The 57,671-nt window shown below is 66.7% G+C and carries 46 protein-coding genes (2 of these 46 cut by a window edge); 20 read left to right on the top strand and 26 right to left on the bottom strand.

All coding sequences use genetic code 11. The features are described 5' to 3' along the window. The 4 genes from dnaE to phbB all read left to right on the top strand — a co-directional run. Positions 1–102, top strand: the 3' end of a protein-coding gene (gene dnaE, locus QYL93_RS22145) for a DNA polymerase III subunit alpha (protein ID WP_305745682.1). It extends 3,450 nt beyond the left edge of the window; the window shows 102 of its 3,552 coding nt (coding positions 3,451–3,552); its start codon lies beyond the left edge, outside the window; its stop codon occupies positions 100–102. Between the two features lie 231 nt (positions 103–333). Beyond that, positions 334–702 carry an ATP-dependent Clp protease adapter ClpS gene (clpS, locus tag QYL93_RS22140; protein WP_035203675.1) on the top strand — a complete coding sequence of 123 codons (369 nt, stop codon included), beginning with the start codon at positions 334–336 and terminating at the stop codon, positions 700–702. Between the two features lie 57 nt (positions 703–759). After that, on the top strand, positions 760–3,108 hold the full coding sequence (gene clpA / locus QYL93_RS22135; protein ID WP_057267389.1) for an ATP-dependent Clp protease ATP-binding subunit ClpA: 2,349 nt from the start codon (positions 760–762) through the stop codon (positions 3,106–3,108). Between the two features lie 347 nt (positions 3,109–3,455). Further along, on the top strand, positions 3,456–4,193 hold the full coding sequence (phbB, locus tag QYL93_RS22130) for an acetoacetyl-CoA reductase (protein WP_057204326.1): 738 nt from the start codon (positions 3,456–3,458) through the stop codon (positions 4,191–4,193). A gap of 183 nt (positions 4,194–4,376) precedes the next feature. Here phbB and QYL93_RS22125 read toward each other — a convergent pair whose 3' ends face one another. From QYL93_RS22125 to dapC, 12 genes are all read right to left on the bottom strand, one after another. Then, positions 4,377–5,531, bottom strand: a complete 1,155-nt coding sequence (locus tag QYL93_RS22125; RefSeq protein ID WP_305745681.1) for an ABC transporter substrate-binding protein — start codon at positions 5,529–5,531, stop codon at positions 4,377–4,379. Positions 5,532–5,763: 232 nt separating this feature from the next. Next, positions 5,764–6,414 carry a DUF4124 domain-containing protein gene (locus tag QYL93_RS22120; RefSeq protein ID WP_305745680.1) on the bottom strand — a complete coding sequence of 217 codons (651 nt, stop codon included), beginning with the start codon at positions 6,412–6,414 and terminating at the stop codon, positions 5,764–5,766. A gap of 741 nt (positions 6,415–7,155) precedes the next feature. Beyond that, entirely contained in the window at positions 7,156–9,207 is a 2,052-nt protein-coding gene (locus QYL93_RS22115) for an ABC-F family ATP-binding cassette domain-containing protein (RefSeq protein WP_305745679.1), read from the bottom strand. 194 nt (positions 9,208–9,401) lie between these two features. After that, positions 9,402–11,969 (bottom strand): hypothetical protein, encoded by a 2,568-nt coding sequence (locus tag QYL93_RS22110; protein WP_305745678.1) that lies wholly within the window; start codon positions 11,967–11,969, stop codon positions 9,402–9,404. Further along, entirely contained in the window at positions 11,966–12,313 is a 348-nt protein-coding gene (locus tag QYL93_RS22105) for a hypothetical protein (RefSeq protein ID WP_057204336.1), read from the bottom strand. The genes QYL93_RS22110 and QYL93_RS22105 overlap by 4 nt, the downstream gene beginning before the upstream one ends. Positions 12,314–12,359: 46 nt before the next feature. Further along, positions 12,360–13,814 carry a DUF2142 domain-containing protein gene (locus QYL93_RS22100; RefSeq protein WP_305745677.1) on the bottom strand — a complete coding sequence of 485 codons (1,455 nt, stop codon included), beginning with the start codon at positions 13,812–13,814 and terminating at the stop codon, positions 12,360–12,362. A 3-nt stretch (positions 13,815–13,817) separates the two neighbouring features. Then, entirely contained in the window at positions 13,818–14,861 is a 1,044-nt protein-coding gene (locus tag QYL93_RS22095) for a glycosyltransferase family 2 protein (RefSeq protein ID WP_305745676.1), read from the bottom strand. Further along, positions 14,858–15,760: a 50S ribosomal protein L3 N(5)-glutamine methyltransferase gene (gene prmB / locus QYL93_RS22090; protein ID WP_305745675.1), complete on the bottom strand. Its 903-nt coding sequence runs from the start codon at positions 15,758–15,760 to the stop codon at positions 14,858–14,860. Before prmB ends, QYL93_RS22095 begins: the two co-directional genes overlap by 4 nt. After that, entirely contained in the window at positions 15,757–16,938 is a 1,182-nt protein-coding gene (dapE, locus tag QYL93_RS22085; RefSeq protein WP_305745674.1) for a succinyl-diaminopimelate desuccinylase, read from the bottom strand. Before dapE ends, prmB begins: the two co-directional genes overlap by 4 nt. Before the next feature lie 57 nt (positions 16,939–16,995). Further along, on the bottom strand, positions 16,996–18,159 hold the full coding sequence (locus tag QYL93_RS22080) for a PilT/PilU family type 4a pilus ATPase (RefSeq protein ID WP_305745673.1): 1,164 nt from the start codon (positions 18,157–18,159) through the stop codon (positions 16,996–16,998). Positions 18,160–18,233: 74 nt separating this feature from the next. Then, entirely contained in the window at positions 18,234–19,067 is an 834-nt protein-coding gene (gene dapD / locus QYL93_RS22075; protein WP_305745672.1) for a 2,3,4,5-tetrahydropyridine-2,6-dicarboxylate N-succinyltransferase, read from the bottom strand. A gap of 4 nt (positions 19,068–19,071) precedes the next feature. Further along, positions 19,072–20,277 carry a succinyldiaminopimelate transaminase gene (gene dapC / locus QYL93_RS22070; protein ID WP_305745671.1) on the bottom strand — a complete coding sequence of 402 codons (1,206 nt, stop codon included), beginning with the start codon at positions 20,275–20,277 and terminating at the stop codon, positions 19,072–19,074. Positions 20,278–20,427: 150 nt separating this feature from the next. Between dapC and QYL93_RS22065 the strand changes: the two genes are divergently transcribed. After that, on the top strand, positions 20,428–21,915 hold the full coding sequence (locus QYL93_RS22065; RefSeq protein ID WP_305745670.1) for a methyl-accepting chemotaxis protein: 1,488 nt from the start codon (positions 20,428–20,430) through the stop codon (positions 21,913–21,915). Between the two features lie 25 nt (positions 21,916–21,940). On the opposite strand, the gene QYL93_RS22060 is transcribed toward QYL93_RS22065, so the two are convergent. From QYL93_RS22060 to QYL93_RS22050, 3 genes are all read right to left on the bottom strand, one after another. Beyond that, positions 21,941–22,654, bottom strand: a complete 714-nt coding sequence (locus QYL93_RS22060) for an RnfABCDGE type electron transport complex subunit B (RefSeq protein ID WP_305745669.1) — start codon at positions 22,652–22,654, stop codon at positions 21,941–21,943. Next, the gene (locus tag QYL93_RS22055; protein ID WP_305745668.1) at positions 22,651–24,255 is read right to left on the bottom strand and encodes a polyhydroxyalkanoate depolymerase; all 1,605 of its coding nucleotides are present in this window, start codon (positions 24,253–24,255) and stop codon (positions 22,651–22,653) included. Before QYL93_RS22055 ends, QYL93_RS22060 begins: the two co-directional genes overlap by 4 nt. 220 nt (positions 24,256–24,475) lie before the next feature. Then, positions 24,476–25,540, bottom strand: coding sequence for a GTP pyrophosphokinase family protein (locus tag QYL93_RS22050; RefSeq protein WP_305745667.1), 1,065 nt, complete (start codon positions 25,538–25,540; stop codon positions 24,476–24,478). Between the two features lie 242 nt (positions 25,541–25,782). On the opposite strand from QYL93_RS22050, the gene QYL93_RS22045 reads away from it, so the two are divergent. Further along, complete coding sequence (locus tag QYL93_RS22045) at positions 25,783–28,581, top strand: EAL domain-containing protein (protein WP_305745666.1); 2,799 nt, start codon at positions 25,783–25,785, stop codon at positions 28,579–28,581. A gap of 32 nt (positions 28,582–28,613) precedes the next feature. Here QYL93_RS22045 and dusA read toward each other — a convergent pair whose 3' ends face one another. Beyond that, the gene (dusA, locus tag QYL93_RS22040; RefSeq protein ID WP_305745665.1) at positions 28,614–29,639 is read right to left on the bottom strand and encodes a tRNA dihydrouridine(20/20a) synthase DusA; all 1,026 of its coding nucleotides are present in this window, start codon (positions 29,637–29,639) and stop codon (positions 28,614–28,616) included. 242 nt (positions 29,640–29,881) lie between these two features. Here dusA and QYL93_RS22035 point away from each other — a divergent pair, with 242 nt between their 5' ends. Further along, complete coding sequence (locus QYL93_RS22035) at positions 29,882–31,063, top strand: HD-GYP domain-containing protein (protein ID WP_305745664.1); 1,182 nt, start codon at positions 29,882–29,884, stop codon at positions 31,061–31,063. Between the two features lie 16 nt (positions 31,064–31,079). On the opposite strand, the gene QYL93_RS22030 is transcribed toward QYL93_RS22035, so the two are convergent. Next, complete coding sequence (locus QYL93_RS22030) at positions 31,080–31,757, bottom strand: hypothetical protein (protein ID WP_305745663.1); 678 nt, start codon at positions 31,755–31,757, stop codon at positions 31,080–31,082. 46 nt (positions 31,758–31,803) lie between these two features. Then, entirely contained in the window at positions 31,804–33,657 is a 1,854-nt protein-coding gene (locus tag QYL93_RS22025; RefSeq protein ID WP_305745662.1) for a long-chain fatty acid--CoA ligase, read from the bottom strand. 212 nt (positions 33,658–33,869) lie between these two features. On the opposite strand from QYL93_RS22025, the gene QYL93_RS22020 reads away from it, so the two are divergent. After that, positions 33,870–35,033, top strand: coding sequence for a diguanylate cyclase (locus QYL93_RS22020; protein WP_305745661.1), 1,164 nt, complete (start codon positions 33,870–33,872; stop codon positions 35,031–35,033). A 25-nt stretch (positions 35,034–35,058) separates the two neighbouring features. Here QYL93_RS22020 and QYL93_RS22015 read toward each other — a convergent pair whose 3' ends face one another. Then, positions 35,059–35,694, bottom strand: a complete 636-nt coding sequence (locus tag QYL93_RS22015) for a GntR family transcriptional regulator (protein ID WP_305745660.1) — start codon at positions 35,692–35,694, stop codon at positions 35,059–35,061. 118 nt (positions 35,695–35,812) lie between these two features. On the opposite strand from QYL93_RS22015, the gene scpA reads away from it, so the two are divergent. From scpA to bioB, 10 genes are all read left to right on the top strand, one after another. After that, positions 35,813–37,984: a methylmalonyl-CoA mutase gene (gene scpA, locus QYL93_RS22010; RefSeq protein ID WP_305745659.1), complete on the top strand. Its 2,172-nt coding sequence runs from the start codon at positions 35,813–35,815 to the stop codon at positions 37,982–37,984. Positions 37,985–38,021: 37 nt separating this feature from the next. Next, positions 38,022–38,486, top strand: a complete 465-nt coding sequence (locus tag QYL93_RS22005) for a GNAT family N-acetyltransferase (RefSeq protein ID WP_305745658.1) — start codon at positions 38,022–38,024, stop codon at positions 38,484–38,486. Beyond that, on the top strand, positions 38,483–39,529 hold the full coding sequence (gene meaB, locus QYL93_RS22000) for a methylmalonyl Co-A mutase-associated GTPase MeaB (RefSeq protein WP_305745657.1): 1,047 nt from the start codon (positions 38,483–38,485) through the stop codon (positions 39,527–39,529). The genes QYL93_RS22005 and meaB overlap by 4 nt, the downstream gene beginning before the upstream one ends. A gap of 36 nt (positions 39,530–39,565) precedes the next feature. After that, positions 39,566–41,098 (top strand): acyl-CoA carboxylase subunit beta, encoded by a 1,533-nt coding sequence (locus tag QYL93_RS21995; protein WP_305745656.1) that lies wholly within the window; start codon positions 39,566–39,568, stop codon positions 41,096–41,098. 53 nt (positions 41,099–41,151) lie between these two features. Continuing rightward, on the top strand, positions 41,152–43,200 hold the full coding sequence (locus QYL93_RS21990) for an acetyl/propionyl/methylcrotonyl-CoA carboxylase subunit alpha (RefSeq protein WP_305745655.1): 2,049 nt from the start codon (positions 41,152–41,154) through the stop codon (positions 43,198–43,200). A gap of 25 nt (positions 43,201–43,225) precedes the next feature. Next, positions 43,226–44,053 carry a YdcF family protein gene (locus QYL93_RS21985; RefSeq protein WP_305745654.1) on the top strand — a complete coding sequence of 276 codons (828 nt, stop codon included), beginning with the start codon at positions 43,226–43,228 and terminating at the stop codon, positions 44,051–44,053. A 30-nt stretch (positions 44,054–44,083) separates the two neighbouring features. Next, entirely contained in the window at positions 44,084–44,557 is a 474-nt protein-coding gene (locus QYL93_RS21980) for a VOC family protein (RefSeq protein WP_305745653.1), read from the top strand. Positions 44,558–44,571: 14 nt separating this feature from the next. After that, entirely contained in the window at positions 44,572–44,928 is a 357-nt protein-coding gene (locus QYL93_RS21975; RefSeq protein WP_305745652.1) for a hypothetical protein, read from the top strand. A 94-nt stretch (positions 44,929–45,022) separates the two neighbouring features. Continuing rightward, positions 45,023–45,412, top strand: coding sequence for a phosphopantetheine adenylyltransferase (locus QYL93_RS21970; protein ID WP_305745651.1), 390 nt, complete (start codon positions 45,023–45,025; stop codon positions 45,410–45,412). 331 nt (positions 45,413–45,743) lie between these two features. Then, positions 45,744–46,769 carry a biotin synthase BioB gene (bioB, locus tag QYL93_RS21965; RefSeq protein WP_305745650.1) on the top strand — a complete coding sequence of 342 codons (1,026 nt, stop codon included), beginning with the start codon at positions 45,744–45,746 and terminating at the stop codon, positions 46,767–46,769. Positions 46,770–46,779: 10 nt separating this feature from the next. Here bioB and QYL93_RS21960 read toward each other — a convergent pair whose 3' ends face one another. The 7 genes from QYL93_RS21960 to QYL93_RS21930 all read right to left on the bottom strand — a co-directional run bounded on the left by QYL93_RS21960 (position 46,780) and on the right by QYL93_RS21930 (position 55,628). Beyond that, complete coding sequence (locus QYL93_RS21960; RefSeq protein WP_305745649.1) at positions 46,780–47,712, bottom strand: response regulator; 933 nt, start codon at positions 47,710–47,712, stop codon at positions 46,780–46,782. Between the two features lie 3 nt (positions 47,713–47,715). Then, positions 47,716–48,903 carry a two-component system response regulator gene (locus QYL93_RS21955; RefSeq protein WP_305745648.1) on the bottom strand — a complete coding sequence of 396 codons (1,188 nt, stop codon included), beginning with the start codon at positions 48,901–48,903 and terminating at the stop codon, positions 47,716–47,718. After that, positions 48,900–51,926, bottom strand: coding sequence for a response regulator (locus QYL93_RS21950; RefSeq protein ID WP_305745647.1), 3,027 nt, complete (start codon positions 51,924–51,926; stop codon positions 48,900–48,902). Before QYL93_RS21950 ends, QYL93_RS21955 begins: the two co-directional genes overlap by 4 nt. Positions 51,927–51,939: 13 nt before the next feature. After that, positions 51,940–52,470: a molybdopterin-dependent oxidoreductase gene (locus QYL93_RS21945; protein ID WP_305745646.1), complete on the bottom strand. Its 531-nt coding sequence runs from the start codon at positions 52,468–52,470 to the stop codon at positions 51,940–51,942. A 198-nt stretch (positions 52,471–52,668) separates the two neighbouring features. After that, positions 52,669–53,871, bottom strand: coding sequence for a CaiB/BaiF CoA-transferase family protein (locus QYL93_RS21940; RefSeq protein WP_305745645.1), 1,203 nt, complete (start codon positions 53,869–53,871; stop codon positions 52,669–52,671). Further along, positions 53,864–54,802, bottom strand: a complete 939-nt coding sequence (locus tag QYL93_RS21935) for a hydroxymethylglutaryl-CoA lyase (RefSeq protein WP_305745644.1) — start codon at positions 54,800–54,802, stop codon at positions 53,864–53,866. The genes QYL93_RS21940 and QYL93_RS21935 overlap by 8 nt, the downstream gene beginning before the upstream one ends. Before the next feature lie 160 nt (positions 54,803–54,962). Further along, complete coding sequence (locus QYL93_RS21930) at positions 54,963–55,628, bottom strand: TetR/AcrR family transcriptional regulator (protein ID WP_305745643.1); 666 nt, start codon at positions 55,626–55,628, stop codon at positions 54,963–54,965. Positions 55,629–55,822: 194 nt separating this feature from the next. Here QYL93_RS21930 and QYL93_RS21925 point away from each other — a divergent pair, with 194 nt between their 5' ends. Both QYL93_RS21925 and QYL93_RS21920 read left to right on the top strand, forming a co-directional pair. Further along, positions 55,823–56,629, top strand: coding sequence for an SDR family NAD(P)-dependent oxidoreductase (locus QYL93_RS21925; protein WP_305745642.1), 807 nt, complete (start codon positions 55,823–55,825; stop codon positions 56,627–56,629). Between the two features lie 23 nt (positions 56,630–56,652). Then, positions 56,653–57,671 carry the 5' portion of a DUF5938 domain-containing protein gene (locus tag QYL93_RS21920; RefSeq protein ID WP_305745641.1) on the top strand. 118 nt of this gene lie beyond the right edge of the window, so the window shows 1,019 of its 1,137 coding nt (coding positions 1–1,019); it begins with the start codon at positions 56,653–56,655; the stop codon falls past the right edge of the window.

Below are 57,671 nucleotides of genomic sequence, written 5' to 3'. Positions count from 1 at the left end.
GTCCAGCTCTCCGAAAGCAGCCGCTTTTACCCCAGCGATGCCGCACTGGCCGCCTGGAGCGCCCAGGTGGGCGCCGGGTCTGCCACGGTGGTCTACGAGTGATCGTGCAGCAAAGGGCAAAGGAATGCGCGAGGAAACAACATCCGACCGGTGCCTGGCAGGGCAGGCACCGCTGCCTTTTTCACGCCACACCCTGTGGACCTGCAGGGCATTTGGCAGGGGTGGAGGCAGGGGCGGATAGGGCCTGGCAAGAATATTGCTGAGGCCAGCCTTGAAAAAAAACGGATGAACATCAGATTTCTCTTGCGGCAGCGGTACGCGCGGGTCGCTAGAATGAAATTCATGGCAACAAAACCACCTTCTCCCAAAGCCGCGCCGCCTGTCACCAGGCCTGCGCGGGATGACGGCGGTTCGGTCGTGCTGGAAAGACGCACGCAAAAGACCCAGCCCCCCCAGATGTACCAGGTGGTCATGCTCAATGACGACTACACGCCCATGGAGTTCGTCATCGTGGTGCTGCAGGAGTTTTTCAGCAAGGACCGGGAGCAGGCAACCCAGATCATGCTCAAGATCCACCTTGACGGCAAAGGCGTGTGCGGCGTGTATTCACGCGACGTGGCCGCCACCAAGGTCGAGCAGGTGCTGGATGCGGCCCTCAAAGCGGGGCACCCGCTGCAATGTGTCAGTGAACCTGTTGAATAACAGGTTTTTCATCCCGATCTACAGTAATCTCTTCCACGCAAGCACAAAGGAGTTCACATGATTGCCCAAGAACTGGAAGTCAGCTTGCACATGGCCTTTGTTGAGGCCCGCCAGCAGCGCCACGAGTTCATCACCGTGGAGCATCTGCTGCTGGCACTGCTCGATAACCCCAGCGCAGCGGAAGTGCTGCGCGCCTGTTCGGCCAACATCGATGACCTGCGGTCGTCGCTGTCGAACTTCATCAAGGACAACACGCCGCAGGTGGCAGGCACCGACGAGGTGGACACGCAGCCCACGCTGGGTTTCCAGCGGGTGATCCAGCGCGCCATCATGCACGTGCAGTCCACCGGCAACGGCAAGAAGGAAGTCACGGGTGCCAACGTGCTCGTGGCCATCTTCGGCGAGAAGGACTCGCACGCCGTGTACTACCTGCACCAGCAGGGCGTGACGCGCCTGGACGTGGTCAACTTCATTGCCCACGGCATCAAGAAGGGCGAGCCGCCGGAACCCGCCAAGGCCGAGAACCAGGCCGAGGGCGAAGAGGGCGCTGCCGCCGAGCGCAACGAGAAGGCCTCGCCGCTGGAGCAGTTCACGCAGAACCTGAACCAGGCCGCCAAGGAAGGCAAGATCGATCCGCTGATCGGGCGCCACTACGAGGTGGAACGCACCATCCAGATCCTGTGCCGCCGCCGCAAGAACAACCCGCTGCTGGTGGGTGAAGCCGGCGTGGGCAAGACCGCGATCGCCGAGGGCCTGGCCTGGCGCATCACGCAGAACGACGTGCCCGAGATCCTGGCCGAGGCCGTGGTCTACTCGCTCGACATGGGCGCGCTGCTGGCGGGCACCAAGTACCGCGGTGACTTCGAGCAGCGCCTGAAGGGCGTGCTCAAGTCGCTCAAGGACAAGCCCAACGCCATTTTGTTCATCGACGAGATCCACACCCTGATCGGTGCGGGCGCAGCCTCGGGTGGCACGCTCGATGCATCCAATCTGCTCAAGCCGGCGCTCTCCAGCGGCCAGCTCAAGTGCATCGGCGCGACCACCTTCACGGAGTACCGCGGCATCTTCGAAAAGGACGCTGCGCTGTCGCGCCGCTTCCAGAAGGTGGACGTGGTCGAGCCCACGGTGCAGGAAACCATCGACATCTTGAAGGGCCTGAAGTCGCGCTTCGAGGAGCACCACAGCGTGAAATACGCTGCGGCCGCCCTGCAGGCTGCGGCGGAACTGAGCGCCAAGTACATCAATGACCGCCATCTGCCCGACAAGGCGATCGACGTCATCGACGAAGCCGGTGCTGCCCAGCGCATCATGGTGCCGAGCAAGCGCAAGAAGACCATCGGCAAGGCCGAGATCGAAGAGATCGTGGCCAAGATCGCCCGCATTCCGCCGGCCAACGTCTCCAACGACGACCGCGGCAAACTGCAGACCCTGGAGCGCGACTTGAAGAGCGTGGTGTTCGGCCAGGACAAGGCCCTGGAAGTGCTCGCCAGCGCAGTGAAGATGGCGCGCTCGGGCCTGGGCAAGGGCGACAAGCCGATCGGCTCGTTCCTGTTCAGCGGCCCCACGGGCGTGGGCAAGACCGAGGCCGCCAAGCAGCTGGCCTACATCATGGGCATCGAGCTCCTGCGCTTCGACATGTCGGAGTACATGGAACGCCATGCCGTGAGCCGCCTGATCGGTGCGCCTCCGGGCTATGTCGGGTTCGACCAGGGTGGCCTCTTGACCGAAGCCATCACCAAGAAGCCGCATTCGGTGCTGCTGCTCGACGAAATCGAGAAGGCGCATCCGGACATCTTCAACGTGCTGCTGCAGGTGATGGACCATGGCACGCTGACGGACAACAACGGCCGCAAGGCCGACTTCCGCAACGTCCTGATCATCATGACGACGAACGCCGGCGCCGAGACCATGAACAAGGCGACCATCGGCTTCACCAACCCGCGCCAGGCGGGCGACGAGATGGGCGACATCAAGCGCCTGTTCACGCCCGAGTTCCGCAACCGGCTGGATGCCATCGTCAACTTCAAGGCGCTGGACGAGCAGATCATCCTGCGCGTGGTGGACAAGTTCCTGCTGCAGCTCGAAACCCAGCTGGCCGAGAAGAAGGTGGAAGTCACCTTCACCGACACGCTGCGCAAGCACCTGGCCAAGAAGGGCTTCGATCCGCTGATGGGCGCCCGTCCGATGCAGCGCCTGATCCAGGACACCATCCGCCGTGCGCTGGCCGACGAGTTGCTGTTCGGACGCCTGACCGAGGGTGGCCGCCTGACGGTGGACATCGAGATGAAGACCGACGACAAGGGCGTGGAAACACCCGAAGTGCTGCTCGACATCCAGCCCCTTCCCAAGAAGGAGCGCTCGGCCAAGTCGGAGCCTGCAGAGCCGGAGGAAGCCACGGCCGATTGAGTCCTGGCACCCGTGCATCGACAAAGCCCGCAGCACCCGCTGCGGGCTTTTTTCATGGTGCGTTGGTGTGATCGCCTGGCCTTGGCAGCCGCGCGCTCCTGCGCATGCAATGACTGCATGCCCTGTGCGTGGCATGCGCATGGCGCTGGCATGCCCCATTGCAGTGCAAGGTCGCGCACAGCAAGGCCCCGCCTGGCTTGCGCGGCATCGCCGGGCCCGCAACCCTGCAGGCTATCACACGCTTTGTTGCATGAAAAAGAAAGGCCGCTCAGTGTTTTCCTTCAGGGAAGGGCCGTATTTCTTGGGTAGAGTGGCGTGGAGCGCATCACTAAACAAGGAGTAATTACATGAGCCAGAAAGTCGCGTACGTCACCGGCGGCATGGGAGGCATCGGAACGGCTATCTGCCAGCGCCTGCACAAGGAAAACTTCAAGGTCATTGCGGGCTGCGGCCCGACCCGCGACCATGCCAAGTGGCTGGCAGAGCAAAAGGCGCTCGGCTATACGTTCTACGCATCGGTGGGCAATGTGGGCGACTGGGATTCCACCGTGGAAGCCTTCACCAAGACCAAGACCGAACACGGCAGCATCGACGTGCTGGTGAACAACGCGGGCATCACGCGCGACCGCATGTTCCTCAAGATGTCCCGCGAGGACTGGGACGCCGTCATCGAAACCAACCTCAACAGCATGTTCAACGTCACCAAGCAAGTGGTGGCCGACATGGTGGAAAAGGGCTGGGGCCGCATCGTCAACATCAGCAGCGTGAACGGTGAAAAGGGCCAGGCCGGCCAGACGAACTACTCGGCCGCGAAGGCCGGCATGCATGGCTTCTCGATGGCCCTGGCGCAGGAGCTGGCCACCAAGGGCGTGACGGTGAACACCGTGAGCCCGGGCTACATCGGCACCGACATGGTCAAGGCCATCCGCCCCGACGTGCTGGAAAAGATCGTCGCCACCGTGCCCGTCAAGCGCCTGGGCGAACCCAGCGAGATCGCCTCGATCATCGCCTGGCTGGCCTCGGAAGAGGGCGGCTACGCCACCGGCGCCGACTTCTCGGTCAATGGCGGCCTGCACATGGGCTGATCCATCCGCAAGCGGCCCCTGCCGCCCGGAATGCAAAAAACCCGCTTAGGCGGGTTTTTTGCATTCATTGCGCAAGCAAGGCCGGAGGTCTGAAGAAGGCCCAGCGGAGCGGTTCTGGCTAGGCGCTGCGCCGCAGAGTACGGCAGGCTCAGCAACAACGCCAGAAGAGTTCTGTTCAGGTATCTAGCCGACGAAGCGGCCATTGGATCCCATGATGCCCAGATCGATGAACTTCGAACCCACATACGGTGCGCCGCCTGCATAGTCCACCGTGAAGCCGCCCAGGTCGTTGCTGCGCAAACCGGCCAGTGCCGAGCGCAGCTTGGCACGGCTCAGGTCGCGGCCGGCGCGGTCCAGGCCGTCGATCAGCACGCGGGCGTTCACGTAGCCCTCGAAGCTGCGCGACGAGAATTCCTGCTGGTTCACGGCACGCATGGCGCGCTGGTAGTCACGCACCAGGGCGACGCTGGTGCGCGACGCATCGGGCATCACCATCGACAGGGCCAGACCGCCGGCCTTGGTGCCCAACTGGCGGATGTTTTCGCCGCTCAATGCCACGCTGGTGGCCGCCAGGGGCGTGCTGGCCGATACCTTGCGGAATTCGTTGATCAGCGCGGCACTCACATCGCCTGCCGTGCCGAGCAGCACCGTCATGGGCTTGGCAGCCAGCGTCTGCTGGACCACGGTGGCCACTTGCTCACCCTTGGCGTCGAGCTTGAAAGCCTTTGGCGCGGGCTGGTTGACGGCCTTGAGCGCGTTGTTCACATCGACCAGGAATTCCTTGCCGAACGCCGTGTCCTGGTAGACCACGGCCAGGTCGGTGATGCCCATGGCCACCAGCTTCTTGGCCAGGCGCTGGGCTTCGTCGGAGTAGCTGGCGCGCACGTGGAAGACCGAGCGGTACTCGGGCTTGCGCAGCGACGATGCGCCGCTCTGCGGGGCCACGTAGGGGATCTGCGCCTCGTCCACCAGGGGCATGATGCGCTGGTTGTTGCTGGTGCCCATGCACGACAGCAGGGCCGCCACGTTGCCATCGGCAATCAGCTTGCGCACGTTCTCTTCGGAGCGTGCCGGATCGTAGCCGTCGTCCAGCGCCAGCAGGCGCAGCTCACGCCCGCCCGTGCCGCCGCTGCGCGCATTGGCCTGTGCAATGCCCGCGTCCAGGCCCTGCTTGAGTTCCTTGCCCAGGCTGGCCAGGGGGCCCGACAGGCCCAGTGAGCAGCCGATGGTGACCATCTTGGCGTCGATGGCGTCTTGGGGGGCAGCCCATGCGCGGGGTGCGAGCGAGAGGCCGGTGGCGGAGGCAAGAAGGGACTGGGTGAACTGGCGACGTTGCATGGAAGGAGGCGATCGATCGAAGAAGAGGTGGCGCTGACACGGGATACCGTGGTGGCCGAGGGGCCCTGGTCGCGTGGATAGCGCAACCATAGGGAAAACCCTGATTCTATCGGTCAATCGTGACAGGCGTCAAAAAACGTTTCGCCGCGAGGGACCGGCGGGGGGCACGGGGCGATGGCCGGTGCGGTTACTTGTCGGCGAGACCCACCCGACCTGGAGCAGGGTCACGTGCTCAGCGCGCGCATCGCGCCAGGTAGGCGTCCTCGAAGCGCTTGAGGTCACTGCGCTCGCCTTCCGTCAGGTCGGTGCGAGCCTTCTTGATATTCAATATGCGGCGTGACTCGGCGCATTGCTGTCCCCGGCGGGCTTCGTCGGCCTGTGATGCCTGCTGTGCCTGGCGGTCCTCGTCGCGCTGCTGCAGGCGTGCTTCGCGCCGCTCCCTTTCATAGCGGGAGGAGGCTTCGCTCTCTTCTTCGCGGCAGTCGCGGTTGTATTCGCGGCGCATGCCCTCCTGCACGTCGGCCTTGATGCCCCGGGAGTAGGCCGATCGCATGGTGTCGTTCAGCGTGCGGCAGCGCTCGCTCATGTACTGCTGGTGGTCCGGTGCGGGCGAGGAGGACACCGACCGGCTGGGCGATCGCTCGGCGCGGTATTCGCTGGCCGTGGGCCCTGCCGATACCGACGTGGTCTTCATGCCTTGGGGGCAGGCACGCGAGGAGGTGTAGTTGTTGCCGTTGTCGTCCCGGCAGGTGTAGCGCGTCTGTGCGCTGGCGTCGGACGGTGCCAGGCAGTGCAGCGCTGCCAGCAACAGGCCGGCACCAGCAAAGCGCAGACCATGCCGGATACGCGCCGTGCGGCCCAAAAGGTGTTTCTGCATCTGCATCGAGGGTCTTCCTTTCCATGGATTGAATGTCGGGTGCCGGCGAATACCTCGCCGGGCCGCCTCCCGGCCCGGTGGGAGTGCCGGGGCCTGGGTTGGGGCAATGCATGGATTGTTCTGCGGCAAGGCCTGGCGGGCGTTCACCGCCTTGTCCACCGGCCCTGGGCCAGCGCTTGACAATGTGTCCACCGGCGGGCGTAGGGCGGCCGCGTGGGGGCGTGAGCGGGCCACCGGCAGCGGCATGCGCAGGGCCTGGGACGAGGTAGTGAGCGGGAGGGGTTGAACGCCCCAGGGCGCCGCAAAGGGCTATGAAAGCGGGCTATGCAGCCGCGGCCGCGAAGGGCGCGTTGCGGTCATGGCGGCTGCCGCCTGAGCTGGACGCAAAAAAACCCCGCAGTGCGGGGCTTTCCTGGTGGAGTGGGTTGGAATCGTCAAAAAGAAGGGGCGGCCCGGTTTGGAAACCGGGGCTGCCACACCCTCAGAAGCGGGCCGGGGCGCGCTTGCGGTCGCGTTCGTCTTCGGGCCAGGCGGACATGATTGCGGTGGTATTCATACTGGAAAACTCCTGTGATGTACCAACAACGCGCTCACTCCCGGCTTGGTTGACAGCGTTTCGCAAAAAAATGCAACCAAAATTCGTTGCTTCTGCGGCCCTTGAATTTGTCAAAAATGATAGCGAAAAATTCAACACCCATCGAATGAAACGACTTGAAGCATGGGTGGGTATTTACAGGGTTTTACACTTCACGCGCCGGCATCCGCCGAAATTTCTTCAAGCGCTGATGAAACTTCCAGCCAGCGTTCTTCCAGTTGCGCGGTCTCGTCATGGCCCGCCTTCAGGCGGCGCCCGCACTCGGCGATCTCGGCCGGTGGCAGGGCCTGGGTGAGGGTCTGCTCCAGTGCACTGCGCTCGGTCGACAGGACCGCCAGGCGCTGGTCGATCTGTTCCAGCTCCTTTTTCAGGGGGCGCGTCTTCTCAGCCAGTTGCTGGCGGCTTTGGGCATCGAGCTTGCGCTGGTCGCGCCCTGCCGCAGGCGTGGCGGCCGGTGCCGGTGCGGGGGGCGCGGGTGGGGCGGCTACCGGTGCGGGGGCGGGCGCAGGAGCGCTCGCGGCGGCCGCCGCCTTCACGGCAGCCGCTTCGGCCTGGCGCGAGTATTCGCGCAGGCGCTTGGCCTCCTCGAGCAGGTAGCGCTGGTAGTCGTCCAGGTCGCCGTCGAACGGGCCCACCACGCCGCGGCCCACCAGCCAGAACTCGTCGCACACGGCGCGCAGCAGCGCCCGGTCATGGCTGACCAGCATGACGGTACCTTCGAACTCGTTGAGCGCCATGGACAGCGCTTCGCGCGTGGCCAGGTCCAGGTGGTTGGTGGGCTCGTCCAGCAGCAGCAGGTTGGGGCGCTGCCAGACCATCATGGCCAGCACCAGGCGGGCTTTTTCACCACCGCTCATGGTGCCCACGGCCTGCTTGACCATGTCGCCGCTGAAGTTGAAGCTGCCCAGGTAGCTGCGCAGATCCTGCTCGCGCGAGGGTTCGCGGGCGGCAGCGCCCATGTCGCGCGCCAGGCGGATCATGTGCTCCAGCGGGTTCTCGCCGGGGCGCAGCACGTCCAGTTCCTGCTGGGCGAAGTAGCCGATGGACAGGCCCTTGCCCTCGGTCACGGTGCCCGCGATGGGCGCCATCTCGCGGGCAATGGTCTTGACCAGGGTCGACTTGCCCTGGCCGTTGGCGCCCAAGATGCCGATGCGCTGCCCGGCCAGCACCGACTTGCTCACGCCGGTGAGGATGGTCTTGATCTCGTCGTCCGTGGTATAGCCGAACGCCGCGTCGCTGATGGACAGCATGGGGTTGGGCAGATTCACGGGCTCCTTGAACTCGAAGGTGAAATCGGCCTCGGCCAGCAGCGGGGCCACCTTCTCCATGCGCTCCAGGGCCTTGACCCGGCTTTGGGCCTGCTTGGCCTTGCTGGCCTTGGCCTTGAAGCGGTCGATGAACTTCTGCAGGTGGGCGATCTTGTCCTGCTGCTTGGAGAAGGCCGCCTGTTGCAGCTCCATCTGCTGGGACCGCAGTTCCTCGAACTTGCTGTAGTTGCCGCCGAAGCGGTTGAGCTTGGCGCTGTCGATCTGCAAGGTGACGTTGGTGACGGCGTCCAGGAATTCGCGGTCATGGCTGATCACGATCATGGTGCCGGCGTACTTCTTGAGCCAGGCTTCGAGCCAGACCAGGGCGTCCAGATCCAAGTGGTTGGTGGGTTCGTCCAGCAGCAGCAGGTCAGACGGGCACATCAGCGCGCGCGCCAGCTGCAGGCGCATGCGCCAGCCGCCCGAGAAGCTGTTCACCGGGCGCTCGAGTTCGTGCGACTGGAACCCCAGGCCCAGGATCAGCGCCTGCGCGCGGGGCACCGCGTCATGGTCGCCCGCGTCGGCCAGGTCGGTGTAGACCTGGGCGATGGCCATGCCGTGGTCGGCGTCGTCGTGCGCTGCGTCGCTCTGGTCGAGCTGCGCCAGCTGGGTGTGCAGCTCGGCCAGGCGTGTGTCGCCGGCCAGCACGAAGGCGGTGGCGCTCTCATCGGTCTCGGGCATGTTCTGCGCAACCTGCGCCATGCGCCACTGGCGGGGAATGGAGAAGTCGCCTCCATCCTCGTGCAGGCTGCCGTTGAGCAGCGCGAACAGCGTGGACTTGCCGGCGCCGTTGCGGCCCACCAGGCCGACCTTTTCGCCGGGGTTCAGGGTGACGGAGACGCTGTCCAGCAGCACCTTGGCGCCGCGCCGCAGGACGATGTTCTTCAGGTTGATCATGCAAAACTCAATGAGGCGCCCTGGCTGCGTCGTGCAGCGCAAGGCCCGGATATTCCAGGTAGGGGATCGGTCGATCCCAGAAAGGGGCGATGGGCCCGCATCGCATCGGCTCCCGCCCAGGGGCGATGCCGTGGTTGCCACGGGCAGGCAACCCCGTATTGTCGCCGATACCGGGCAAACCCTGTAGGACGGTCCTACGGCGCCGCGCCAGCCACCTCGTACCAGGCCCAGCCCTCGTACTTGCCCAGCAGGCGCAGGCGGGGGTTTTCGCCCAGCTCGAAGATGCGGTCACTGCCCACCACCACCTGTGCACCGGTCTGGGCGAAGTCGAAGCGCCGCGGGTCCACCATCACGCGCACGGTGTCGGGCGTGGGGTTGATCACCCGGTAGGCCGCCGGGGCCGGCATGGTTTCCTGCACGAAGGTCAGGTGCTGGTAGCGGTTTACCGTGTCCTGATCCGCCGCAGGCAACTGCATGCCGCGCCACACGCTGGGCTGGGGGTAGTAGAAAACGCCATCCACCACGGGAACACCCGCAGCGGCGAGCGTCATGGCGAGCGAGGTGCTGGGCAGCAATGCCAGCACCCGCCGGGGCTTCGCGGTGCCGCCGGCAGATGCCGGGCCTGCCACATAGCGCTGCACGGTGTCGTTCAGGGCCACCTTGGCGGGGGCCAGCCCCAGCGGATTGAAGTCGGCGACGGCGATGGCGTACACCACAAGAGTGAGCGCAATCGACTGGGCTACCTTCCCGTGCACCAGCCAGTACGCCATGAAGCCACCGGCCACGGCCATGCTGGCGAGCATGGCCACGCTCAGGCCCGGATAGAAGTCTTCGGGAATGCCGGCCACCACCAGTGCCGCCAGCGCCGCAGTCAGCAGGCCCAGCACCACGGCCGCAGTGCGCGCCGGGCGCGGTGAAGCTTCGGCGGCCGCCTCGCGGCCACCCGCCAGCGCCACGACCAGAAGACAGGACAGCCCCAGCGCCAGATCGATGCGCGACGAAGATACGTAGTGCCAGAACATGGCCTTGGACAGAGCCAGGGGCACGCCCCAGACCCCGAACACCACGCTGAACGCCGAGAACGCTGCGCACGCCGCCAGCAGCCAGGGGTAGGGCTTCTTGTCCCGGATCTGCCGCAGGCACAGGAACCAGGTGGCCAGCAGCAGCAGGAAGTACGAACCGAACTCGCTCTCGTTGAACACGCTGCCCTGCAGGTTGGACAGGGTATCGGCATTGCTGAACCCGCGCAGCAGCACCAGGGGGGACAGGTCGCCCCCCTGCAGCGCCGCGCGCTGGCCGGGGTAGACGGTGCTGCGCATGGTGGCAATCGCCTCGCGCGCGTCGTGCCACCAGAAATAGAGCAGGGCGCCCATGAGCACTGCGGCCAGCCCGAAGGCCAGCGGGGTCTGCCAGCTCCAGGCCACCTGCCGGCGGTGGTCGGCCAGCCACGCGGCCAGCACCAGGGCGTAGAGCGTGGCCACGGTGATCTGCCAGGGCGGGTAGAGCACCAGCGCAAACCCGGCCAGGAACCAGGCCAGTGCCAGGGCCAGCAACCACAGGCGGGCCCCGGGCTTTTGGCGCAGCATCAGCAGCGCGGCGGCCAGGGCCCCGGATGGGAAGAACACCACATACAGTGGCCACTGCGACCAGCCCGCCGCATAGGGCGCCAGGCAGAACACGAAAGACAGCGCCAGGTTGCGCCCCGGGCGGCCGGGGGCCAGCACGTCCAGCAGCCACCACAGCGCCAGCAGGCAGGCGAAGAACGGGAAGTACCAGTACCAGCCCAGCGCCATGTCCAGCGGCAACGCGAAGAACCCCCAGGTGGCCGGGCGTGCCAGGGCCGATACGTGCAGCACGGGCACACCGGTCATGCCGATGACCATCATGTTCTGTCCGTCCAGGCCCAGGTTGCGGTTGACCACCGGAAACCGGGGTTCGTGGTTGGCCTGGGCCAGCGCGCTGGCGGTGATTACCATCCACTCGTCGGAGCGCACCCCGCGTGGCTGGCCCGCCAGGGAGGTGACGGCGCTGTCGGCCGATACGACAGGGTGCTCGCCCTGGTCGGTGCGGCCCAGCAGCAGTTCCAGCGAAGAGCCGGTGGCGCCGACGCCCACGAGCACCAGGAAGACGCCGGCAATGCCGCCGGCCACCATGCCCCGGTGGCCACCGACCCACTGGCCCCAGCGGTCGAGCAACCGGCCCGTGGCGCCAAGCAGCAGCAGCACGATGATGGCCGCCACCGCAGCAGCGATGAGCCAGTGCCGCGGGGCAATGTCGGGGCCGAGCACCTTGCCGGCGGCGGGGGAGGAGGGCTCGACATTGAAGCGCGCGGTGTCGTCAAAGCGGGCGATCACGCCCACGGGCTGCTCGCCGCCCGCCAGGTAGCGCGGGTAGCGCACTTCGAGCGAAAACTCCAGTGGAATGCTCTCCCCGTCCTTGAAGTAGGCCGCGACGGAGGGACGGGTCTTGCGCGTGGGAATGGCGATGCGCTTCTCGGTGTCCCCGATGCGCACGGTGAAGTCCTTGGGCAGGCGCTGGTTCTGCGAGTCATAGCACCAGCCGGTGATGCGAACGACGCCTTGGGCCTTGTCGTACTCCACCGTGTCGACGAAGCCGTAGGTGCCGGGGGCCAGGGGCTGCTGCGCGCGGGCGGCCTGCGGCAGCCACAGCAGGGCGAGCAGCAGCGCCGCGAACACAGCGGCAAGCCAGGCGGCGCCCAGCGGACGCGGGTGATCCCGGTGCCTCGGCATGGCGCTGCTCATCGGGATGCGGCCACCGTGACCGCGATGCCCGACATGATGAGCGCCGTGCCGATGAAGTAGCTGGGAGCAAAGCGCTCACCGAAGAAGAAGCGGCTGGCCAGCGGCACGATGACGAAGGCCAGGGCCATGAAGGGGTAGACCTTGCCCAGCTCGGCCTTGCGCAATATCAGCACCCAGCCGATGGAGGTGATGCCGTACAGCACCATGGTGGCAAAGAACACGGCCAGGGTTTCGATGGCGAAGAAGCTGCCGGTCTTGTTCATGGAATTGGCGCTGACCTTGAACAGGATCTGGCCGATGGCGATGCCCACCACACAAAGGATGGTCAGAAGATAGACGTACATGGATCGGGATCTCGGGTGGGAGTGATCGGGCAGGGGCCCGGCGATGTTAAAGGAGCCGCAGGGCGTAACGCTCGGACAGGGTCGTGGCCATGATGTAGAGCGAGGCCAGGGCGAAGGTGGCCGTGAGCACGTTGGCCACGGTCCGGTGGGTGGGCGAGGCCGCCTGGCCCATGGGCCCCAGCGCTGTAGCGCCTAGCAGGGCGGGCACGATGAAGTAGCGGCCCTGGACCCCGCTGATGATGGCCACCGGGTAGTCGTTCCAGCTGATGGCCAGGGCGAGGAAGACCAGCACGCAACTGGCCAGCGCCACGAGCAGGAGCAGCGCACGGGCAGCCGCATCGCGACGCAGCCAGCGCGCCGACCCTATGGTCGCGGCCAGCGCAACCGCCAGGCCATACCAGACGGCCTTCATCGCATCCTTGGTGATGGACGCATCGAGCCAGCCCATCATGCCGACGAAGGAATAGGCATAGAAGTACCCGGTCTCGCTGTCCAGCAACGTATCGAGGACGAGGCGGGTGAAGCCGATTGGATGCTGCAGATAGATCGCCAGTATCTCGATGGTCGCGTGGTTGCGCACCAGGCGCGCGTCCCCCGTGGTGGCGATGCCGTAGAGTGTCCAGCCGGCGCAGGCCGCGCACAGCGCGATCCAGGCCAGCAGGTGCGCGGCCGAAAACCTGCGCACCAGCAGCCACAACGGCAGCAGCAGCAGAGGAGCCAGATTGACGCGGGAAGTCACGAGCACGAAGACGCAGGCATAGAGCGCATATTCCTGCAGCGGGTTCGCGTCGCTGCGGGGGGCCATGCAGCGCACCGAGAACAGCGCCGCCAGCAGCAGCGCTGCGGCGATGCTCAGCCCGTCGATGGTGGGCGAGATGATCTGGAACAGGGCCATGGGCATCAGCACCAGCGCACGCACCAGCAGATTGGGCGTGAACAGCCGCCAGGCCCATGCGATCAGGCCCAGGGCGGTGGCCGCCACCAGCAGGCGCGTCAGCTCGTAGCTTGCGCGCATCGACAGGTCAAGCGCGCGCGCGGTGCGCAGGCCCAGCGCGTGGGGCAGGTAGATGAAGGGCGCGTAGTAGCCCGTGCCCACGGCGTTGACGAACTGGTCCTTGTGTGCCCAGCGCTCCCCTGCGGCCTGGGCCATGAGTGCGCTGGCCGAAGCCGAGTGGTCGCGCTCGGTGCCGGAGATCGCCCGCATGCGCGACGTGAAGGCCATGAAGTTCCGGTCCACGTAGCCGCCCTGGTTGCCGGCTTCGTCCGGCTCATTCTTGCGCAGGGTCCACTGGCCGTGGGCGATCATGTCGGCACGCAGTAGGTGCACATTCTCGTCAGGCGACTGGAAGGCCGGTACCAGCCGCATCAGGCCCCATGCCACCACGAGCGCCAGCAGCAAGCCGCCCGCCAGCGCAAGCAGGCCTGCCGTGCGCAGGTCGAAGCGGGATTTCAGGTGGCGCGTCCCGGTGCGCGCGGCGATGGCCTGGACGGAAACACCCATCCTTCAGTCATTCTTGTCGAGATCGATCTTCGTGTGCAGCACCTTGTGCAGCGGCTTCTGGGGCACCGAGGCGATGTCGTGCCCGATGAAAGCCAGCAGCAACTGCAGGCCGGCAATGACGGGCAGGGCCGCCAGCATCACGGTGCCGGCCGACGAGTAGGACTGGTGGGTGCTGGAGCTGATCCAGTGCAGCAGACCGAAACAGGTGCCAAAGCCCAGCAGCAGCAGGCCCAGCGGCAGCTCGATGGATGCCAGCGACATGTCGCGCAGGTAGTAGTTGTAGAAGATCCGCTTGCTGAAGTTGCGCAGGTGCTTGACTGTGAACTCGGGCAGGATCTTGCTGATCTTGAGGTTGCTTTCCTCGTCGGCGTAGTGCGCGTTCATGGGCACGTCCACCACCACCGCGCGCAGGGTGTTCAACCTGAACAGCATGTCCGTCTCGAAGAAGTACCTGCGGCTGATCTTGTCGAACGGCAGGTGGCTGGCCACGCGCGCGTGGATGGCGGTGTAGCCGTTAGTGGGGTCAAACACCTGCCAGTAGCCCGACGAGATCTTGGTCAAAAACGACAGGGCCGCGTTGCCGAAGATGCGCATGCGCGGCATCTGGTGGATCTCTTCGAGGTCGAAGAAGCGGTTGCCCTTGGTGTAGTCGGCCTCGCCATTCAGGATGGGGGCGATGAAGCCGGGCAACAGGCGCGGGTCCATCTGGCCGTCGCCATCGACCTTGACGATGATGTCGTACCCCGCCTCGATGGCGCAGCGGTAGCCATGCATCACGGCGCCGCCCACGCCCAGGTTCTCGGGGTTGAAGACCACCTGCACGCGCGGGTCGGTGCAGTGCTGCTGGATGAAGGCGCCGGAGTTGGCCGGGCACTTGTCATCCACCGCAAAGATGCCCTGCACCTCGGGGCCGATGCGCTCGATGACGCCCAGCACATGTGCCGTGACCTTGTAGCAGGGAATGACCACCGCGACACGTACGGGCGCCGGGGAAACCGAGAGGGAAAGGGGGGCGGTGATGGTCAGAGGGGTGGAAATGCCGTTCATGCCTGGACCAGCGCCTCCCGGGTGATCAGCAGCACCTGGTCTTCGCCGGCGCTGGTGTCGATCCAGTAGACCGGCAGGCGTGGGAAGGCAGCTTCGAAATGCTCGCGCTCGTTGCCGATCTCCAGCAGCAGCACGGCGTTTTCGCCCATGCGCGAAGGCGCATCCTTGAGCAGCTGGCGGATGAAATCCATGCCATCCGCGCCCCCGGCCAGTGCCAGCTCGGGCTCGGCCCGGTACTCGGCCGGCAACTGGGCCATGCTGGTGGTGTTGACGTACGGGGGGTTGCACAGGATCAGGTCCCAGGGGCCGGGCAGGGCAGCGAGACCGTCCGACAGCTGCAGCGTGATGCGATCCTGCAAACCATGGCGTTCCACGTTGATGCGGGCCACGTCCAGGGCATCGGGCGAGATGTCGGCTCCCGTCACGGCAATCTCGGGCCAGGCCATGGCGGCCAGCACGGCCAGGCTGCCGTTGCCGGTGCACAGGTCCAGCACCCGGTGCGTGTGCTCGCCCAGGAATTCGTCCACGCTGCCGTCGGCCAGCAACTCGGCAATGAAGCTGCGCGGCACGATGGCGCGCTCGTCCACGTAGAAGGACACGCCTTGCAGCCAGGCTTCGCGCGTGAGGTAGGCGGCGGGCTTGCGGGTGCTGATGCGCTCGTCCAGCAAGGCCTGCACCTCGCGCAGTTGGACCGGCGAGACACCTTGGCCGCTGATGGAGCCGGGTTCATCCGACAGGTCGCTGTCCAGCGGCAGGCCCAGGCGCCACAGCACCAGCCAGGCGGCCTCGTCATGGGCGTTGGCGGTGCCATGGCCGAACGCGAGGCCGGCCGACGCCAGCAGGGCGGCTGCGGACTGCACCACGGCACCCACGGTGCCCCCGTTCAGCACCGCGCTCATGCCGGCACCGCCGCAGCCGCGAGGGCCTGGGCATGCAGGTTTTCCAGGGTGCGGCGGTAGATGTTGGTGAGCGGCTCGATGTCGGCCACCACGATGTGCTCGTCGATCTTGTGGATGGTGGCGTTGGGCGGGCCCATCTCGATCACCTGGGGGCACACCTGGGCGATGAAGCGCCCGTCACTGGTGCCGCCCGTGGTGGACAGTTCGGTGGTGATGCCCGTCTCGGCCAGGATGGCCTGCTGCACCGCCGTGACCAGCTCGCCCGGCGTGGTCAGGAAGGGTTGGCCGCCCAGGGTCCAGCGCAGCTCGTAGTCGAGGCCATGGGCGTCGAGCACGGCGTGCACGCGCTGCTTGAGACTGTCGGCCGTCGATTCGGTCGAAAAACGGAAATTGAAGTCCCACACCACTTCGCCCGGGATGATGTTGGTCGCGCCGGTGCCGCCATGCACGTTGCTGACCTGCCAGCTGGTGGGCGGGAAGAAGGCGTTGCCCTGGTCCCATTCGGTCGCGGCCAGTTCGGCCAGCGCCGGCAGGGCCTGGTGGATGGGGTTGCGTGCCAGTTGCGGGTAGGCGATGTGGCCCTGGATGCCGCGCACCGACAGCTTGCCCGACAGCGTGCCGCGCCGGCCGTTCTTGATCATGTCGCCGGTGCGCTCCACCGAGGTCGGCTCGCCCACGATGCAGTAATCCAGGCGCTCGCCGCGTGCGCTGAGCTGCTCGACCACGACCTTGGTGCCATCCACCGAAGGGCCTTCCTCATCGCTGGTGAGCAGCAGGGCCAGAGTGACATGCGGTTCGGGCGTTACCGCCAGGAACTCTTCCACGGCGACCACGAAGGCGGCGATGGAGGTCTTCATATCGCTGGCACCGCGGCCAAACAGCTTGCCGTCGCGGTGCGTGGGCACGAAAGGGTCGCTGGTCCACTGGCTGAGCGGGCCGGTGGGCACCACGTCGGTGTGGCCGGCAAACACCAGGGTCTTGGCGGCAGCACCATTGGCACCCGCCCGGCGGGCCCAGAGGTTGCTCACGCGGAAGTTGTCGGGGCCGCTGTCGATGCGCTCGCACGCGAAGCCCAGGGGGGCGAGCCGTGCTGCCAGCACCTCCAGGCAACCCGCGTCGTCGGGGGTGATGGAGGGCAGGGAGATCAGTTGTTCGGCCAGGTGCAGGGTACGGGACATTGCAGGCAAATAAAGGACAAAGACAAAAAGAACATGGGGGCGCTGCGCGCCCCCGCCTCAGGCCGCTGGCTTCACGTCCAGCACGATCTCGGTGAACGAGGGCATGTCATCGGGCGTGTCGCGCGACTCCTTTTGTGCCTTGGCGGCGTTGGCCGCCAGCGAGAAGTCGTTCTGCAGGCGCCACATCAGGTTGGTGGGCGAATCGGCGAAGGCCATGCCTTCCTTCCTGTCGATGCGCTTGTCGATGATCATGCGCGCCAGGTCTTCCTCGAAGGTCTGCGAGCCTTCGGCCATGGACTTTTCCATGGCTTCCTTGACGCCGCCGAAGTCACCCTTTTCGATGAGGTCGGACACCAGCTTGGTGTTGAGCATGACCTCCACGGCCGGCAGGCGGCCCCCATCCAGGGTGCGCACCAGGCGCTGCGAAATCACGGCCTTGAGGGCCGAAGCCAGGTCGCCAAGCATGGTCGGGCGCACTTCCACGGGGTAGAAGGACAGGATACGGTTGAGCGCGTGGTAGCTGTTGTTGCCGTGCAGCGTGGCCAGGCACAGATGGCCCGACTGGGCGTAGGCGATGGCCGCCGACATGGTCTCGCGGTCGCGGATTTCGCCGATCAGGATCACGTCGGGGGCCTGGCGCAGCGCGTTCTTCAGGGCGGTCTGCAGCGACTGGGTGTCGCTGCCGATCTCGCGCTGGTTGACGATGGATTTCTTGTTGCGGAACTGGTACTCCACCGGGTCCTCGATGGTGAGGATGTGGCCGGTGAGCACCTCGTTGCGGCTGTCGATCATGGAGGCGAGCGAGGTGCTCTTGCCCGAGCCCGTGGCGCCCACCATCAGGATCAGGCCACGCTTTTCCATGATCAGCTCGGTCAGCACGGGGGGCAGCCCCAGCGTGCTGATTTCGGGAATCTGCTGCGAGATGAAGCGGATCACCACCGCATAGCTGCCGCGCTGGCGCATGGCGCTGATACGAAAGCGCCCCACGCCCGAAAGCGGCACACCCATGTTGAGCTCGCCGGTCTCTTCGAGCTCCTCGATGCGGTCGGGCGTGATGATCTCGGACAGCAGGTTGCGCGGCGCATCCGGCGGCAGGATCTGGTTGTTGATCGGCACGCACTCGCCATTGATCTTGATCAGCGCCGGAGCATTGGCCGACAGGTAGACGTCCGACGCCTTCTTTTCGCTCATCAGGCGAAGAATCCGCTCCATCGTACTCATGGTGTTTCCCCTCTCATTGTCGGTCTGTCTGCCGGCGCTGGCCGTGCGTGCTGGTAGGCGCTGCGGGACTGGGATCAGTCGCGCAGCAGGTCGTTGATGCTGGTCTTGGAGCGGGTCTGCGCGTCCACCTGCTTGACGATGATGGCAGCATACATGCTGTAGGGCGCGCCACTGGCAGCCGTCTTGGGCAGGTTGCCGCTGACCACCACCGAGCCCGTGGGCACGCGGCCGTAGCTGATCTCGCCGGTGGCACGGTTGAAGATCGGGGTGCTCTGGCCCAGGTACACGCCCATGCCCAGCACCGAGTGCTCTTCGACGACCACGCCTTCGACCACTTCGGAGCGCGCGCCGATGAAGCAGTTGTCTTCGATGATGGTCGGGCCGGCCTGCAGCGGCTCCAGCACGCCGCCGATGCCCACGCCACCCGAGAGGTGCACGTTGGCGCCGATCTGCGCGCACGAACCCACGGTGGCCCATGTGTCGACCATGGTGCCTTCGCCCACGTAGGCGCCGATGTTCACGTACGAGGGCATCAGGATCGCACCCTTGGCGATGAAGCTGCCGCGGCGGGCCACGGCCGGCGGCACCACGCGCACGCCGGTGGCCTTCATCTCTGCTTCGTTCAGGTGGGCGAACTTGGTCTGCACCTTGTCATAGAAACCCAGGTCGCCAGCCTTGACGACTTCGTTGTCCTTGAGGCGGAAGGACAGCAGCACGGCCTTCTTGATCCACTGGTGCACCGTCCACTGGCCCACGGCCTCGCGGGTGGCCACGCGCAGGGTGCCGTTGTTGAGTTCGGCAATGACGTGCTCGACGGCGTCCGCGACTTCCTTGGGGGCTGCGGCAGGCGAGATGGTGGCGCGGTTCTCCCACGCGGCGTCGATGATGTTCTGGAGTTGTTGGGTCATGATGTCAGACAGTACGGGATTGGATGAATTGGACGATGCGCATTGCGGCCTCCGCGCATTCTTCGGCCTCGGCCACCAGGGCCATGCGCACGCGCTGGGCGCCGGGGTTGGCACCACCGGACTCGCGGGCCAGGTAGCTGCCCGGCAGCACGGTGACATTGTATTGAGCCAGAAGCTCGCGGGCGAACTCGGCGTCGGTCATTTGCAGGGCGTCGGGCACCTTGGCCCACAGGTAAAAGCCCGCGTCGGGCAGGGCCACGTCCATCACGCCGGCCAGCAGCGGCGTGACCTGGGCAAACTTCTTGCGGTAGAGCGCGCGGTTCTCGGTCACATGCTGCTCATCGCCCCAGGCGGCAATGCTGGCGGCCTGCACGATGGGACTCATGGCGCTGCCGTGGTAGGTACGGTACAGCAGGAAGGCCTTGATCAGATCGGCATTGCCGGCCACGAAGCCGCTGCGCAGCCCGGGCACGTTGCTGCGCTTGGACAGGCTGGTGAAGGAAATCAGGTTCTCGAAGTCCTTGCGGCCCGCCTGGATGGCCGCCTGAAGGCCGCTGAGCGGCGGCTCGTCACGGAAATAGATCTCGCTATAACACTCGTCCGAGGCGATGACGAAGCCATGCCGGTCGCTCAGCGCAAAGAGCTTCTGCCACTCGTTGAGCGGCATCACGGCGCCCGTGGGGTTGCCGGGCGAGCACACGAAGAGCAGTTGCGTGCGCTTCCAGACCTCTGCCGGCACGCTGTCCCAGTCCACCGCGAAGTTGCGCGCGGGATCGCTCGGGGCGTAGTAGGGCGTGGCACCCGAGAGCAGGGCTGCACCCTCGTAGATCTGGTAGAACGGATTGGGGCAGACCACGACGGGGTCGGGCTTGGTCGGGTCGACGATGGTCTGGGCAAAGGCGAACAGCGCCTCGCGCGAGCCGTTGATGGGCAGCACCTGGCTGGCCGCATCGAGCTTCAGGGCATAGCGCTTGTGCAGCCAGGCGGTGAAGGCCTCGCGCAGGCGCGGCTCGCCGGCCGTGGCCGGGTAGCTTGCCAGGCCATTGAGGTTGTTACTGAGTGCGTCCTTGATGAACTGCGGTGTAGGATGGCGCGGCTCCCCCATGCCCAGGCTGATGGGGGAATACTGGGCCGGAGGCGTCACTCCGGCGAAAAGCTTGCGCAGCCGCTCGAACGGGTAGGGCTGCAGGTGGGAAAGCAGGGGGTTCATGGGGCGCCATTATGGGTGATGCCGTGCACGCAAGCCGGTGCGCGCCGTCACAAGGCCGCCTTGTCGGGCCACCTTGTCAATCCGGCGTAAGAGCGCGTATCTAGTATCGCGGCAAAGCCCGCTGCGGCCTATAACGATATTGGAGACAACATGGCAGGATTCCTTCCCTTGCGGCCTGGGTTGTGGTGGATGCGCCGGCTGCGCTTGCCCGGCAAGCTGGCCACGCTGGCCGTGCTCATCGCCTGCACGCTGGCGGCAGCGTTGCTGGGGGCGCCCATGTGGGTGGACCTGGCGGGCGCCGGGGTAGTGCTGTACGCGTTGCTGGCGCTGTACCTGAGCCTGGTCGATGACATGGCGGCCCTAGCCGGCGCCATGGCGCGCATCACCGATGGCGACCTGTGCGTGCACGCCGGCACGGGCGGTACCGACGAGATGGCGCAGATGGCCCAGGCGCTCGATGCCATGGTGCTGCGGCTTTCGTCCATGGTGGCCGACATCCGCAGCAACGCCGCGCTGGTGGCCCATGCCGGCCAGAGCCTGGCGCATGGCAACCGCGAGCTGGCCGACCGCACCGAGCAGCAGGCCGCCAATCTTGAAGAAACCGCCGCCAGCGTGGAGCAGCTGTCGTCCACCGTGCAGAACAACGCCCAGACGGCCCAGGGCGCCGACCAGCGTGCCGGCCAGATGCGCCAGGCAGCCGACACCGGCGCCGAGGCCATGGGCCGCGCCGTGCAGTCGGTGCAGGCCATTCAGCAGGGCGCGCGCCGCATGACGGAAATCATCGGCACCATCGACGCGATCGCCTTCCAGACCAACATCCTGGCGCTCAACGCGGCGGTGGAGGCGGCCCGGGCGGGGGAGCAGGGCCGCGGCTTTGCCGTGGTGGCATCAGAGGTGCGCATGCTGGCCAAGCGCTCGGCCGATGCCGCGCGCGAGATCCGCGACCTGATCAATGCCTCGGTCACTCAGGTGGAGGCCAGCGCAGGCCTGATTCGCACCGCAGGTGAAGGCATCACCGACATGGCCGGCGGCATGCGCAGCGTGGCGGCCAGCATGTCCGAGATATCCAGCTCCAGTGCCGAGCAGAGCACGGGCCTGCGCGAGATCAGCAGCGCCGTGCAGCAACTCGACCAGATCACCCAGCGCAATGCGCAGATGGTGAGCCAGGCGGTGGGGCAGGCCGAGGCGCTGGAGAGCCGCGCCTCCACGCTGTCGCGCGCGGTGTCGGCGTTTCGCCTGCAGCAGGGCACGGCCGAAGAGGCGGTGGTCCTGGTCAAGCGGGCCGCAGCCCTGCACAAGGGCAGCTCGCGGGACCAGTTCCTGGCGCGCATCACCGACAAGAGCCAGCCCTTCAACGACCGGGACATGTATGTCTTCGTCCTCGATGCCGGCGGCACCTACCGCGCCTTTGGCGGCAACCCGGCCAAGGTGGGCACCCGGGTGCAGGACATTCCCGGCATCGACGGTGATCGGTTGATGGCGGAAATTGCGACCCAGGCAGACATCGGACCGGGCTGGGTGGAGTACGACATCACGAACCCGGCCACCGGTGCGGTGCAGACCAAGATGTCGTTCGTGGAGCGGGTGGGCGACCTGTACCTGGGCTGTGGCGTGTACAAGGCGCTGGCCGCACGCTGACGCTGCCCTGCAGCCGCCGCAGCGCTCAGCGCTGCGTGCCTGCGCGCTGCTCCCGGGCGCGGGCCATGGCGGCGGCAATGGCCGCCTTGCGCGCCTGCGCTGCGGCATCCACTGCACTGGCGACAGGCGTTGCGGCAGCGTCGGCTGGCACGGCTGACTCTTCGTTGTCCGGCTCTTCGGGCATGCCTGCAGCCGCCCGTGCCTTGTGCACCGCATAGCGCCCGCGCGCATGGTCCGCCAGCAGCGGGCTCCACGCGGCCCAGCCCGTGGCCTGGCCGGTCACGGTTTCCAGGCTGATGCAGTCCACCGGGCACACGGGGAGGCATAGCTCGCACCCGGTGCAATGCGGCTCGATCACGGTGTGCATGCGCTTGTTGGCGCCGACGATGGCATCCGTCGGGCAGGCCTTGATGCACAGCGTGCAGCCGATGCACCAGTTCTCATCGATGACTGCCAGAGTGCGCGGTACCTCCAGGCCATGGCCGGCACTCAGTGGCAGCACTGGCTGGCCGGTGAGGGCTGCGAGCCGGGCAACCCCTTCGGCCCCGCCGGGAGGGCACTGGTTGATGGGCACCGCCTCGAAGGCGATGGCCTGCGCATAGGCAGCGCAGTCAGGGTAGCCGCAGCGGGTGCACTGCGTCTGCGGCAGGGCGGCGTCGATGCGCGCTGCCAGCGCATGCGCAGCCGGCCCTGCAGGCGGTGAAGGGAGGGGTGTGCGAGCGTCCGGCTGCGGATTCAAGCCTTGCGTGCCGCCGTGGTGCGGCGGGTGCGTGGTGCCGGCGCTGCGGTGACAGCAGCCTTGGCGGTGGGCGCTGCGTCCGGCTCGGGCGCGGCGGCGGCCCCGGTGGCGGGCGCGGCCTGCACTGCAGCCTTGGCCGGCGCAGGCACGGCCTTCACGGCCACCACGGCCGGTTTCTTGGGGGCAGCGGCCTTGGCCACCGGCTTCACGGCCGCCTTGGCGGGCGCTGCCTTCTTCACCACCGGTTTGCTGGCGACTACGGCCTTGCGGGGAGGCACGGGCGGGTTGTCGTCCGGCATTTCGGTCACGGCGGCGGGGCGGGGCGCCTTTTTCTGGGGCACCTCATGCGAGAGGATGAATTTGCGCACCTCGGGGTACACGATGTCGCGCCAGCGCCGGCCGCTGAAGATGCCGTAGTGCCCGGCGCCCTTGGCTTCCAGGTGGCGCTGCTCCTTGCTCACGATGCCGCTGCACAGCCCGTGCGCGGCTTCGGTCTGGCCCGAGCCGGAGATGTCGTCCAGCTCGCCTTCCACCGTGAACAGGGCGGTGGTGGTGATGTCCTGCGGGCGCACGCGCTCGACCTTGCCTTCGGGCGAGCGCACGTCCCAGGTGCCGTGCACCAGGTTGTAGTCCTGGAACACGGTCTTGATGGTTTCCAGGTAGTAGTCCGCGTCCATGTCCAGCACGGCGTTGTACTCGTCGTAGAACTTGCGGTGGGCCTCGACGCTGGCGTCGTCGCCCTTGATCAGGTCCTTGAAGTAGTCGTAGTGGCTCGTGGCGTGGCGGTCCGGGTTCATGGCCACGAAACCCGTGTACTGCAGGAAGCCCGGGTACACGCGGCGCCCTGCACCGGGGAAGTTGTCCGGCACGCGGTAGATCACGTTGTTCTCGAACCACTCGTAGCTGCGGTTCATGGCAAGGTTGTTCACCGCGGTGGGCGACTTGCGCGCATCAATGGGGCCGCCCATCATGGTCATGGACAGCGGGGTCTTCTCGCCGCGGCTGGCCATCAGCGACACGGCTGCCAGCACCGGCACCGTGGGCTGGCACACGCTGATCACGTGGCAATTGCCGTAGGTGGCCTGCAGATGGCGGATGAACTCCTGCACGTAGTTCACGTAGTCGTCGAGGTGGAACGCGCCTTCGGACAGCGGCACCAGGCGGGCGTTCTTCCAGTCGGTGATGTAGACCTTGTGGTCCTTGAGCATGGTGCGCACGGTGTCGCGCAGCAGCGTGGCGTAGTGGCCCGACAGCGGCGCCACGATCAGCACCACGGGCTGGGCCTTGATCTTGACCAGGGTATCGGTATCGTCCGAAAAGCGCTTGAAGCGGCGCAGTTCGCAGAACGGCTTGTCCAGCTCGATGTTTTCGTGCACGGCCACGCCCACGCCGTCCACGTCCACCGTATGGATGCCGAAGACCGGCTTTTCGTAGTCCTTGCCCAGGCGGTACAGCAGATCGTAGCCCGCAGACATGCGCTGCGCGAACGTCGTCTGGCTCAGGGGCGACATGGAGTTGCTGAAGAGCTTGGACGCCGCTTGCGCAAAGTCGGTGAGCGGCTCCATCAGGGAGCGCTGGGTTTCGTAGATCTGGTAGAGCATGGGGTCGAAACTCCGTTATGTTGCAGTGCAATATAGCAGCACTTGGTTACCTGTGCATGCGGGATAACCACCTAGGCCCAGTCGCTTTGGTGACAGCGCTGTCCAACTACCGGACAAGGGCCGTGGCGGTGTAGCTGTGAAAAGCTTCGCTGCTATGCTTTTGTTCAGAAAAACCCTGCCCGCAACCCGGCCCCCTGTCCTCGTCGCGCTTGGCGCCTGCTCAGCCGTTGTCCGCCAGCCAGGATTCGAAGGCTTCGCGCGCCACGTTGCGCAGCGCGGGGCGGAACTGCGTACGGTTGGCCAGGTACAGGCAGTGCCGTATCACCGTGTAGGGGTTGAAGCTGCCCTGGGGGTTCTGCTCCTCGAAGTGCTGCTTGTAGCGCTTGACCGTGCCCACCGTCTCCCGCATCAGGGTGTTGAAACGCGCGCGCGTGATGCCGGGCGACCAGGCCTGGATATCGTCCACGAAGCTGTCCACCTTGGAAGGGTCGAACTCGAAGTCCTTGAAGAAATGCGTGGCGATCTTGAGGAAAGTGAAGGCGTTGAGCTCGCTGCCCAGGGAGGAGTACTTGGGTGCCGTGGCGGCATCGCCGTCCATCTCTGCGCCCACTTCCTCCGTCTCATCGGGGGCCTGCAGCAGTTCGGCGGCCGTCTCGTCGCGGATCTGGCGGAACTCGCGGTCGGCCAGCTCGAACAGGGCCGACAGCACGTTGATGCGCCGCTTGAGCTGCCCGGGAATGGACTTCTTGTACTTAATCTTGTGGTCCAGCACGCTCCAGGAGTCCTGGATGATGGTGCGCACTTGCAGCTCGAAAGGCTGGTCGGCGTGCGCCGCCAGCGCCGGCAGATCGCGCTGGCCGGGGCGCAGGTCCAGGTGCAGGCCCTTGTAGCCAAACGAGGCCTCAGTGCTTTCCACTGCCGAAGCCTTGTCGGTCACGTCGATCACCGCAAAATGGCTGCGCACAATCTGCGCCACCTTTTCAAGCTCGTCCTCGTACAGGCAGACCACCCGCACGCCGACCAGGTCGGTGATCCAGTGCTGGATCTCGTAGGGGGTGTTGCTCTCTTCCAGGCCGGGCCGGTACTTGCGCGCGAACTTGCGGATGCATTCGTCCACGTCCTTCACGCGCCCTTCCACCTTGGAGACGTCCACGCTGCGGGCGTCGCCCACCACCCCGGCGATGGCGGAGGTGAAGGCCGCGCAGGCAGCCTCCAGCGCGGGTCTCTGGGCTGCGTAGAACGCACGGAATCGGGACTCTTCCCGTTCAAAATCAAGCGATGCCATGGTTGGGCCTGCAAAAGGGCGTGTGGTGCCGGGAATGCGAATGAAATGCCACGCGAACGATACCTGCATTCTGGCAGCCGGGATGTCAGCGAATGCCGCACTCCCGGCACAAGTTCACACACGTGCCGCCTGCGCCGATCATCGGGTGACCTCGCTTGGCAGGGCCGCTTGAAACCTGATAATGGGGACGCACCTTACCTGCGCCCCCGTTGGGGCGCTGCCGCAGCAGCCTGCCCCATGCGATGACACCAGAACAACACCAGGCCCCCGCGTTCACGGAGTCCGAGACGTTCCAGGACGCCCCCACCAGCCCGCGCTGGCTGGTGCTGGTGTTGCCGCCGCTGATGGCCTGCATGATGCTTGGGGCCACCGGCCTGTACTGGCACCGGGCGCACAGCGAGTCGGCGGACAAGCGGCTGCGCAATCTGCATGCGGCGACCGAGCAGATCGCCTACAACCTGCGCGACCGCATGGCCACCTACGAGGTGGTGCTACGGGGTGTGCAGGGCTACATGGACGGGTCCGAGCGCATCGACCGGGCCGAATTCCACAACTATGTCGATGCCCTGCAGTTGCAGCAGACGCGGCCCGGCCTGCAAGGGGTGTCGCTGATCATGTACGTGCAGGGCAGTGCCCTGGAGGCCCACCTGGCGGACGTGCGGGGCCGGGGATTCTCCGGCTACACCGTGCATCCGCCCGGCGAGCGCCCCCAGTACGCACCCATCACCCACATCGAACCCCTGCAGGGGCGCAACCTGGAGGCACTGGGCCTGGACGTCCTGACCCTGCCTGCCGCGCGCGAGGCGCTCGGGCGCGCGCGCGACACCGGCCGGCTGGCCCTGTCGGGGCTGCTCGGGGCCTTTGCGCCGGGCAGTGCTCCGCAGGGCGAGCTGGGCATGTTCCTGCCGGTGTACGCCCCGGGCCTGGAGGCCGAGTCCCTGCCCACGCGCCGCCATGCGATCCGGGGGTGGGTAGCCGCCCCATTCCGGGTGGGTGAGGTGGTCCAGGGGCTGGCGCGCGAGTTCGACCCCGACATTGCCCTGGCCATCTACGATGGCGTAGATCCCACGCCCGAAGCCCGGCTGTACGGCGACGCAGGTCTGCAGGCGCAGGCCCTGGCGCGCGGCGCGCAGCCGATCCAGCGCCGCCTGGAGGTCGGAGGGCGCAGCTGGACGCTGCTGATGGCGCCTTTGCCCGCATTCGACCTGCGCCATGAAGACGACGGCTACTACCTTGTGGCGGTGATGGGGGCGTTCGTGAGCCTGCTGCTGGGCTGGTTCGCCTGGGTGCTTGCCACCGGACGGGAGCGCGCCATGGCACTGGCAAGCCGCATGACGGCCGAGCTGCGCGGCACACGCGATGACCTGGAGAGCACGCTCAACGCCATACCCGACCTGCTCTTCGAGCTGGATTCGGAAGGCCGCATCCACCATTGCCGCTCGGCGCGCCTGCAGCTGCCGGTGCTGGCACCCGAGCGCTTCGTGGGCCACCGGCTGCAGGACATCGTGCCGCCCGGCGAGGCGGCGGGCAGCCTGGCAGCAGTGCAGGCCGCGCTTCAGAATGGCTACTCGGCAGGCCACCAGTTCCACCTGGAGCTGGAGGGGCGCACGCACTGGTTCGAGCTGTCCGTGGCCCGCAAGGACAGCGCCAACCCAGGCGCCGGCCCCCGCTTCGTGGCGCTGGCCCGCGACGTCACCGAGCGCTGGGTAGCCCAGGAACGCACGCACCAGCTGGCCTACTTCGATGCCCTCACGGGCCTGCCCAACCGCCGCATGCTGCTCGACCGCCTGGGGCTGGCCCTGGCCGCCGCACGCCGCAGTGGCCAGGTCGGTGCGCTGCTGTATGTGGACCTGGACAATTTCAAGCAGATCAACGACGCGCGCGGCCACTCCCTGGGCGACCGCTTGCTGGTGGAGGTCACCCAGCGCCTGACGCACCTGCTGCGCCCCGGCGACACCGTGGCGCGCCTGGGGGGCGATGAGTTCGTGCTGCTGCTGCAGGGCATCGCCACCGACATGTCCACCGCAGGGCGGCAGGCCCTGCAGGTGGCCGAGCGCGTGCGCGAGGCGCTGGAGCAGCCCTACGCCATCGACACCCACCTCTACAGCAGCACCGGCAGCCTGGGGATCACGCTGTTTCCCAAGCGCGAGGAGGGCGTCGAAGATCTGCTGCGCGAGGCGGACACGGCTATGTACCGTGCCAAGGACCTGGGCCGCAACCGCATCCGCTTCTACGAGGCCGCGATGCAGGCCGACGTGCAGGAGCGCCTGGCGATGGAGCAGGACCTCAAGAAGGCCATGGCCGAAGGGCAGCTGGCCGCATTCGTGCAGCCGCAGGTGGATGCGCAGGGCGTGGTGGTGGGCGGCGAGCTGCTCATGCGCTGGAGCCACCCGGTGCGCGGCAGCGTGCCGCCGGCGCGCTTCATCCCCATCGCCGAATCATCGGCGCTGATACTGCCCATGGGCGCCTGGATGATCGAGAAAGCCTGCGATGCGATTGCGCAGCTGCAGGCCACCCGGTCGGCCCGGGGCGGCACGGGGGAGCCGCTGTCGATCTCGGTCAACGTCAGCCAGCGCCAGTTCCGGCAGGACGACTTCGTCGAGCGCGTGCGCAACGTGCTGGCCCTGACCGGTGCCACGCCGTCCTGCCTGATCCTGGAGGTCACCGAAAGCCTGCTCATCGAGAACCTGGACGACACCATCGCCCGCATGACGGAGCTGGTGCAGCTCGGCGTGCGCTTTTCCATCGACGACTTCGGCACCGGCTATTCGAGCCTGGCCTACCTTAAGCGGCTGCCGCTGTACGAGCTCAAGATCGACAAGAGCTTCGTGCAGGACACGCCCGGCGACCCGAGCGACACGGCCATCGTGCAGTCCATCATCTCGGTGGCGCGCCACCTGGGCCTGCGCGTGGTGGCCGAAGGGGTGGAAACCCGTGCCCAGGCCGACTTCCTCGTGGCCAGCCAGTGCGAATGCCTGCAGGGCTACCTGTTCTATCGGCCGGAGCCGCTGGACGGTTGGCTTAGGGCCTGTGCACACTAATTTCGGGGTCGCGAAATTAGTATGAACAGGTCCTAAACGGGTTCTGGAATCAGGGTAGTCGCCAGCGCCAGGGCGTGCACCTCGCGCGCCGGGCGGTCCTTGAGCAGGTGGTTGCTCCACACCTGGCGCCACAGGCGCGCGCCGCGCAGGCCGTGGCGCAGGCCCAGCATGTGGCGCGCGATGTGCGGCCAGGGCGTGCCGTGCAGCGCGGCCTCGCGCTCCATGTAGTCCACCATGGCCAGCTCGACCTCCTCGCGGGTCAGGGTGCAGGGCTCACCGCCGTAGTACAACTGGTCCCAGCGGGCCAGCCACCAGGGGTTGTGGTAGGCCTCGCGGCCGATCATCACGCCGTCCAGGTGGGCCAGTTGCTCCTGCACCACCTCGTCAGCCTGGATGCCGCCATTGATGGCAATCGTCAGGTGCGGGAAGTCGGCCTTGAGCTGGTGCACCACCTCGTAGCGCAGCGGCGGGATGTCGCGGTTCTCCTTGGGCGACAGGCCCTGCAGCCAGGCATTGCGCGCATGCACGATGAACACCGAGCAGCCCGCATCGGCCACAGTGCCCACGAAATCGCGCACAAAGCCATAGTGCTCCTCCTTGTCGATGCCGATGCGGTGCTTGACCGTCACGGGCACCTCCACCACATCTTTCATGGCCTTTACGCCATCGGCCACCAACTGGGGCGCCTTCATCAGGCTGGCGCCAAAGGCACCGCGCTGCACCCGGTCGCTCGGGCAGCCGCAGTTCAGGTTGATCTCGCCATAGCCCCATTGCGCACCGAGCCGTGCAGCCTCTGCCAGCCGGTCCGGCTCGTTGCCGCCCAGTTGCAGTGCCACGGGGTGCTCCTCGGCATTGAAGCGAAGGTGCTGCTCCGTGCCGCCATGGATGATGGCGCCCGCGTTCACCATCTCGGTGTAGAGCAGGGTCTGGCGCGTCAGCAGCCGGTGGAAATAGCGGCAATGGCGGTCCGTCCAGTCCATCATCGGCGCCACGGACATGCGCCATGGGCTGAAGGTGGCTGGAGGGGTTGCGGCAGGGGAGGTGGGGCTGTTTTCCAAGGCGAGAAACCGGTGTTGCAAGGGCGAAGGGCCCCCGAAGAGGGGCTGGCCTGCATTTTCTCAGGTCTTGGGGCTGCATATCGGTTCAAGGGCTTCAGCGGCCCGAGACAGGCATTCCTCTGCGCGAATTTGCACCCTGTTGACGCACATGGCCGCGCATTGTCTTTAGTATGGGGCGCTGCATCCGGTGCCGCGAACGCCACCGGGGCTGAATCAGCCATCTCTTTCTTTGAATCGCCTGCATGTGGAAGAACCCCGGGATCGCCGTAGCGATCGACCCGTCCCAACTCACCGTCGGCCTGTACGTCTGGCTCGACATGCGCTGGGACGAGCACCCGTTCATCGCCAACCGCTTCATGGTCCGCACGGCGAAGGACGTGGCGGTGATCCAGTCATTGGGTATCGAGGGCCAGCTGTACCACCACCCGGACCGGAGCACGGCGCAGCCGCTGCCTCTGGCGCCTGTGGCCGCGCCCCCGTCGGAGCCGGAGCACGCCGACGGACAGGCCGCCCTGGCCGCCGAGGTGCGCCAGCGTGACCAGGCCAAGAAGGAAAAGCGCCAACGCCAGCGGGATGCCGCCGCGCGGGCCGACCGGGCCTGGGAGGACGCCGCGCGCCAGACCCGGGAGGCGCTGCTCACGCTCACGCGCTCGCCCAAGGCGGCGGGCCGGATCCTGGCCGACCTGTCGGGCGAGACGGCGGCCCGCATTGCCCAGAGCAAGGAGGTGCTGCTGCACCTGCTGGGCGACAAGAAGGACCAGGGGCCGCAGTTCCACGCGCTCAACGTGCTCACCCTGTGCATGCTGGTGGGCAAGAAGGCCGGCCTTGCCGAGCGCGAGCTGGCCGACCTGGCCATGGCAGCGCTGGCGCACGACGTGGGCAAGTCCAAGGTGCCCCCGCAGCTGTTCAAGACCATTCGGCGCAAGCGGCACGAGGAGGACTTCGTGCGCCAGCACGTGATGTACAGCACCCAGCTGGCATCGGATTCAGGTGCCTTCAGCAAGGAGGCGCTGGCCTGCATCGCCAGCCACCACGAGGCGGCCGATGGTTCGGGCTGGCCGCGCGGCCAGCGCGAAACCCAGCGCCTGGCGCTGATCCTGGCGCTGGTCAACCGGTATGACAATCTGTGCTCGCCCGAGGCCCGCGACGTCGAGCCGCTGGGCGTGTACCCGCCGGGCACCGTGGTCCAGCTCACCGATGGCGCGCTGGCGCTGGTGGTGGCACCGGGGCCCGAGGCCCTGCGCCCCCAGGTGCTGGTCTACACACCCGAAATCCCCAAGGACGAGGCGCCGCTGGTGGAGCTGCACACCGAGCCCGACATCCGCGTGGCCGAAGCGATTCGGCCTTCCACGCTGCCTGCCGAGGTGCTCGACTGGCTCAATCCCCAGCAGCGGCTGTCGTACTTCTATTCGGTCGAGGACTGAATGCTGCCCCCGTGCACTACCTGCGGACGGTGAAGTCCTCGTTGATGTAGATCGCCGGGCCCATGGGGCCCTCATCCCCACAATGGAATCCGCGCAGGCGCAGAACGGCAGGCTGCTGGAGCGGCGCTTTGAGGTCCTTGCGCTTCTTGCCGGCAATGCGGGTGTGGACTGCGACCTTGGCCAGGTAGTTGACGCTGACCCGATACGACGACGCGGTGTCGTAGTTCTCCGCCAGATCGTCCTTGCCGATGAGTTCAAAGTCCCTGAGCTTCGGGTTGTAGCGGAACTGCATCGTGAAGCTGTTCATTCCCGACGGTTCAGCGCTCGAGACGCCCTGGACCCACAGGTATGCCCTGGCGATGTCGAGGTTGTAGAACTTCTCCACCCGGCAGAATTGTCCGGACACGGACAGTGGCGTGTAGCCGCCGCCCGGCGTGCCGGCCAGCACCAGCAGCCTTTCCTCGCGCGGGCCTTCCCCGGACAGATTGACGACAACCGCCGCTAGATCCGCGATGCCATCGCCGTCGAGGTCACCTTCGGTACTGGTCCCGATGTGGAATGCCTTGGAGGACAGAGCCGCATCCACGGCGGCCTGCAGCTGGGCAGCGCGCTGTGCGGCGGCGTCCTGCGCCAGGGCGGCCCCCGCAGCACAAACCAGGGCGGCAAAGGTGCATGGCAAGCGCCGGGAAATCATGGCGCAAGTCTACAACTGCCAACGGCCAGGTCCACACGGTACTGGTTCAGCGCGCCCCTGGCTTTTGCTGGTACATGCCCTCGATGGCCTGCCCGAAGTGCGCCATGAGCGGCGCGCGCTTGAGCTTGAGCGTGGGCGTCATGAAGCCGTTCTCAATGCTCCAGGCCGCCAGCGTCAGGTGCACGGCGCGCGGCACGGCGTAGCGAGCAAAGCTGGCCGTGCTCTTTTCGATGCGCGCCAGCACGGCGCGGTGCACGGCAGGGTGGTTCAGGCTCTCGGGGTCGGTTGCGGCCAGGCCCAGGTCGCCGGCCAGGCGCTGCCACTCGTCGCGCTTGAGCACGGCCACGCAGGCGATGAAGGGGCGGTTCTCTCCCACCACGAAGGCCTGCTCCAGCAGCGGGTCGGCCAGCAGGGCCAGCTCCAGGTCGCCGGGCGGCACTTTCTCGCCAGTGGAAGTGACGATGATCTCCTTGATGCGGCCGCGAATGTAGATGCGCCCATCCACGATGTCGGCCTGGTCGCCTGTGCCCAGCCAGCCGTCGGCCTCAAGGATGCGCGCCGTGTCCTCAGGCCGCTTCCAGTAGCCCTGCATCACGATGGGGCCGCGCACCTGTAGCTCGCGGTTCTTGCCGATGCGCACCTCCACGCCCGGCAGGGCGCGGCCCACGCAGGCCGGGTCGTTGTCCTTGAGCGAGTTCACCGAGACCACCGGCGCCGTCTCGGTCATGCCGTAGCCCTGCACCAGCGGCAGCCCCAGGCCCAGGAAGCATTTGGCAATGGTCGGCGACAGCGGCGCACCACCGCTCACGGCCACGCGCACCCGGCCGCCGAACTGGGCCAGCAGCGGCTTGGCCACCAGTGCCTGGAGCAGGGCCCAGGGCAGGGCGGCCATCCAGCCGCCGGCCTTGTCGTCCTCGGGCCGGGCCAGTCCCTGCGCGGCGCAGAACTGCTGCCAGCCGCGGGCCTGGGCGGCCTCGTAGAGCTGCATCTTCCAGGGCGAGGGCGAGAGCTTTTCGAGCAGCTTGGCGTGGATGCGCTCGTAGATGCGCGGCACCGACACCAGCACCGTGGGGCGGATCGTCTGCAGGTCCTCCGCCAGTTGCTGCACCGAGCGGGCATAGGCCACGCAGCTGCCGGCCGCAATCGGCAGGTAGTAGCCGCCCGTGCGCTCGAAGGTGTGCGACAGCGGCAAGAAGGACAGGAACACGTCGTCCACAGTGGGGGCGATGCGTTCGAGCACCGCCTTCACGTCGCTCACCACATTGCGGTGGGTGAGCATCACGCCCTTGGGCTTGCCGGTGGTGCCCGAGGTGTAGACGATGGCGGCCAGGTCTTCGGGGCCGGGGGCCTGCGGTGGGGCCTGCTCCACCGCCTGGGCGGCGCCTTCGAGCCACTGCGCGAGCGAGCCCACGGCGGGGCTGTGCGCGCTGGGCGCCGAGGCCTTGAACGAGGCGTCCACCTCGGTCACGATCACCGCCCGCAGTGCGGGGAATTCGGTGCCTGCGGCGTGGATCTTCTCCCACTGCTGGGCACTGCCCACGATGAGCATCGACGCCTCGCAGTCGGCCAGGATGTAGGCGATGCTGCCAGGGTTGTCGATGGCATGCAGCGGCACGGGCACGCAATTGCTGGCCAGGGTGGCCTGGTCGGCACACATGGCGTCCAGGCCATTGGGCAGCAGAATGGCCACGCGGGCACCGGCCGGCAGTTGCAGGGCCACCAGGGCCCGCGACCACCGGGCCACATGGGCGGCGGTCTCGGCCCAGGTCCAGGTCAGCCAAGCCTGGCTGGCGGCATCGAAGGCGCGAAAGGCAGGGGCGTCGGCCGTCAGGCTGGCGCGCCAGGAGAGAAGCTGGGGCAGCGTCTGGACGCTGCCGATGTCGGGAAGGGAAGAGGTCATCGGATGGTTGGTGCCTGGGCGGTGTGCGCCGTGCCAAGGCGGTGCCATGCTGCACCACCCTGGGGAAAACCCGCAGAATCATACCCATCCGGGCGGCACAAGCTGTGCTTCTTTGTTTCGCGCGCCAAAGAGTGCTCGGGGCCGGGTGCTGGTCGGCCACAATCCCTGCATTGCCACAGCCGCGTCCTGCCTGCCCGCGCCCCCTTCGGTCCATGGATCCCATCACCATCTTTATCGTCGCGACACTGATGATGCTGGCCAACGGTGCGGTGCTGGGTTTCATGCACAAGGACTTGCCGGTGTCGCTGCAACCCTGTGCCGAAACCTGGCGCATCGCCACCTTGCTGCTGGCAGGCAGTGCCGTGCTGTATGCCGTGCAGTACGAATTGCCCCTGGGCCTGGTCTCGCCCATGGCCAACGGCATGGTGATGCTCGGCTGCACGGGCTACTGGCGCGCGCTGCGCCAGTTCGATGGCGTGCCGGACCGCTGGTGGATGCTGCTGCCGGCCCTGGCGGGCATTGGCGGCGTGGTGTGGTTCGCGGGGGTGCGACCCGATACGCCCAGCCGCATCCTGCTGCTGTCGGGCGTGGTGGCTTTCGTGCTGATGGCTGGCACCCTGCAGTTGGTGCGGGGTGGCACGGGCGAGCGGGCGCGCAGCCGCAGGGCCCTGGCGGGCCTGTTCTTTCTGGTCGGCCTGTTCGTGGCCTTTCGCGCCGCGTACTTCCTGGTGCGGCGCGTGGGGCCGTCGTTCGACATCACCGGCGAGGGCGCCTGGATCAACGCGGCCAGCCCGCTCATCACGGCCCTGCTGCCCGTGGTGGGCACCACGGCCTTTCTGTTCATGTGCTCGCAGCGCATCGGCCGCCAGTGGGAGCTGGCCGCCGCCACCGACTACCTGACCGGGCTGGCCAACCGCCGCACACTGCTCACCGAAGGCGCGAAGCGCTTTGCAACGGCGCGCCAGGGCGGCAGCCGCCTGGCGCTGGCACTGATCGACGTGGACCATTTCAAGGCCATCAACGACGGCCATGGGCACGAGGTGGGCGACAAGGCCCTGCAGCATGTGGCAGGGCAACTGCAGGCCACGGCACGCGGGTTGGACTTCGTGGCCCGCCACGGGGGAGAAGAGTTCGTGGTGCTGCTGGACGTGGCCCAGCATGGCGACGCCCATGCGGCCGGAGAGCGGCTGCGCCTGGCCGTGGCGGGCACGCCGTTCACCACGGGTGGGACCTCGTTGCCCATCACCATTTCTGCCGGTATCGCGGCGCAGGCGGATGGCGATGCCAGCCTGGACCAGATGCTGCGCCGCGCCGACGACGCGCTGTACGCCGCCAAGCGCAGAGGGCGCAACCGGGTGGAAATGGCAGAAGGCTGACCGAGCAGCAGGTGCCCGGAGGGCGTCAGGCCGCCGCTTCCAGCCCCTGGGCGAAGTGGGCCTGCATGGCCTGGGCCGTGGCGGCGCCATCGCGCCGGGCCAGGGCAGCCATTACCGCACGGTGTTCGCTCAGCGAATCCTCAATGCGCCCCTGCTTGAGCAGCGAGTTGTGGCGGTTGAGCTTCATCACCTTGCGCAGGTCGGCCACCATCTGGCTACGCCAGCGGTTGTCGGCCAGCTCCAGCACCCGCATGTGAAAGCGCTCGTTCACGGCAAAGAAGCGTTCGCGCTCGCCGGCGGCGGCCTCCAGTTCGGCATGCAGGGCCTGCAGCTCCTGCAGCTGGGCCGGGGTGGCGCTGGTGGCCACCACGGCGGCGGCATCGCTCTCCAGCAGGCTGAGCAGGTGGTAGACGTCGCGCAGGTCCTTGTCCGACATCTCGGTCACATAGGCGCCACGGCGCACCTTCATCGTGACCAGACCTTCGGCGGCCAGCACCTTGAGCGCCTCGCGCAAGGGCGTGCGGCTGATGCCGAATTCCTCGGCGATCTTGAGCTCGTCGATCCAGCTGCCGGGCTCCAGCTCGCGGCGGAAGATGCGCTGGCGCAGTTGCTCAGCCACTTCTTCGTACAGGGCGCGGGGCGTGAGGGTCAGTGCAGACATGGGTGGATTGTAAGCCGCGAAGAATATTTTGAATCAATAATTATGAATGATGTAAACTTGCAGCCACATCGGGAACAGCCCTGACAACGTCCAACGCTTCCTCGGAGACCGCTTCGCCATGAGTGCCACGCCCCCCAACAGCCCCCCCGAATTCGCTGCCGCCTCGCTCGAGGCCTGGGCGAAAGCCGCTGCCAAGTCGGCCCCGGGTGGCGATGTCAATGCGCTGAACTGGGTCACGCCCGACGGCATCACCGTCAAGCCGCTGTACACGGCGGCGGACACGGCCGACCTGCAATATGCCAACACGCTGCCGGGCTTCGAGCCCTACCTGCGCGGCCCTCAGGCCACCATGTACGCGGTGCGGCCCTGGACCATCCGCCAGTACGCGGGCTTTTCCACGGCGGAGGAATCCAACGCCTTCTACCGCAAGGCCCTGGCCGCCGGCGGGCAGGGCGTGAGCGTGGCGTTTGACCTGGCCACCCACCGCGGCTACGACAGCGACCACCCGCGCGTCACCGGCGACGTGGGCAAGGCCGGCGTGGCCATCGATTCGGTGGAGGACATGAAGATCCTGTTCGACCAGATCCCGCTGGACAAGGTTTCCGTATCGATGACCATGAACGGCGCCGTGCTGCCCGTGCTGGCCGGCTACGTGGTGGCGGCCGAAGAGCAGGGCGTCAGCCAGGACCAGTTGAGCGGAACCATTCAGAACGACATTCTGAAAGAGTTCATGGTGCGCAACACCTACATCTACCCGCCCAAGCCGAGCATGCGCATCATCGGCGACATCATCGGCTACACGGCACGCAACATGCCGAAGTTCAACTCCATCTCCATCTCCGGCTACCACATGCAGGAGGCGGGCGCCAACCAGGCGCTGGAGCTTGCCTTCACCCTGGCTGACGGCAAGGAGTACGTGAAGACGGCCATCGCTTCGGGCCTGGACGTGGACGAGTTCGCTGGCCGCCTGTCGTTCTTCTGGGCCATCGGCATGAACTTCTACCTCGAAGTGGCCAAGATGCGCGCCGCGCGCCTCTTGTGGTGCCGCATCATGAAGGAGACCGGCGCCAAGAACCCCAAGAGCCTGATGCTGCGCACCCACTGCCAGACCAGCGGCTGGAGCCTGACCGAGCAGGACCCCTACAACAACATCGTGCGCACCACCATCGAGGCCATGGCGGCGGTGTTCGGCGGCACGCAGAGCCTGCACACCAATGCGCTCGACGAAGCGATTGCCCTGCCCACCGAGTTCTCCTCGCGCATCGCGCGCAACACGCAGCTCATCATCCAGGAAGAGACGCACATCACCAATGTGGTCGACCCCTGGGCCGGGAGCTACATGATGGAAAAGCTCACCCAGGACATGATGGACGCCGCCTGGAAGATCATTGAAGAGGTCGAGGCCATGGGCGGCATGACGCAGGCCGTGGACAGCGGCTGGGCCAAGCTCAAGATCGAGGCCGCCGCCGCCGAGAAGCAGGCACGCATCGACAGCGGCAAGGATGTGATCGTGGGCGTCAACAAGTACAAGCTCAAGAAGGAAGACCCGGTCGACATCCTGCAGATCGACAATGTGATGGTGCGCGACGGCCAGATCGCGCGCTTGAAGGACATCCGCGCCAAGCGCGACTCCGCCAAGGTGCAGGAAGCGCTCGACACGCTCACCTCGGCCGCCGAAACCGGCGAGGGCAACCTGCTGGACCTGACCATCAAGGCCGTGCGCCTGCGTGCGACGGTGGGCGAGGTGTCGGATGCGCTCGAAAAGATCTACGGGCGCCACCGCGCCGATACGCAAAAGGTGACCGGTGTGTACGCCGCTGCCTATGACTCGGCCGAGGGCTGGGACAAGCTCAAGAGCGAGATCAGCGATTTTGCCGAGGCCGAAGGCCGCCGCCCGCGCGTGATGATCGCCAAGCTCGGCCAGGACGGGCACGACCGCGGCGCCAAGGTGGTGGCCACGGCCTTTGCCGACCTGGGCTTCGACGTGGACATGGGCCCGCTGTTCCAGACGCCCGAGGAATGCGCGCGCCAGGCCATCGAGAACGACGTGCACGCCGTGGGCGTGAGCACGCTGGCCGCAGGCCACAAGACCCTGGTGCCGGCCATCATCCAGTCGCTCAAGGACCAGGGGGCGGACGACATCATCGTCTTCGTCGGCGGCGTGATCCCGGCGCAGGACTACGACTTTCTGTACGAGGCCGGCGTCAAGGGCGTCTACGGCCCGGGCACGCCCATCCCGGCCAGCGCCAAGGACGTGCTCGAACAGATCCGCAAGGCCATTGCCGCATGAGCGTGCGCCAGACCAGGGGCCGTACGGAGATCGACCGATGACCGCCCCCGTGTTCGTGCTGCACCCCGTTGCCGAAGACGACTTCGAGCCCATGCTGGAGGTGCGCACCGCCGCCATGCGCGAGAGCCTGGAGCGCGTGGGCCGCTACACGCCCGAGCGTTCGCGTGAGCGCCTTCGCGCCGCCTTCACCCCGGAGCACATGCACCACCTGGCCTCGCCCGGTGGCCAGCGCATGGGCTTCGTCACGGTGCTGCCCGAAGGCGCTGGAGCCCTGCGGCTGCAGCATCTGTACCTGCACCCCGACTGGCAGGGCAGAGGCATCGGCGCCGCGGTGCTGGCCAGCGTGCAAGACCGTGCGCGCCGCGAAGGCGCCGTGCTGCGCGTGACGGCGCTCAAGCACAGCAATGCCAACCGCTTCTACCTGCGGCACGGCTTCGTGCAGACCGGCGAGGAGGATGTGGACGTGCACTACGAGTGGCGGCCAGTGGAGGCTGTGGCATGAACGTGCCCCTGTCTTTGGCCGACCTGAAGCCTCCTTCCAGCACATGGTTTGACGGCATCCTGCACGGCACCCAGCCCGTGCAGCGCCGCGCCATGGCCAAGGCCATCACCCTGCTCGAATCCACCCGCACTGACCACCGAGCGCAGGGGGACGAACTGCTCACCGCGCTGCTGCCGTACACGGGCAAGGCCTTCCGCCTGGGCATCAGCGGCGTGCCGGGCGTGGGCAAGTCCACTTTCATCGAGGCGCTGGGCCTGTTCCTCATCAACCGCGGGCACCGCGTGGCGGTGCTCACCATCGACCCGTCGAGCACCGTCTCGGGCGGCTCCATCCTGGGCGACAAGACGCGCATGGAGCAGCTGTCCATGCGCGAGGAGGCCTACATCCGCCCCAGCCCGTCGAGCGGCACGCTGGGCGGCGTGGCCGAGAAGACGCGCGAGGCCATGCTGGTCTGCGAGGCCGCAGGCTACGACGTGGTGATGGTCGAGACCGTGGGCGTGGGCCAGAGCGAGATCGCGGTGGCTGCCATGACCGACATGTTCGTGCTGCTGCAGCTGCCCAATGCGGGCGACGACCTGCAGGCCATCAAGAAGGGCGTGATGGAGATCGCCGACCTGGTGGCCATCAACAAGGCCGACATCGACAAGAACGCCGCCACGCGGGCCCAGGCGCAAATCACCTCAAGTCTGCGCCTGCTGGGCATGCACGGCAACCCCGACCATGCCACGCACGCTGCCCTGTGGCAGCCGCGCGTGGTGCAGATCAGCGCGCTGCTGGGGCAGGGCGTGGACGGCTTCTGGGATGCCGTCACCCAGTTCCGCACCCAGCAGACCGACAACGGCCGCCTGGCCCTGCGCCGCGAAAAGCAGTCGCTGGCCTGGATGTGGGAGCGCATCGACGCCGGGCTCAAGCAGGCGTTTCGCCAGCATCCGCAGGTGCGCGGCCTGCTGCACGCGCTGCAGGCCGATGTGGCTGCGGGGCGCATTGCGGCATCCACCGCTGCGCGCACGCTGCTGGCCGCATCCCATACCCCTACACCCTAGATAGACAACCACAGCCATTTCACCGAAAGAGCGACCATGCAAGACATCCTGGAGAAACTGGAGAAGAAGCGCGCCCTGGCGCGCCTGGGCGGCGGGCAAAAGCGCATCGATGCGCAGCACGCCAAGGGCAAGCTCACGGCGCGTGAGCGCATCGAGCTGCTGCTGGACGACAACACCTTCGAAGAATGGGATATGTTCGTCGAGCACCGCTGCACCGACTTCGGCATGGAGGACAACAAGATCCCCGGCGACGGCGTGGTCACCGGCTACGGCATGATCAACGGCCGCCTGGTGTTCGTCTTCAGCCAGGACTTCACCGTCTTCGGCGGTGCCCTGAGCGAGACGCATGCCGAAAAGATCTGCAAGGTGATGGACCAGGCCATGAAGGTCGGCGCCCCGGTCATCGGCATCAACGACTCGGGCGGCGCGCGCATCCAGGAGGGCGTGGCCTCGCTGGGCGGCTATGCCGACGTGTTCCAGAAGAACGTACTGGCCAGCGGCGTGATCCCGCAGATCAGCATGATCATGGGCCCCTGCGCCGGCGGCGCCGTGTACTCGCCGGCCATGACGGACTTCATCTTCATGGTCAAGGATTCGAGCTACATGTTCGTGACCGGACCCGAAGTGGTCAAGACCGTGACGCACGAGGAAGTCACCGCCGAGGAATTGGGCGGCGCCAGCACCCACACCACGCGCAGCGGCGTGGCCGACATGGCCTTCGAGAACGACGTGGAGGCGCTGATGATGCTGCGCCGCCTGTACAACTACCTGCCGCTGAACAACCGCGAAAAGGCGCCCGTGCGCCCGAGCAACGACCCGGCCGACCGCATGGACCGCAGCCTCGACACCCTGGTGCCCGAGAACGCCAACAAGCCCTACGACATGAAGGAGCTGATCGCCAAGGTGGTGGACGATGGAGACTTCTTCGAGCTGCAGCCCGACTACGCCAAGAACATCGTGATCGGCCTGGCGCGCATGGAAGGCCAGACCGTGGGCATCGTCGCCAACCAGCCGCTGGTGCTGGCAGGCTGCCTCGATATCAAGAGCTCCATCAAGGCCGCGCGCTTCGTGCGCTTTTGCGATGCCTTCAACATCCCCGTGGTCACCTTCGTCGACGTGCCCGGCTTCATGCCCGGCACCAGCCAGGAGTACGGCGGAATCATCAAGCACGGCGCCAAGCTGCTGTATGCGTATGCCGAGTGCACGGTGCCCAAGATCACCGTCATCACGCGCAAGGCCTATGGCGGCGCCTACGACGTGATGAGCTCCAAGCACCTGCGCGGCGACGTGAACCTGGCCTGGCCCAACGCCGAGATCGCCGTGATGGGAGCCAAGGGTGCGGTGGAGATCATCTTCCGCGAGGACAAGAACGACCCGGTGAAGCTGGCAGCCCGCGAGGCCGAGTACAAGGAGCGCTTTGCCAACCCCTTCGTGGCCAGCGCCCGTGGCTTCATCGACGACGTGATCCTGCCGCACGAAACGCGCAAGCGCATCTGCCGCTCGCTCGTCATGCTGCGCGACAAGAAGCTTGAGAACGTATGGCGCAAGCACGGCAACATCCCTCTGTGAGCGGTACTGCCACCAACAGTTCCAGGTCGTAGTCCTAGAAAAGAAAACTCACCATGTTCACCAAAATACTGATCGCCAACCGCGGCGAAATCGCGTGCCGGGTCATCGCTACCGCGAAGAAAATGGGCATTGCCACCGTGGCTGTGTACTCCGACGCCGACAAGGAGGCCCGCCATGTAAAGCTGGCCGACGAGGTCGTGCGCATCGGCGCGGCGCCGAGCCGCGAGAGCTACCTGCTGGCCGACAGGATCATTGCTGCGGCCAAGGAAACCGGCGCCCAGGCCATCCACCCGGGCTACGGCTTCCTGTCGGAGAACGAGGCCTTTGCCAAGCGCTGCGAGGACGAGGGCATCGCCTTCATCGGCCCCAAGGCGCATTCGATCGCGGCCATGGGCGACAAGATCGCTTCCAAAAAGCTGGCCAACGAGGCCAAGGTCAACACCATCCCCGGCTACAACGACGCCATCAGCGGCCCCGAGCAGGCAGTGGAGATCGCCAAGGGCATCGGCTACCCCGTCATGATCAAGGCTTCGGCCGGCGGCGGCGGCAAGGGCTTGCGCGTGGCCTTCAACGACAAGGAGGCCTTCGAGGGCTTCACCAGTTGCCAGAACGAGGCGCGCAACAGCTTTGGCGACGACCGCATCTTCATCGAGAAGTTCGTGCAGCAGCCGCGCCACATCGAGATCCAGGTGCTGGGCGACAGCCAGGGCAACGTGATTTATCTGAACGAGCGCGAATGCTCCATCCAGCGCCGCCACCAGAAGGTGATCGAAGAGGCGCCGTCGCCCTTCATCAGCGATGCCACGCGCAAGGCCATGGGCGAGCAGGCGGTGCAACTGGCCAAGGCCGTGAAGTACCAGAGCGCCGGCACGGTGGAGTTCGTGGTCGGCAAGGACCAGGATTTCTACTTTTTGGAGATGAACACCCGCCTGCAGGTGGAGCACCCGGTGACGGAGTGCATCACCGGGCTGGACCTGGTCGAGCTGATGATCCGCGTGGCCGCTGGCGAGCCGTTGCCGCTGACCCAGGCCGACGTGAAACGCGACGGCTGGGCCATCGAGTGCCGCATCAACGCCGAAGACCCGTTCCGCAACTTCCTGCCGAGCACGGGGCGCCTGGTGCGCTTTCAGCCGCCGGAGGAAACCATGTTCCAGTCCGACACGAGCAAGAAGCTGGGCGTGCGCGTGGACACCGGCGTGTACGAGGGTGGCGAGATCCCCATGTTCTACGACTCGATGATCGCCAAGCTCATCGTGCACGGCACCGACCGCGACGACGCCATCCACAAGATGCGCGCCGCGCTCAACGGCTTCGTGATCCGCGGCATCAGCAGCAACATCCCCTTCCAGGCGGCGCTGCTGGCCCACCCGAAGTTCGTCTCGGGCGATTTCAACACCGGCTTCATCGCCGAGAACTACAGCCAGGGCTTCGCAGCGGAGGACGTGCCGCACGAAGACCCGCTGTTCCTGGTGGCGCTGGCCGCCTACATGAACCGGCGCTACCGCGCGCGCGCCTCGGGCATCAGCGGTCAGTTGGCGGGCCACGAGGTCAAGGTGGGCGAGCAGTTCGTGGTGGTCACGCTGGGCGCCGAAGGCAAGAACATCCACCACGCCGTGTCGGTGACGGACTTCGAGGACAAGTCCGGCTCCAGCGCGGTGATGGTGGAAGACAAGAGCTACAAGATCAGCAGCTCGGCCACGCTGGGCCAGGTGCGCGTGCAGGGCCAGTGCAATGGCCTGGGCTTCACGGCCCAGGTCGAGCGCGGCCCAGGCAAGAACCCGCTGGCGCTGCGCATTGCGCACAACGGCACGCAGATCGATGCCCTGGTGCTCTCGCCACTGGGCGCGCGCCTGCACCAACTCATGCCCTTCAAGGCCCCGCCGGACCTGAGCCGCTTTTTGCTCTCGCCCATGCCCGGCCTGCTGGTGGACGTGGCCGTGCAGCCCGGCCAGAAGGTGCAGGCCGGCGAGAAGCTGGCCGTGATCGAGGCCATGAAGATGGAGAACATACTCTTTGCCGCGCAGGATGGCGTGGTGGGCAAGATCGTCGCCGGCAAGGGCGAATCGCTGGCCGTGGACCAGGTGATCCTGGAATTCCAATGAAGCGACAACCAGGGCGCGCGCAACCGTGTTCGTGACGGTGGATGAGTGGTCGAGCAGGCCCCGCCGGCGCTGGCCGCTGCTGCGCCTGGCCTGCCTGCTGGCGGGCGCCGTGTTGCTGGCCGATGGCCTGGTGCTGATGTCCATGGGCTTGTTCTCGATGGGTGTCACCGTGCCTGGTGCATTGGGGCTGGCCCTGTGCCTGCTCGCCTGGGGCTGGCACCCGCTGCAGGCCCGATTGGGCCGGGCAGGGTGGACGCGGCGCGCGTGGCGCGCGGGCTGGCTGCTGTTCCTGGCCTGGGTGGCCAGCGTCGGCCTGTTCTGGAATGCGCTGGCCGGCCAGGTGCAGGCTTTCAACGCTGCAGTGGGCGACGTGCCCCTCAGCGCCATCATCGTGCTGGGCAGCGGCACGCCCAATGGTCACCCCTCACCGGCCTTGCGGGCGCGCCTCGACAAGGCGCGCGAGCTGGCAAAGGCCCATCCGGCGGCCTGGGTGGTGGTTTCGGGTGGGGTGGACTTCGGCGAGACGGCGAGCGAGGGCCGGGTCATGGGCGACTACCTGCGCGCCCAGGGCATGGCGACCGAGCGCATCCTGCAGGAAGAGCGCAGCACCAGCACCGAGCTGAACCTGCGCTACAGCCTGCCGCTGCTGCAGGCCAAGGGCCTGGGACTCACCAGCCCCTTGGCCGTGGTCACCAGCGACTTCCACACCGTGCGTGCTCAGCGCATCGCCCGCAAGATCGGCTACACGCAATCCGTGGTGGCAGCGGCCCCCACGCCGCTCTACCTGCGCTACAACGCCTGGCTGCGCGAATACTTTGCCACGGCCAGCAGCTGGATCCTCGGTGAAGTCTGAAACCATTCCATTGTTCTTGAAAGATCTGCCATGAATACCGCCGTCTCCCGCCCCTTCAGAGTCCTGGGCATCCAGCAGGTCGCCATCGGCGGCACCGACAAGGCGCGCATGAAGACCCTGTGGGTGGACATGCTGGGCCTCACGCAGACGGGCACCTTCCAGAGCGAGCGCGAGAACGTGGACGAGGACATCCTGGCCATGGGGCAGGGCGCCTGGAAGGTCGAGGTGGACATCATGCAGCCGCTCGATATCGACAAGAAGCCCGCCGTGCACACCACGCCGCTCAACCACATTGGCCTGTGGATCGACGACCTGCCACAAGCGGTGGAATGGCTTACCGCCAAGGGCGTGCGCTTTGCGCCGGGCGGCATCCGCAAGGGTGCTGCGGGTTACGACATCACCTTCTTGCACCCCAAGAGCAACGACGAATTCCCGATTGCGGGCGAGGGTGTGCTGATCGAGCTGGTACAGGCGCCGGCCGACGTGATCGCCGCACTGGGCTGATCCTGCCGTAGCCGATGGCTTTTTTCACGGTGCGAACGCGGGGTGCAGCAGCGCTGCTGCTCGCGCTGGCCAGCCCTGCCCTCTGGGCCTCAGGCGGCACAGGCACTTACCCGCTCGATTGGGGGCGCCCTGGCGAAACCCTGGAATACCGCTCCTGCGGCTGCGCCGACAGCTGCTGGGTGGCCGAGGTGAAGAACCGCCGCACCCGGCAGACCCTGGCCCGGCTGCGCTGCGACTGCGAACGCCTGTTCTCGCAGACGGGCCCACGCGGCCCTGAAGTGGAGCGCGCCTCGAGCTGCGCTGCCTTCGAGGGCACGGCGGACAAGCCGGGCGCCATCCGCCAGGCGCTGGAGAAACTGCTCAAGCGCTGACGCAGCACAGCGCCCATGACCTGGCGGGTCATGGATCCGTAAGCCGATGGGCGATACAACAGGGACATTCCGTCCCTTCCTGGAGTTGTGCCCCATGCGTATCCTCACTACCCTGGCCTTGCTGGCCGTGGGCGTCATCCATCTGATCCCCGTGTCGGGCGTGCTCGGGCCGGAGCACCTGGCCCGCCTTTACGGGGCTGCGCCTTCCGACCCCAGCGCCCTGATTCTGATGCGCCACCGCGCCGTGCTGTTCGGCATCGTGGGTGGCGTGTGCGTGCTGGCCGCGTTCAAACCCGCTTTGCAGTGGCTGGCGCTGGTCCTGGGGAGCTTCAGCGTGGTCTCCTTCCTCTGGCTGGCCTGGTCCACCGGCGGGTTCAACGCCCACCTGCAGCGCGTGGTCGTCGCCGATGTGCTGGCTTTGCTCTGCCTGGCCACCGGTGCGGGCGCGCTGGCGCTGGCCGAACGTGCGCCCGGAGCGCGCTAACTTGCACTAACGTCGAGGCACGCGGCGTGCCCTGCCATGTGCGTTGGATGCCGAAGCTGAAAATAGGCGGCATGTTCTGACAACGGATTTCCTAGTGCTTTCAATATGCGGCCTATATCTGCCAATTGCTGGCTTCACCGCTCTTCATGCATGGGCAAATGAGCGACGTTGTTCACGAGAATTCAGTGGCACTTTTTGTGACCCATGAGGGTGCATTTGAACCAAAACCTCCTTCAGAATCATGGTGATAGCAATATGAGGATTCACTCCCGCAGGTACAGGGGTGGCGCCTTGTGTGACACCTGATGCGCTTGATGAAAGGACCGAACCCATGGTGAACCCCGCACTTTCCACCCCCCAGCCGATCCAGCTGCACCGCCCCGTCTCCGCACCGGTGGTGCGTGGTGAATGGACAGTCGCGGCCATCCAGGCGCTGCTCGACAAGCCACTGATGGACCTGCTGTTCGAGGCCCAGACCGTGCACCGCCAGCATTGGCCCCAAGGCGACATCGAGCTGGCCACGCTGCTCTCGGTGAAGACCGGCGGCTGCCCCGAAAACTGCGGCTACTGCCCGCAGGCGGCCGAGTTCGACACGGGAGTGAAGGCCGAGAAGCTGATGGCCGTGGACGAAGTGCTGCGCGCCGCCCAGGCCGCCAAGGACGCGGGCGCCACCCGTTTTTGCATGGGGGCCGCCTGGCGCGCCCCCAAGGACCGCGACATCGAAAAAGTCAGCGAGCTGATCGGGGCCGTCAAGGGGCTGGGCCTGCAGACCTGCGCCACGCTGGGCATGCTGCAATCGCACCAGGCCCTGGCGCTCAAGGACGCCGGGCTGGACTACTACAACCACAACCTCGACACCGCGCCCGAGTACTACACCGACGTGGTGAGCACGCGCGCCTACCAGGACCGGCTCGACACCCTGCAGCACGTGCGCAGCGCCGGCATCAGCGTGTGCTGCGGCGGCATCGTGGGCATGGGCGAAGCCCCCGTGCACCGCGCCGGGTTGATTGCGCAACTGGCCAATCTGCAGCCATACCCCGAATCCGTTCCCATCAACAGCCTGGTGCGCGTGCCCGGTACGCCGCTGGCCGACAGCGAACCCATCGACCCGCTCGATTTCGTGCGCATGATCGCCGTGGCCCGCATCACCATGCCACGGGCGCGCGTGCGCCTGTCGGCCGGGCGCCAGCAGATGGGCGAGGCGGTGCAGGCGTTGTGCTTCCTGGCGGGGGCGAATTCGATCTTCTATGGCGACAAGCTTCTGGTGACGGGCAACCCGGATGTGGGGGCGGATGAGATGCTGCTGCGCAAGCTGGGCCTCAACCCCACCGCCCAGGCGTGCCGCACGCCCTCCTGAACTTGCCCGTTCACCCGCCCCGCAGGCCTGTCAACTCCGCGCGCAGCCGCTCCACCTCCGCCCGCAGCCGGCTGTTCTCATGCATCTGGTCAAAATCCTTCTGCAGCTGCTTGCAGTGCTCAACGTAGTACATCAGGTTGCTGACCCGCAGGCGCAGCAGCTCGGGTTCGATGGGTTTAAAGACGTAGTCGATGGTGCCCAGGCTCAGGCCCTGGTGGCGTGAGGCGTCGTCGGTCATCGCGGTGACGAAGATGATGGGGGTGCATTCCGAGGCATGGTGCTCGCGCAGGCGGCGCGCCACCTCGAAGCCGTCCATGCCGGGCATCATCACGTCGAGCAATATCAGGTCCGGCGGCGCGTCGGACTGGCAGATGGCCAGGGCCTTCTCGCCGTTGTGCGCGATCTTGACCTTGAAGCGGTCGCGGAACAGGCCAGCCACCAGTTGCAGGTTGTCGGGCGTGTCGTCCACCACCAGGATGGTGGCGCGATCAGGTTCGGTGGCCGATGGCTCCGGCACGGGCTCCAGTGGCGCTGGGGCCAGCGCGGAGACCAGTGCCTGTGCGTCGCGCTGCAGCACGCGCCGCATGCGTTCGATGAGCCGGCGCACCGTGAAGGGCTTGACCAGCAGGTCGCCGATACCCAGGCGGATGGCCCGGGCGGCCGAATCCCGGTCCAGCCCGCCCGACATCAGGATGAAGGGCAGGCCCGCCAGCTTGGGGTCGGCGCGCATGGCTTCGAACACGCTGAGGCCATCCATGCCCTGCATGTCCAGGTCGCAGATCACCACATGCACGGGTTCGGCGCGCAGCATCTGCAGGGCGCGCAAGCCATCACGGGCCTGCAGTACCTGGCCGAAACCGAAGGTCTGCAGCTGGCTGGCCAGGGCCTGGCGCATGGCGCTGGCGCCTTCGGCCAGCAGCACGGTGGTCTTGGAGGGGTGCATTTCTCAGGGTTTGGCGTCTCGTGAGGTCAGTTCGATGGGCTCGGCGGGCAGATCTGTGGAAATGCGATCCGTCTGGGGCGTCGGCGCATGTTCGTCCGCAAATCGCTGGGCAATGCCCCTGAATTCCTCGGAGAGCACCAGGAAGGCGTCCACCATGTCGGGATCGAAATGGCTGCCCCGGCCGTCGCGGATGATCTCCACCGCCAGTTCATGGGGGAAGGCGGCCTTGTAGACGCGCTCGGAGATCAGCGCATCGTACACATCGGCCACGGCCATCAACCGCGCCGACAGCGGGATGGTGTTGCCCACCAGGCCCTCGGGGTAGCCCGAGCCGTCCCATTTTTCCTGGTGGCTGTAGGCGATCTCCTTGGCGTAGCGAAAGAAGGGGTTGGTCTGCGAAGCCTCGCGCTCCGCCGCCACGATGGCGTCGCGTCCCAGTGTGGTGTGGGTCTTCATGACCTCGAACTCTTCGGCCGTGAGCTTGCCCGGCTTGAGCAGAATGCGGTCCGGAATGCCCACCTTGCCGATGTCGTGCAGCGGCGCCGACTTGAAGATCATCTCGATGGCCGCCTCGGTGAGCTCCTCGCTGAAGCGCGGATGGTGCTGCAGCTTGCGCGCCAGCACTTCCACATAGTGCTGGGTGCGGCGGATATGGTTGCCGGTCTCGTTGTCGCGGGTTTCCGCCAGCGAGGCCATGGCGCGGATGGTGCCGTCCTGCAGCTCCACCACTTCGCGCGTGCGCCGGGCCACTTCTTCCTCCAGGTACTGGTTCTGGCGGGCCAGCAGGTCGCGGGCGCGCTTGAGCAGCAGGTGGTTGCGCACCCGCGCCAGGGTGATCGCCGGGTTGATGGGCTTGGTGATGTAGTCCACCGCACCAAGCTCCAGGCCGACTGTCTCGTCGTCCGATGCGCTCATGGCGGTAAGGAAGATGACCGGGATGTCCTCGGTGTCGGGGTTGAACTGCAGGCGGCGCAGCACCTCGTAGCCATCCATCTCGGGCATCATGATGTCCAGCAGGATCAGATCGGGCTTGCCGTCGCCCGCGACGATCTGCAGGGCCCGCTCGCCACTGTTGGCCAGCTTGACCTTGTAGTCGGGGCGCAGCAGGCCGCTCATCAACGACAGGTTGTCGGGCATGTCGTCCACCACCAGCACCGTGCACTTGCCGCTCGTTTCCATGGGATTGCTCATGATGTGGGTCCTCCTTGTATCGCGGGGCCGGGCAGGGGAGCTGCACGCAGCAGCGCCAGTGCGTCGGTGAAAACATAGCTGTCGAGTGCGCGCTTCATCTCGCCGTAGACAGGGCCGAGCAGCGCCTTGAGGACGGGGGCTGATTCCTTGAACAGTTCTACGGCATCCGAATCGTCGTCCGCCAGCAGTGCGTCCAGGCGCGCCAGCAGTTGCCGCGCTGCGGCTTCGTCCACCGGCACCTGGGTCGTTGCGGCCTCTTCGGCGGGCAGTGCGCCCTGCAGGGCCGCCACCAGAGTCTGGCAGGCCGCCTCGACGGGTGCCAGCAGCGCGGCCAGCGCCTCGGCATCGGCGTTGGCTGCAATGGCTTGCTCAACCGCTTCGGCGAGATGGGCCAGGTGCCCGGCGCCTATGGTGCCCGCAGTCCCCTTGAGGGTGTGCATGGCGCGCAAGGCATCTTGCCGCTGGCCGGCAGCAAGGAGGGCGCTGGTGTTCTGCGCTGCGGCCGCCTGGCCGGCCACGAACTTGCGCAGCAGGCTTTCGTAGGCAGCGGGTTTGCCCAGCACCCGGCGCAGGCCGGCGGCTGCGTCCAGCCCCTCGATGCGGGCCAGGGCTTCAAGGGCGAGCGCAGGCTCCGCCGCCGATACGGACGCCGCAGGAGCCAGGGCCGGGGCCCCGGCCCGCGCAGGCACCCACTGCAGCAGCTGCGAAAAAAGCTCATCGGGGTCGATGGGCTTGGCCACATGGCCGTTCATGCCGGCGGCCAGGCAGCTGTCGCGGTCGCCGCTCATGGCATTGGCCGTCATGGCCAGCACGGGAAGCTTGTGCCAGTCGGGGTTCTCGCGGATGCGGCGCGTGGCGGTCAGGCCGTCCATCACCGGCATCTGCATGTCCATGAGCACGATGTCGTAGGCGGCGCGTTCCTGCAGCATGTCCAGCGCCACCTGGCCGTTCTCGGCCACCTCCACCACCAGCCCGGCGTCGCCCAGCAGGTCTGCGCCCACCTGCTGGTTCAGGTCGTTGTCGTCCACCAGCAGCACCCGGGCGCCGCGGATGGGGGCGAGGTCGGGCGCACGGGTCCGATGCAACGCCGCGCGGTCTGTCGGGCCGGCATCCTGCACCCCTCCCAGCGCGCGGATGGCGGTGTCGAACAGCTGCGATGGGCTGACCGGCTTGGTCAGCATCAGGGCAATGCCGGCCTTCTCCAGCTCGCGGAACACCTCCTCACGGCCATGCGCGGTGATGATCACCGGTACCGGCGGGTGGGGCAGCAGGGCCAGCTGGGCGGCGGTCTGAAAGCCATCCAGCCCCGGCATTCTCCAGTCGAGAAAAGCGATCTCGCAGGGCAGGCCGGCAGCGTCGGCGTCGCGTGCCGCGGCAATCGCCTCCTCGCCCGAGGCGGCCGTGGTCACGGCAAAGCTCATGCTGGCCAGCAGGCCCGAGAGGATCTGGCGTGCCTGTTCGCTGTCGTCCACCACCAGCACGCGGCGCCCGCGCAGGTCGGGCTCGGGCATGAGCGGCCGCGCCGAGGGCGTGCCCAGGCCCAGGCGGGCGGTGAACCAGAAGCTGCTGCCCTGGCCGGGCGTGCTGTCCACGCCCACCTCGCCGCCCATCAGGCCCGCCAGCTTCTTGGAGATGGCCAGCCCCAGCCCGGTGCCGCCGTACTTGCGGGTGGTGGATGTGTCGGCCTGCTCGAACGAGCGGAACAGCCGCGACTGCTGCTCGGGCGTGAGGCCGATGCCCGTGTCCTGCACCTCAAAGCGCAGCAGCAGGCCATCGGCATCGCGCACCACTTCGAGCACGCGCACCACGATCTCGCCGGTGTCGGTGAACTTCACGGCATTGTTGCCATAGTTCACGAGGATCTGGCCTAGGCGCAGCGGGTCGCCCAGCAGATCATCGGGCAGGGCAGGGTCCACGTCGAACATCAGCTCCAGGCCCTTGGCCGAGCACTTGTCGCCGATCAGGTTGGCCACGTTGTCCAGCACCCCGCGCAGCCCGAAATCGACGGTTTCCACCCCCAGCTTGCCGGCCTCGATCTTGCTGAAGTCGAGGATGTCGTTGATCAGCCCCAACAGGTGCTGGCCCGAGCGCTGGATCTTCTCGACATAATCGCGCTGGCGCGGCGAGAGGTCGGTAGTGAGTGCCAGGTGGCTCATGCCGATCACGGCGTTCATGGGGGTGCGGATCTCGTGGCTCATGTTGGCCAGAAAGTCCGACTTCATCTGCGAGGCGTCTTCGGCACGTGCGCGGGCCACCTCCAGCTCGTCCTCGTGCTCGCGCAGGGTGGCATTGGCCTGCTCCAGCTCCTCGGTGCGCTGGACCACGCGGGCTTCGAGCACCTCTTCGCTGCGCTTCAAGGCCTCCACCAGCTCGGCCTGGGCGGCCAGGGCCAGCGTCTTGGCTTTTTCGCGCTTGAGGAACTGCCGGCCCATGGCCACGGCCAGCAGAAAGGTCAGCACCGCCTGGAAGGCCGTGAGGCCCGTTGTCAAGAGGGTCTGGTGCTGAACCTCGGCGTTGCGCTGGTCGCCCAGCAGCGCGGAAATGCGCGAGGCGTTAAGCGACAGCTCCTGCACCGTTGCGCGCAGATCGACCAGGCGCTCGCGCAGCAGCCGCATGTTGGCCTGACTGGTACGCACGTCGGCGGCCAGGCCAAAATAGCTATCGCCGGCTTCGACGAACTCCTGCAGCTCTGCCAGGGCCTTGGCATAGATCGGTTCGCTCTGCATGAGGGTGCGCGCGGTGCCGCTTTCCAGCGCACTGAAGCGGCTCAGGAACAGGTCGTAGCGCAGTTGCAGCGCATCCATCGAGGTGCTTTCGGGGTCGAATTCGTACTGGTGCAGCGCGTGGTCTAGCCGTTCATGCTCCACATTGAGCTGGAGGAAGGACCACAGGGCGTTCACGTCGCCCCGGCGCATCACGGCTTCGACGCTGCGGTACTGGTGGTACTGGACGGCCGCAATGGACACGTAGACCACCACGAGGCTGGCGATGATCAGGGGCAGGAGGTGCTTGCTGCGCAGCATGGGCAGCAGACTGCTACTTGATCTGCAGGGTGCTGAGCTGCCAGGCAGAACGGTTGTAGTACAGCTCGGTACGCAATTCGGCCTTGGTATCGAAGGGGAAGACGATGAAGAGCGGGCCCTTCTCGCGGATCGGCATGGCGCGGTCGTTCATGAGCCGGGCCACGATCACGTCGTGGCGCGTGGCATCGTCGAACGGGATCTCGGTCTTGTAGTCGTTGAGCGCCACCGCCGTGATCTTGCTGCCTTTGGCGCCCGCAGCCGCCAGCACGTCGCGCAGCAGCGGCCCGGTGAAGGTGACGGGTTTGGGGTACCAGGGGGTCTGGGTGGTGAAGCTCTTCTGGGGCAGCTTTTCGAGCATCTTCATGTCGAACTGCGCCTTCTCACCGTGGTTGGCTTTGCTGACGCTGCCCTGGATGGTCAGCACCACAGGCCCTGCGGGCTTTTCCAGCGTCTGCGCCTGGGCATGGAAAAGCGTGCACGCCGCCACCAGAACGCCTGCTGCCAAGCGTGACAACGGGCCAGTGGCCCCCTTCGCATCGGTCATGGTGTTCCCCCTCGCCAGCCTTTGCGGCCGTTTCTATGTGAGAGTTATAACAGCCGGCGCAGATTCTTGCATCCACGAAATGACCATATCGTGCCGGATGGAGGGCTGCGCCAACCGTGTGCAGAGAAGAGGGGGTTTTGCCTGGGAGAAATGCTGGCCCGCCGTTGTCCGGCCGGTTTGGAGGTGGGGGTGTTGCAGTCAGCCGCCGGCCACGGCACCCTGCGCCCGCAGTGCGGCCACCTCGGCGTCCGAGTAACCCACCTCCTGCAGCAGCGCGGCCGTGTGCTCACCCGCGCGCGGCGGCTGCAGGCGCACGCCGGGGCGCATGCCCCCCAGCGTGAGGGGCAGCAGCGGCACCTTGGATTCGGTGCCGTTGTTCAGGCGGATGGGTGCCAGGCCCCCGCTTTGGTTGAGGTGCGGGTCGTCGAACAGCTCCTCGGGCCTGGTGATCGGGGCGAATGGCAGTTCGTTCGCCTCGAAGATGCCCGCCAGCTCCGCTGCGCTGCGCCCTGACAGGTGCGAGCGCAACTGGGGCATCAGCCAATCGCGCGCCTGCACGCGGTCGTTATTGGTTTTCAGGCGCGGATCGGCCAGCAGGTCAGCCAGGCCCAGCGCCTCGCAGAAAATGGCCCACTGCTTGTCGCTCACGGCGGCCAGGAAGATCTGCTCGCCATTCTTCACGGTGAACACGTCGTAGATGGCCCAGGCCGAGATGCGGCTGGGCATGGGGTTGGCCGCCTTGCCGGTGCTGGCGAACTGCATCATGTGCTGCGCCACCAGAAAGACGTTGTTCTCGAACAGCGCAGCCTGCACTTCGGAGCCTTCGCCGGTCAGCTCGCGCTGGCGCAGCGCCGCCATGGCACCGATGGCACCGAACATGCCACCCATGATGTCGTTGACGCTGGTGCCCGCGCGCAGCGGGTCGCCCGGGCGCCCGGTCATGTAGGCCAGGCCGCCCATCATCTGCACCACCTCGTCCAGGGCCGTGCGCTGCTCGTAGGGGCCGGGCAGAAAGCCCTTGTGGCTCACGTAGATGAGGCGCGGGTTGAGCTTGCGCAGGGAGGCGCAGTCCAGCCCCAGCTTGGCCATGGTGCCGGGCTTGAAGTTCTCGCTCACGATGTCGGCCGTGGCGATCAGGCGCAGCGCGGCTTCAACGCCCTCGGGTTTCTTGAGGTCAAGTGCAATGCTCTTCTTGTTGCGGTTGAAGGTCGGGAAGAACCCAGCGCCCGAGCCCAGCAGGTGGCGCGTGCTGTCGCCCTCGATGGGCTCGACCTTGATCACCTCGGCCCCCAGGTCGGCCAGCACCATGCCGCAGGTGGGGCCCATGACCATGTGGGTGAACTCCACCACGCGGATGCCGGCGTAGGGCAGGGGCTTGTCGCCCTGCACGGCCTCAGACATGGCGGGCTCCTTGTTGCACGAAGCCCTTGGGCAGGCCGGCCTCGGGCGTCATGCCGTACACGGGCTCGCCGGGCAGGCCGGCCAGCAGCGGGGCGCGCGCCTGCATCAGCCGCTGCAGGTCGATGCCGGTGGCGATGCCGCTGGCCTCGAACATGAAGACCAGGTCTTCGGTGACCACGTTGCCCGAGGCGCCCGGCGCGTAGGGGCAGCCGCCCAGCCCGCCCAGCGAGGCGTCGAAGGTGCGCACGCCTTCCTCGTAGGCCGCCAGGCAATTGGCCAGGCCCAGGCCGCGCGTGTTGTGCATGTGGGCGGCGCCAGCCTTTTCGCCGAGTTCGGCACGCAGGCGCCTGAACAGCCGGCGCACCTGGGCCGGGTTCGCATAGCCCACGGTGTCCGACAGGCCCGATTCGTCGGCACCGGCCTGCACGCACTGCGCGGCCAGCCAGATCACCTCGTCCTCGGGCACCAGGCCCTGCAGGGTGCAGCCAAAGGCGGTGGAAATGCCGGCCTCCAGCTTCACATGCGGGGCGATGTCGCGGCGCAGGTCGGCAATGGCGCGCACCTCCTCGACCATCTCCTCGCGCGTCTTGCGCACATTGGCCAGCGAATGGGCGGCGCTGGCGGACACCGGCATGGTGAGCTTGTGCACCCCCGCTTCCAGCGCCGCCTGGGCCCCCTTGCGGTTGGGCACCAGGGCCATGACGGTGAGGCCGGGCAGGGTGATGGCGTGGCGCACCACCTCGGCCGCATCGGCCATCTGCGGCAGCAGCCGGGCGGGCACGAAGGACGCCACTTCGATCTCGCGCACGCCGGCGGCGTAGAGCGCATCGATCCAGCGCAGCTTGTCGGCCGTGGGCATGGTCGCCTTCACGGACTGCAGGCCGTCGCGCGGGCCGACCTCGCTGATCAGGACATCGAAAGCATGGGGCACTGAGAGTCTCCTGTATTGTTCTATAAGAAAGAACGTCAATCTGACTTATGAAATTATGAGGAGCATCTACTACAGGGTCAAGCATTCGCCCGCAAACAAAAAAGCCGTTCTGCATAACAGAACGGCTTTCATGGCAGTCCACCCGGAACGGGTGAGGGCGCTATGCAGCGAGTGCAGCCGGCTTGCGCTTGCGAATGGCCTTGGCAGGTGCTGCCGCAGCGGCAGGCACACCGATCAGTTGCTCCACCAGCAGGCGCACATGGCCCTGCATGACCGGTATGGCCTTTGCATCGCCAGCCATGTGCCGCAGCAGGCACTGCTGGAACACGCCATCGAACATGGCGTAGGCGAGGTCGATGGGCGCGCGCACCGGCAGACCGGCCAGTTCGGACATGCGCGTGAGCACGCGCCAGACCATGTTGGCCAGGCTCTTGTCGATGGCCTCCACGTCGGCGCGCAACGCATCCTCGAACAGCGACTGCGAACGGATGTCGTACCAGAGCCGGTGCATGGGCGCTTCGCTGCGCACCGTCTCGCCCAGCACCGCCACGAAGCCATCGACCAGCTCGGCAAAGGTGGTGGAGGTGTTGGTCACCTCGTCATAGCGCGTGACGCAGCGCGCCTTGTACTGGCGCACGCTGCACAGGATGAGATCGAGCTTGTCGGTGAAGTAGTAGTGCAGCACGCCGTGCGAGAAGGCGGAGTTCTGTGCGATCTCGCGCAGGCTGGTGCGGGCATAGCCCAGTTCGGCCAGCGTCTGCAGCGCGGCCTCGCCCAGTTCGGCGCGGCGCTCGGCGTATTTGTCACGGCGGGGTGCTCTTTCCATCGCGCCATTGTAGGCAGCGCCGGGCACTCCGCCATGTCTTTTCATGCATGGGCTGCGGCAGGTCGATTGAAATTATGACACCTGTCAAGAAAATGTCTTGACAGTTGTCAAGTGAATTCCCAGAATCAATCCCGTTCCTCGAAGAACACGATCAGTGCATCAGCGATCGATACCTATCCATCAGGAGACAAGACATGACGAAGTTCGATTTGACCGGCCGCAAGGCCCTGGTCACCGGTGGCGCGCGCGGCCTCGGTGAAGGCATGGCCCAGGCACTCGCTGCAGCCGGGGCCTCGGTGATGATTGGCGATGTGCTCACCTCGCTGGGCCAGGAGGCGGCCGGCAAGCTCGCGGTGACTGGCGGGGCCAAGGCAGGCTTCGTGAAGCTCGACGTGACGCAGGAGGCCGACTGGGCCGCCGCCGTGCAGGCCACGGTCGATACATTGGGCGGCTTCGACATCCTGATCAACAACGCCGGCATCGAGGTCACGGCCCTGGTGACCGAGATCGAGCCCGATGCGTTGCGCCGCATGCTGGACGTGAACATCGTGGGCACGGCACTGGGCCTCAAGCACGCGTTTCGGGCCATGCGCCCAGGCGGCGGTGCGGGCAAGGGCGGGGCGGTGGTCAACATCTCTTCGGTCGCCGCCACCATTGCCTTCCCGGCGATCGCCGGCTACTCGGCCACCAAGTCGGCCGTGGACCGGCTGACGCGCGTGGCCGCCATGGAGTCGGGCAAGCTCGGCTATGGCGTGCGCGTGAACTGCATCTACCCCGGCCTGGTGCCCACCGAAATGGGCATGAAGCTGGCCTCCGACGTGGTCGCCGCTGGCCTGTTCGCGTCGCCCGAGGCCGCCGTGGGCGCCATCATCGAGCAGACCCCCTCGGGCCGCCTGGGCGAGGTGGCCGACATGGCCGATGCCGTGGTTTTCCTGTGTTCCGACGCGGCGCGCTTCATCACCGGCGCCGGCTTGCCGGTCGACGGCGGCATGGGCATGTGAGCAGCACACAAGGACACAACAACATGGCCAACAACACCAAGAAACCCGTCGTGGTCTACGGCGCCTCCGGCTACACCGGCCGTCTGGTCTGCGAGTACCTGCGCGAGTACAACATCCCCTTCATCGCCGCTGGCCGCAGCAAGGACAAGCTCGACGAGGCGATGCAATCGCACGTGCCTGGCATCGAAACCGCCAGCTACGAGGTGGTCGAGGTCGCGCACACCCTGGAGGCGCTCACGGCGCTGTTCGAGGGCGCCTCGGTCGTGCTCAACACCGTGGGGCCCTTCGCCAAATTCGGCCACGAGGTGGTGCAGGCCAGCCTGGCCGCGAAATGCCACTACACCGACACCACGGGCGAGCAGGACTGGCTGATCACGCTGGAGGCCGAGTACGGTGCACAGTTCGCCGCCGCCGGCCTGCTGCTGTCGCCGGGCCTGGCGCAGATGTACACCACGGGCGAGATCGCGGCGCAACTGTGCCTGGAGACGCCGGGCCTCGACACCCTGGACATCGCGGTGTTCTGGGGCGGCAGCCCTACCGTGGCCTCCACCCAGACCATCCTGGTCAACGCCGCCACGTCCAAAGCCTACTACCTGGAGCAGAACCAGTATGTGGAGTGGCAGCCCGACGCCGGGCTGTACAGCCTGGCCATTCCCGGCCAGCACGAGGCGGCGCTGGCGCTGCCCTGGGGCGGCACTTCGCACCCCGTGTGGTTCAAGAAGGACCCGCGCGTGGCCAACGTCAAGGTGCTGGGCGGCGTGTTCAACAAGCCGCTGATGCTGGGCGTGCCGCAGATCGTGGCCGCCGCGCTCAAGGCCACCGAGGGCATGAACCACGACGACCGCTACGCCGCCCTGGCGCAGACGGCCGCCGCCGTCATGGGCTCCATGCCGCCGCGCGAGAACCCGCGCATCAACAAGTCGGTGGATTCGGTGCATGCCTCGGGGCCGCTGGCGCGGGCGCACTGCGTGATCTACGGCAACTGCAACTACAAGCAGACCGGGCTGATGCAGGCCTTTGCTGCGGCATCGCTCTTGCAGCA

The organism is Acidovorax sp. A1169 (genome assembly GCF_030704685.1).
Classification (GTDB): Bacteria; Pseudomonadota; Gammaproteobacteria; order Burkholderiales; family Burkholderiaceae_C; genus Acidovorax.
The sequence above is the reverse complement of the archived record's forward strand: the minus strand, read 5'-3'. Positions and strand labels throughout refer to the sequence as shown.

Coding starts and splice junctions, on each gene's coding strand:
- QYL93_RS21925 (WP_305745642.1), top strand. CDS start 55,823: ATGACGAAGTTCGATTTGACCGGCCGCAAGGCCCTGGTCACCGGTGGC.
- QYL93_RS22080 (WP_305745673.1), bottom strand. CDS start 18,159: ATGAGTACGATGGAGCGGATTCTTCGCCTGATGAGCGAAAAGAAGGCG.
- dapD (WP_305745672.1), bottom strand. CDS start 19,067: ATGACCCAACAACTCCAGAACATCATCGACGCCGCGTGGGAGAACCGC.
- bioB (WP_305745650.1), top strand. CDS start 45,744: ATGGTGAACCCCGCACTTTCCACCCCCCAGCCGATCCAGCTGCACCGC.
- dapE (WP_305745674.1), bottom strand. CDS start 16,938: ATGTCCCGTACCCTGCACCTGGCCGAACAACTGATCTCCCTGCCCTCC.
- QYL93_RS22020 (WP_305745661.1), top strand. CDS start 33,870: ATGGATCCCATCACCATCTTTATCGTCGCGACACTGATGATGCTGGCC.
- QYL93_RS21995 (WP_305745656.1), top strand. CDS start 39,566: ATGCAAGACATCCTGGAGAAACTGGAGAAGAAGCGCGCCCTGGCGCGC.
- QYL93_RS22125 (WP_305745681.1), bottom strand. CDS start 5,531: ATGCAACGTCGCCAGTTCACCCAGTCCCTTCTTGCCTCCGCCACCGGC.
- QYL93_RS22110 (WP_305745678.1), bottom strand. CDS start 11,969: ATGAGCAGCGCCATGCCGAGGCACCGGGATCACCCGCGTCCGCTGGGC.
- QYL93_RS21945 (WP_305745646.1), bottom strand. CDS start 52,470: ATGACCGATGCGAAGGGGGCCACTGGCCCGTTGTCACGCTTGGCAGCA.
- QYL93_RS22100 (WP_305745677.1), bottom strand. CDS start 13,814: ATGGGTGTTTCCGTCCAGGCCATCGCCGCGCGCACCGGGACGCGCCAC.
- QYL93_RS21955 (WP_305745648.1), bottom strand. CDS start 48,903: ATGAGCAATCCCATGGAAACGAGCGGCAAGTGCACGGTGCTGGTGGTG.
- clpA (WP_057267389.1), top strand. CDS start 760: ATGATTGCCCAAGAACTGGAAGTCAGCTTGCACATGGCCTTTGTTGAG.
- clpS (WP_035203675.1), top strand. CDS start 334: ATGAAATTCATGGCAACAAAACCACCTTCTCCCAAAGCCGCGCCGCCT.
- QYL93_RS21970 (WP_305745651.1), top strand. CDS start 45,023: ATGCGTATCCTCACTACCCTGGCCTTGCTGGCCGTGGGCGTCATCCAT.
- QYL93_RS21960 (WP_305745649.1), bottom strand. CDS start 47,712: ATGCACCCCTCCAAGACCACCGTGCTGCTGGCCGAAGGCGCCAGCGCC.
- meaB (WP_305745657.1), top strand. CDS start 38,483: ATGAACGTGCCCCTGTCTTTGGCCGACCTGAAGCCTCCTTCCAGCACA.
- QYL93_RS22115 (WP_305745679.1), bottom strand. CDS start 9,207: ATGATCAACCTGAAGAACATCGTCCTGCGGCGCGGCGCCAAGGTGCTG.
- QYL93_RS22035 (WP_305745664.1), top strand. CDS start 29,882: ATGTGGAAGAACCCCGGGATCGCCGTAGCGATCGACCCGTCCCAACTC.
- QYL93_RS21940 (WP_305745645.1), bottom strand. CDS start 53,871: ATGTCTGAGGCCGTGCAGGGCGACAAGCCCCTGCCCTACGCCGGCATC.
- scpA (WP_305745659.1), top strand. CDS start 35,813: ATGAGTGCCACGCCCCCCAACAGCCCCCCCGAATTCGCTGCCGCCTCG.
- QYL93_RS22005 (WP_305745658.1), top strand. CDS start 38,022: ATGACCGCCCCCGTGTTCGTGCTGCACCCCGTTGCCGAAGACGACTTC.
- prmB (WP_305745675.1), bottom strand. CDS start 15,760: ATGAGCGCGGTGCTGAACGGGGGCACCGTGGGTGCCGTGGTGCAGTCC.
- QYL93_RS22050 (WP_305745667.1), bottom strand. CDS start 25,540: ATGGCATCGCTTGATTTTGAACGGGAAGAGTCCCGATTCCGTGCGTTC.
- QYL93_RS22095 (WP_305745676.1), bottom strand. CDS start 14,861: ATGAACGGCATTTCCACCCCTCTGACCATCACCGCCCCCCTTTCCCTC.
- QYL93_RS21975 (WP_305745652.1), top strand. CDS start 44,572: ATGGCTTTTTTCACGGTGCGAACGCGGGGTGCAGCAGCGCTGCTGCTC.
- QYL93_RS21990 (WP_305745655.1), top strand. CDS start 41,152: ATGTTCACCAAAATACTGATCGCCAACCGCGGCGAAATCGCGTGCCGG.
- phbB (WP_057204326.1), top strand. CDS start 3,456: ATGAGCCAGAAAGTCGCGTACGTCACCGGCGGCATGGGAGGCATCGGA.
- QYL93_RS21950 (WP_305745647.1), bottom strand. CDS start 51,926: ATGCTGCGCAGCAAGCACCTCCTGCCCCTGATCATCGCCAGCCTCGTG.
- QYL93_RS22065 (WP_305745670.1), top strand. CDS start 20,428: ATGGCAGGATTCCTTCCCTTGCGGCCTGGGTTGTGGTGGATGCGCCGG.
- QYL93_RS21930 (WP_305745643.1), bottom strand. CDS start 55,628: ATGGAAAGAGCACCCCGCCGTGACAAATACGCCGAGCGCCGCGCCGAA.
- QYL93_RS22055 (WP_305745668.1), bottom strand. CDS start 24,255: ATGCTCTACCAGATCTACGAAACCCAGCGCTCCCTGATGGAGCCGCTC.
- QYL93_RS22015 (WP_305745660.1), bottom strand. CDS start 35,694: ATGTCTGCACTGACCCTCACGCCCCGCGCCCTGTACGAAGAAGTGGCT.
- QYL93_RS22105 (WP_057204336.1), bottom strand. CDS start 12,313: ATGTACGTCTATCTTCTGACCATCCTTTGTGTGGTGGGCATCGCCATC.
- QYL93_RS22025 (WP_305745662.1), bottom strand. CDS start 33,657: ATGACCTCTTCCCTTCCCGACATCGGCAGCGTCCAGACGCTGCCCCAG.
- QYL93_RS22030 (WP_305745663.1), bottom strand. CDS start 31,757: ATGATTTCCCGGCGCTTGCCATGCACCTTTGCCGCCCTGGTTTGTGCT.
- dapC (WP_305745671.1), bottom strand. CDS start 20,277: ATGAACCCCCTGCTTTCCCACCTGCAGCCCTACCCGTTCGAGCGGCTG.
- QYL93_RS21980 (WP_305745653.1), top strand. CDS start 44,084: ATGAATACCGCCGTCTCCCGCCCCTTCAGAGTCCTGGGCATCCAGCAG.
- QYL93_RS22045 (WP_305745666.1), top strand. CDS start 25,783: ATGACACCAGAACAACACCAGGCCCCCGCGTTCACGGAGTCCGAGACG.
- QYL93_RS22120 (WP_305745680.1), bottom strand. CDS start 6,414: ATGCAGATGCAGAAACACCTTTTGGGCCGCACGGCGCGTATCCGGCAT.